The organism is Caecibacteroides pullorum (assembly GCF_019239235.1).
GTDB lineage: Bacteria > Bacteroidota > Bacteroidia > Bacteroidales > Bacteroidaceae > Bacteroides > Bacteroides pullorum.
Genome location: NZ_JAAZTS010000011.1, coordinates 57672 through 114621 on the forward strand (window position 1 = coordinate 57672; position 56950 = coordinate 114621).

The following is a 56950-nucleotide window of genomic DNA, read 5'->3' on the forward strand; positions in this document are numbered from 1 at the left end:
TCTCCACTTTGTACCTTCAGACCATTATTCATAAGATCTTGAAGCACCTTATCAATGGTATCTATGTTAAAGATATATTTGAAAATCTCATTGCTGTTTATATCCCGATGATAATCTGAGTCTGGATTAAGGTCATTTTTTGCTTTCTCATATTCCCAGACTTCTTCCAGCTGCTTTTTTTCCTCATTAGACAGACTGTTATATTTGATGCCTTCCCTAAGTCTTTGTGTGGTTCTGGAAATAGTAGTATAATCCACAAGGAAACCATCATTTACTGCTTCCTTAAGTTCATACGAGAAATTGGGTTCTCCGGTTTCAAGGTCAAAGACATCGTATGTACTTTTATCAACCTGATCTCTCGGTGTTGCAGTCAGACCAACAAGAAGAGAATCAAAGTAGTCAAAGATAGCCGTATATTTACCAAAAATAGAACGGTGTGCTTCGTCTATGATGATAAGGTCAAAACGTCCTATAGAAAACAGTTTTGATTCCGTATCGATGTAGTTTATCATAGTTTGGTAAGTACTGAACATGATACGAGCATTCATGTCTGGCTCCTTATTCTCACTAAGTACTGTGACTGTAGCTGAAGGAAGGAGTTTGGTATAGTTCTTAGCAGCCTGATTAACCAAAGCTGTTCTGTCTGCCAAGAAAAGGATATTCTTTACCCATCCATTCTTCATCAGGACATCAGAAAGTGATATGGAAACTCTTGTCTTTCCTGTTCCGGTGGCCATGACAAGCAAACCTTTTCGATGGAAGGTATTGAAGTGTTCGCATATAGCCTTTATCCCTCGTTTCTGATATTCACGGTCGGTTATATTCTCATTTACCGAGAGGTCTGTTATTTTACCTCTTCCTCTTCTCTGAATAAGAAGTTCCAGTTCACTCTCTGTATGAAATCCAAGAAGTTCCCTGTCAGGATAACCAAGACCGTCAATAATGAAAGTCTTATAACCGTTGGAATAGTAGATGACTGGTTTTACACCATATTGTTTTTCAAGACATCCGGCATAAAGAATCGCCTGTTGTCTTCCTACTTTCGGATCTTTTGTAGTCCTCTTGGCTTCAATCACAGCAAGCGGTTTACCATTATTACCGAAAAGTACATAATCCACATATCCTTTGTTCTGAGAGTTTGGCATTCCCTGAACCTCTGTTTCTATACATGCTTTACTTGAAACTATAGCACCTTTCTTATCCAATACTTCCCAGCCAGCTTCTTCAAGCATTATATCTATGAAGTATTTTCTTGTTTCAGCCTCAGACAAAGAAGATTCCATGTTTACATCAACAGGATTACTTACTTTCTCTGGAGCAATATCCTCTATTATCTTATCTGGGATCTCTGTTTCGGTCGGAGTGGAAACAAAGAGTTCATGTTTGTCCGGTATGAGGTCTCTATTGAATGGTGCTAGTTCTTTCAGTATCCCCAACCTAAGAAGGATGAAACCTACAACATTGTAAAGATTAAGAAGAGCAAAGAATGATTCTCCACCCTTCACATTTCCTGTATGAGCACTTTTATTACCAACCTTTCGGATATAGTGAGCAGCCATCATAATCCTGTCATTCTCTATGAAATCCGTAAAAGGTTGTCCGGTCATTAGTTCATAAAGAGTGTCGGTTTTCTTAAGTTCTATACCTTTAAGCTTGTATATAGCTTTTACAATCCATTCCAGACCTCTTCTACAATTTATTGCAGAATTATTGCGGTCTGTTTTCTGGGTATCTTCAGCAACCTTACAAAACCTGTATAAGTTACTCAAGGCTTCTATATCTTTAAGGTAATCAAAATTGCTCATATCTTGTTTTTCTTAGTTAAAGTAATAATCCATTCTACTATTGAACAGGTCTTCCGTTTCTTTTATGGATTTTTTTATAAGCTCCTTCTGCTTTTCTATTGCTTCTATCTTTGATGCAAACTCTTGTTGGAGAGAGAGAGGTGGAAGAGTTATAAATGTATTACGTATAATACTTTGTGATATGTTAGGTTGTCCACCTCCTATAGCAGCAGATAAAAAAACATTCCTATGTTCCTTCAGGTTATAATATAAATATATTTCTGACAAGACTTTGTCGTTTATAAAAATACCGCATACAGCTTGATTTGTAGCCATTTCATTCTTTATAATACCAACTTGTCCAACAGTAGCACCATACATAGCTATCACTACTGTATTAACAGGAAAAATCTTAGCATTTGAATTATTTAAAGCAGAATCGGATATTTTAATTTCGGTATCGTATAAATACATATCTTTAATTTCTCCACTTCTTAACCATAATATATTACCACTAAAATATTCCTTAACACTCTTAGGTGGTGTTCCGCCAGAGCTTGTCTTACATATATCACCAAGTTTCTTCACATTCCACCCCTTTTCATTCTCTATCGGATCTCCAAACATATCATAGAAAATGGACTGTGCCAGATTATCCAGTTCATTAAGCTGTTTTTTCTGTTTCTCAATGATAGAGGTAAGACAGTTAAGCTCTTCCACGATTTGTCCTTGGGTTTGGAGAGGGGGATAATATATTTTAGTATTATCAAAATCCTTTTTTACTATATGTTTCATAGTTGCACCATGAGCATTTCTAACCATATGGTCAATTTTACTACTCACTGCATACTTGAAATAGTATTTGCTTATCTCCAATTTATCAAAAACAACTTTAAATATATGCTGATTAAGATAAGCTGTATTTTTCAACCATTCATAAACACCCAAGCTGGCAGACCAGGATATAAGAATATCCCCATTATTTACCAAATATTTACTCGGTATATTATCATTATTACAATAATTATATTGAGCATCATCATCATTCAAATTCTGAATGCGAATAATTGGTATTCCTGTATCGCTCCATTGATTAGGCTTAAAAGCATAGCCATTAATATATGTCGCAACATCACCCAACTTCTTAACTTCCCAATCCTTCCTCATACTACATAAATTTAGAACGAAACTCTGTCATGGCTTCATTAATTTCAGACTGTAGCTTTTCTATTCTCTCAAAGATAACTTCTGGGGCATCATACTCCACCTTAACACGTTCTATCTCCTTGTACTTGTTGATAGAAAGGTCATAGTCATTATCCCTAATTTCCTCAACAGGAACCAAGAATGATTTATCCTTTCTTGTTCTGCTTTCTTCTGCCTCTAAGTTCTTGAATCTTGCTATAATGTCAGGGATATCATTTTCTTCAACTACATTTCTCTTCTGGTCAAGAGAATATCCGTCAGCAGTCATATCATAGAACCAAACCTTATCTGTTCCCCCTGCTCCTGTCTTTGTGAAGATAAGGATAGCAGTAGAAACTCCTGAATATGGTTGGAATACACCTGAAGGCATAGATATAACAGCTTGAAGTCTATGTTTTTCAACCAGTTCTTTTCTGATAGCCTTATGAGCCGTTGAATTTCCGAACAATACACCATCTGGTACAATACTTGCACATCTTCCCCCAAGTTGCAGTATTCTTGTAAACAGGGAAACAAACAAAAGCTCTGTCTTCTTAGTCTTAGTAATAGCAAGAAGAGATTTGCTTGTATCATCATAATCTATACTACCAGCAAAAGGAGGATTTGCAAGACAAAGGGTATATTTATTTTCATCCGTATTACTTGAAGAAAGACTGTCCTGATATTTCACATTAGGGGCATCAACACCATGAAGCATTAAGTTCATAGCACCGATTCTTAACATGGTAGCATCAGTATCAAAACCATTGAACATTGTAGTTTTGTAATGTTCCTGATTCTCCTTCTTTACAAGTTCATCCTTATAGTTTTCTGTAATATACTTCGCACTCTCGACAATAAAGCCAGCACTACCCATGGCAGGGTCACATATCGTATCTTTCAGAGTTGGTTCCATAAGTTCAACCATCATTCTGATAATATGTCTCGGAGTTCTGAACTGACCATTTGTACCTGAAGCAGCCATTTTACCAAGGATATATTCATAAGTATCTCCCATGGTGTCACGGTTATTCATATCAAGTCCTTCTACACCATCCACTACCTTGGTGAGAGTTCTCTCATTCTGAATCAGGAATACAGCATTCTCCATAAAGCGGCTATAGGCAGAAGACTTACCGCTATTGAGGTTCTTTATAAATGGAAATACATCATTCCTGATTGTATTATACATTCTGGTAGCATCATAGTTCTTGAATACTGACCATCGTAAAGATTCGAAGGGTACATCCTTATCTGTTTCAGGATTATGCCATGAGCCTTCACCAAAAACAGGGTCTTTGACCCTTACACCTAGAAGGGCAGCATTCGCCTCTTTTACCAACTGTGCATCGTCTAGCATTTTCATAAAGAACAGATAAGTCATCTGTTCAAGGATTGTTATAGAATTTGTGATACCTCCAGTCCAGAAAGTATCCCAAATATTGTCTATCTGAGTCTTAATTTCTCCAGTAATCATAGCTGTTGTTTTTAATGAAACAAAATTATAAAATAATTATAAGGTCTGTCTGTTTTCTACTAATAAATTTGAATGATATAATTCGACCAATATTATTTCTTGATATAATCTTCAATGAGAGTTCTTTGTTTTATTGCTTCCGTTTCCGCATAGTGGAACTCAAATCCTCCTGTACCTCTTTCAAACTATTTCCAATGCCATAATGCGTACCGTTTTTCACTACATAAAACTGGTATTCACTATCTATGCTATCAGAGTCAGTTATCTCCCGATACACGTCGAGGATTGGTGAAATAACAATCCAATAATCGTCGTGCAACTCAATCACTTTATACAAATTGTCCTTGACATACATGTATCCGCTGTCCTTCCAAATTAGATGGGGTAGGTCGGCCGGAAGCTCTGTTTTTACATTCGAAGCGTTTGCCTGATTTTCATCCATCATAATCTTTCCTCCTACAATCAGGTTGTCGGGAAGTTCTTGAATAGGGGTGGACCTGATATCTATATTTCCGCCAACGATCAATTTGTCAGGAAGTTCTGTCAGGCCCGACTCACTCAAGTCCAGATCTCCATTGACGACCAGACCCTCAGGCAAAGATTTCAGATTCTTACAATTGGATAAATATATATTTCCGCCAATGCGGATATTTTTCGGCAACGTTTCTATGTCGCTGCAATATGCTTCCAAATCATTTCCTATGATGATGTTTTCCGGCAATTGACGTATGGCTGTCTTTGCTATATTCAGATTGCCATAAACGGACTTAATGTCGGGAAGTGATTCAAGATTCTTACAGCCCTCCAGGAATAAATCTCCTGCAAAGACCGTACAGGCATCTGGAATTTTCTTTATATTGGGACAATCTATCAATACTAATTCTTTCCAGCAAGATGAATGAACGGGTAAAGTGTCTATTTCCGACTGGAATAGATATAATTGCTCCAGTTGAAGCGATTCCGGCAAACGGACTATGTTGGGGCATTGCTGTATGGAAAGAAATTTGATGTCCAGATCCTCTGGTAATGATTTAAGTGAAAAGCAATCTTTTAAAGTCAGTCCATATAGTTTGAGTTGAGATGGCAAACTGTCTGTAACATCACCATTCAGGGTAATACACTCCATACCATTGTCAAGCATTGTACTTGAAACGCCGGCTATACTGTATAAATCTTCTTTCGTTATCATCATTCGCTATTTGGTTAACACATCGATTTTCCTGCTATAATTTCCCGAATCTTCTCTTTTATTTTGCTTTCTGTTGAATTTGGCGGTAAGTAGTCGGCCAACTTGATATATACGGTATTGATCACATCCTTAATGCGATTTTCCGCTTCTTCAATTTGAGGTTTAAGCCCCCAATAATCTATAATCTGTTCGTTGATGTTAGGCCAGTCAACCCTCGTTATTTCGCCTGGTGTGTAGAACAGTGACAAGGGGACATTTATGTCGGCGGTTGTATATTCTACTTTAATGGTAGCGGTATTGTTCAAACATAAGGATCCGCCATTGACCGCCATACAGATTTGCTTCATTTTGCAGTCCTTTACAAACAATCTGAACCACCTGTAGGAAACGGAGAAACTGCCAGTACCCTCTGTTTCGGCTTCAAACGAGTATTCTCCTCCAAGGACTCTCGCTGTGACAAGACCCGGAGTTGCGACGCTTAAAGATAGTTTGTAAGCGTCCGAGTACTTTGCATGTTTCTTATATCCTGCAAATAATGCCTTTACTGCGGTGCTAAGAGATTTTTTGGTTGCTCTTATGGTAATAGTGTCATTCATAATACAATGTGAAATGTGTATAAAGGATTAACGGTACTATTTCTGTGCGTACTTCATATACATATTTTCGACCTTCTTCCTCATTTCTTCTCTGAGGTATTCAGGTTCGAGGATTTCAATGTCATCAGCGTATGAAAGCAGTAAGCTCGTTAGCTCTTTATTGGGTTTGACTTTAATGGTAATGATCCTATATCCATCTGTTCTTTCAGACTTCAGCTCAGTTTGTGAAGAATGGATAGGTTTGGATTCGATATATGGGTATCTTTTCTCGGATACTTTAAGCTTGATCTTTACAATCTCATTATGACTCACTGTTACGCCGACAATGTCTTCAAAGTATTCATCTATATTAACAGGACTATCGCGAAACTGGATGCTCTCGTTTATTTGTAGAGACTTTATTCTATCAATTGCCAAATTAGTAAGGTTGTTGGGAAAAGAATCCGTGCTGCATATCAAAAACCATCTGTTGTTAAATTGCTTGATAGAATAAGGATGAGCGACAAACTGAATGGAAGATTTACCGTAGGGTTCATATTCTATATTTAAAACAACTTTATTTAAAATAGAATACAGAATTTGATCAAAGTGTTCTACCCCTTTTAAAAATGGATTATCTTCAAACTCCAAGAAATTGGAATCTATTTTAGATGATAGAAATACAGGAATATGCGATATGAGCATACGCATAGACTTAAAAATAGGTTTTTCTGAAAATTCCGGTTCAGAAAGTAATTTCAATATATTGTCAATAGAAGTCATTATCCAATCATTAAAATAATCGAACGGAAAGGGACAAAGGACATTTTCATATCTCAAAATCTTTCTTCTTCCCAGTTTGATATTAACAAAATCTTCTTTGCTGTTAAATTCAGCCAAATCAGCTTTTAATTGTCTAAGCTGTATGGTGTCACAGTCAATATCTCTCAAACGGGCATTTACTGTTTCAAGTAAAGTCTCGTACGTATATTCTCTGTTTACATCGCGAAGACAGTAATCTATAATTTTATATCTTTTATATAAATGTTTGTTGACAGGCATAATTCTTAATTTACAAATTATCTTATTGGAATATTCTAAGAAACGAGATTAATACATGGGGTAGTTGTATGTCTCTGATATTTAATGTATTAGTTTGTGTTGGACTAATAAATGGATATCACATACACAACATCCATACAATAATCGTAATTTTTTTCAGTATTTGCAAATTGTAGCAGATAATTTTATCAGCAAATCAAGAAATGTACTTAAAGAACACATTTGAATTTGTTTCAATCGTGTCCTTTAAGAAACATTCCTGTCAGAGATGTATATGCTTTGGCCTGATTCCTTTATCGTATGCCTTAAAAATCAGTCAGCATCGGAGGGGGTGTCATTTCCGGCCGCTCTTGCGTCATCGAACATCTTTTTCATGGTCGGATTACCACGCGTAAGTCTTTTGATTGAAAGGGCTTCAGTGTCGTTGTTGGCAAGTCTGAGATAATTTGCAGAGCTCATAAGATCTTCTTTCATTTTTTGAAGAGATATGATCGCTTTGTCAATATCTTCAATCGCTTTATTGAACTTTGCGCTTGCATGTTGGTAGTGGTAGCCGAATTTGTCCCGGAAGTCATTCAACTTATTTTCAAAATTAGTTACATCCACCGATTGCTGGCGGGCTACAATCAGCTCTTTTTGATATTCGATGCTCTTTTTTGAGGCTTGGGTCAGTAGGGATATCAGTGGCATAAAGAATTGTGGACGAATGACAAACATTTTGGGATAGCGGTAGGACACATCCACGATACCCTCATTGTACAGGTCGTTGTCGGGCTCCAACAGCGAAACGAGAATGGCGTATTCGCAGCCTTTATCTCTCCGGTCTTTATCCAGTTTGGCAAAAAAATCCTCGTTCTTGTGCTTGGTAGCTGTTTCGTCCATTTCATTCTTCATTTCAAACATCATTGAGATATATTCAATATTATCTATATAATCGCGGAAAATGAAATCTCCTTTGCTTCCATGGCTGGCATCGTTGTCCTTATCAAAGTATGCATTGGGGTACATACTTGTACGCACACGATTGAATTCATTACTGCAATGAACTTCAAGTGATTCGCCTATCATCTTTGTCGATAGTTTCGCTTTCAGGTCTTTATAGTAATCTACGAGTTCCTGTTTTTGCTTGAGTTGCCGCTCGTAATCTTCTTTAATGCTGGCTTCCCGGATGGTAGCTTCCTTTTGTTTTAAATCAATTTGACTCCTCAACTCAATTAAAGAATTTTCTTTTGTTTGAATGAGGTCTTTTACTTTATTGCGCTCTTCAAGAATAGCAACCTGTATGTTGCTTTCATTTTGTTTAATAATCGATTTCAATCGTACAATTTCCTCATTGGTTTTTGCACGCTCTGTTTCCAATTCCAGTTGCTTAGCTTGGTTGAAGCTGTCTAAGCGAGCTTGAAGTTTAACGATCTCGTTCTCTTTTTTCGATAATTCGATTTCTTTTGAATTTAATTGTTCCTGATATTTCTGACTGATTTTCATCGAATCCGCTTCTTGCTGGATTTTGTTTTGTTTCATTATCTCTTTGAGGCGAGATTCAACTTCAGCATCAAATTCCAGTGTTTTCACTTGGTTAACAATGGAGGCATAGTCTGCTTCATCTACTGAAAATACACTTCCGCAATTGGGGCATTTTAACTCTTTCATATACTTAATCAATTTAGAATTCTAGACTAGATTTGTTTTTGATGCAAAGTTAAATATTAACTATGCAGATTTTTTGCATGAAGATAATAAATTTAATTATGTGCCAAGTGCCTCTTTGTGAGAAAAGCATTGTTATCGATGGGCGAAACACTGTTTTAGGGACAGGGAAGCATTGCTTTTTGAGATTATCCGTGTTATTTGTGCAAATTGACAGCTGTTCTTATACGTTTATTGGCGTGTCAATTGTATTTTTGTAAGCCGTAAAAGTGGAATGAAAGGATGATTTTCTAAATACTAAAAAGAATATGAGAAAAGTAAGCAGAGAAATGAGTAGCGATTGGGCGTTGGAAATAATGCGCAAGGCTCCGTACATTACTGTAAGTTTTACAAGGGCGGATGGTACGGCCTATGGTGTGCCGCTCTCGCTGGCTTGTGCTAGCGACAATGTGTGGTATTTTCATTGTGCGCCTGAAGGTGACAAGCTCGATGCACTGGCTGTACATCCAGAGGTATGCCTTTCGGCTGTCACGAAATGCCAACCTACGGTTGGGCCTAAAGATGGTACTTTTACGCTTCAGTATCGTTCTGCAATAGCCTTTGGGAAAGCGGAACTTGTGACAGATGACGATGAAAAGATACATGCTCTCAAGCTGATAAGTCAGCGTTTTCTGCCCAAGCACATGGAGGCTTTCGACGATGCAGTCAAGAGAAGTATTCATCGTACAGCTGTGGTTCGCATAACGTTGACTGACCTTCCTACTGGTAAGCGTAAGCAGTATGATAAAAATGGAGAAGAAATGAAGTATGGAAGGATGGAATGACGTAAGATACTGAATAAAAATGAAAAACGTCCGACTATAATATATAGTCGGACGTTTCTTTAAATGCTTGATTTTTAATAATTTGCGGAGAGACAGGGATTCGAACCCCGGGTACCTCGCGGTACAACGGTTTTCAAGACCGCCGCAATCGACCACTCTGCCACCTCTCCAAAACTCCATTGGGGAGTGCCTCTGTTTTTCTAAGGCGGTGCAAAGGTACAAATCATTTTTAAAACTGCAAACATTCTGGCTGTTTTTTCATGAATAAATCGTACTTTTGTACGCGAAATAACAGGCTAACCCCCATGATATATCCACAGAACTTTGAACAAAAGATAGGTTTCGACCAGATCAGACAACTGTTGAAGGAGAAGTGCCTCAGTACTTTAGGGGAAGAAAGAGTCACTGAAATGACTTTCACTGACCAATTCAATGAGGTGAACGAACGACTGGAACAAACCGATGAATTTATACGTATCTTGCAGGAAGAGGATAACTTCCCTGCCCAATATTTCTTTGACGTACGTCCGGCTCTTCGCCGCATACGTGTGGAAGGCATGTATCTGGACGAACAGGAGCTGTTCGATTTGAGGCGGTCGTTGGAGACGATACGTGATATCGTACGCTTCCTGAAGGCTGGAGACGGCAGCAGGCAGGAAACGGAAGAAGAAAATATACCTTATCCCTGCTTGAACAGGTTGGCCGGAGATATTGATGTTTTTCCGCAAATCATTGCACGCATCAATGAGATCCTTTCTCCCTATGGTAAGATCAAGGATAATGCTTCGCCTGAATTGGCTCGTATCAGGCGCGAACTGGCTTCTACGATGGGGAGTATTTCGCGGTCGCTGAACAGTATCTTGCGCAGTGCACAGAGCGAGGGAGTGGTAGACAAAGACGTGACGCCGACTATGCGCGACGGGCGTCTGGTCATCCCTGTGGCGCCTGCCCTGAAGCGGAAGATCAGGGGAATTGTCCATGACGAGTCGGCCAGTGGAAAGACGGTGTTCATCGAACCGGCCGAAGTGGTGGAAGCCAATAATCGTATCCGCGAACTGGAAAGCGACGAACGTCGCGAAATCATCCGTATTTTGACGGACTTCTCCAATCGGATGCGACCACAGGTTCCCAGCGTATTGTTGTCATACGAATTTCTGGCTGAAATAGACTTTATCCGTGCCAAGGCACTGCTGGCCATACAGACCTCGGCCTTGAAACCTGCCATTGAAAACAGGCAGGTAATAGACTGGAGGCAGGCTGTACATCCATTATTGCAGTTGTCGCTGGCACGTCATGGTAAGAAGGTTGTGCCGTTGGATATCGAACTGGACGAACAGCGGCGTATCCTTATTATTTCCGGTCCGAATGCTGGAGGAAAGTCTGTCTGCCTGAAAACGGTGGGGCTGTTGCAGTATATGTTGCAATGTGGGTTGCCCGTACCGATGCACGAACGCAGCCATGTGGGTATTTTCGGTAGCATTTTCATTGATATTGGTGATGAACAGTCGATAGAAGACGACCTGAGTACCTATTCATCGCATCTGACGAACATGAAAATCATGATGAAGCAATGTGACAGCCGTAGTCTCATTCTTATCGATGAATTCGGTGGAGGAACGGAGCCGCAGATTGGTGGTGCCATTGCCGAAGCTGTGTTGAAGCGTTTTAATCAGAAGCGAACCTTCGGTGTCATCACGACTCATTATCAGAATCTGAAACACTTTGCCGAGAATCATGAAGGAGTCGTGAACGGAGCCATGCTTTACGACCGCCATCTGATGCAGGCGCTTTTTCAGTTACAGATAGGCAATCCGGGCAGTTCGTTTGCCGTTGAGATTGCCCGCAAGATAGGTTTGCCCGAAGATGTCATTGCCGACGCATCAGAAATAGTGGGCAGTGAATACATTCAGAGCGACAAATACCTGCAAGACATCGTGCGCGACAAACGCTATTGGGAGACCAAACGTCAGAACATCCGACAGCGTGAGAAGCAGATGGAAGAAACCATTGCCCGTTATCAGGCGGAAATGGAAACGTTGCAGAAAGAGCGGAAGGAAATATTGAAGAAAGCGCGTGAAGAAGCCGAGCACCTGATGCAGGAGGCCAATGCACGTATTGAGAATACCATACGAACGATCAAGGAGTCACAAGCCGAGAAGGAAAAGACGCGTTTGGCGCGTCAGGAACTGACAGACTTCCGTGAAAATCTTGAGGAACAGACAAACCGCGAGTTGGAGGAGAAGATAGCCCGCAAGATGGAGAAGTTGAAGGAGAAACAGAACCGTAAGAAGGAAAAGAAGAACCGACAAACGGAAACTCCCTCTCTTTCGCCTGAGGAACAGGCTGCCCGGCAAGCACGTCTGGAGGCTGAACGACTGAAAGCTATTGTGCCCGGTTGCTATGTACGCATCAAGGGGCAGACTGCGGTGGGTGAAGTAATGGAAATAGGTGGAAAAAGTGCAGTTGTGGCCTTTGGTAGTCTGAAGACCACTGTTCGTTTGGATCGTCTGGAGGTGACACAAGCACGTCCGCAAACATCATCGGGTAATGTCAAGGCAACTTTTGTCAGCAGTCAGACGCAGGACAGTATGTATGATAAAAAGCTTGCTTTCAAACAGGATATTGATGTGCGTGGTATGCGTGGTGACGAGGCTTTGCAGGCGGTGACTTATTTTATTGATGATGCTATCTTGGTGGGGGTGTCGCGTGTGCGTATCTTACATGGTACAGGTACGGGTATTCTTCGTACCCTTATTCGCCAGTATTTGCAGACTGTACCCGGGGTCCGTCATTTTCAGGACGAACATGTTCAATTTGGCGGGGCAGGCATTACAGTGGTAGATTTATCATAATCAAAATATCATAGAATAATCATTTAATCTATAAATCATTTACTCTGATGAAATCAATTAAAGAACTTTATCGTATTGGTACTGGACCTTCGAGCAGCCACACAATGGGACCGCGTAAAGCTGCCGAAATTTTTCTGCAACGGCATCCTGAGGCGGCTGCATTCAAAGTAACTCTCTACGGCAGTTTGGCTGCCACGGGTAAGGGGCATATGACTAACGTGGCTATTACTGATACTCTTCAACCTGCTGCGCCGGTGGAGATTATTTGGGAACCCAAGATTTTTCTTCCTTTCCATCCCAATGGTATGAAATTTGTTTCTTTGGATGCTGAAGGTAAGGAAACTGATACGTGGACTGTATTCAGTGTAGGTGGAGGAGCTTTAGCGGAAGAAAGTGATGGGGTAGCTTCGGTCAATACTCCTGATGTATATGAGATGAATCATTTGACTGAAATTCTGCACTGGTGTGAACGTACCGGCAAGAGTTACTGGGAATATGTGAAAGAATGTGAGGAAAGTGATATTTGGGACTATTTGGCTGAAGTGTGGGAAACGATGAAGGCCTCTGTCCGTCGCGGATTGGAGAATGAGGGAGTACTGCCTGGGCCACTGAACTTGCGTCGCAAGGCATCGACTTACTATATTCGTGCGCGAGGTTACAAAGCTTCACTCCAGAGTCGCGGGTTGGTCTTCGCCTACGCCTTGGCCGTGAGTGAGGAAAATGCTGCTGGAGGTACCATTGTAACGGCTCCTACCTGTGGTTCGTGTGGTGTAGTTCCTGCCGTGCTTTACCATCTCCAGCAGAGTCGCGAGTTTTCCGACATTCGTATCATGCGCGCACTAGCTACAGCTGGTCTTATTGGTAACATCGTGAAACAGAATGCTTCTATTTCTGGAGCTGAAGCCGGATGTCAGGCCGAAGTGGGGACTGCTTGTTCTATGGCATCGGCTGCTGCGAACCAGTTGTTCGGTGGAAGTCCGGCACAGATTGAGTATGCTGCCGAAATGGGGTTGGAACATCATCTGGGTATGACGTGCGATCCTGTATGTGGGCTGGTACAGATACCTTGTATCGAACGCAATGCTTATGCTGCTGCCCGTGCACTGGATGCAAACCTTTACTCTTCGTTCACCGATGGTATGCATCGTGTGTCGTTCGATAAGGTGGTTGAGGTTATGAAGCAGACAGGCAACGATCTGCCTTCACTCTATAAGGAAACCAGTGAAGGCGGATTGGCTAAGGATTATAAACCTATGTGATAAATGATACATTTGGCTTTTTATTGATGCAATAAGGGCTTTGCGGTGACACTGCAAAGCCCTTATTTATATTATACATTGTTTCCTATTGTCGGCAGACGCATCAGTCGTCAATGTCTATTAGTTGTCCCTTTTTATTGAATTTCAGCGAAAGCCGGTTGCTCAGTTCTACCTCTATTTCCCCGCGGTCGCGTTCTATTTTGTGGTAGGTTACGCCAGGATATTGCTCGTTGATAAATCGTTGGATGTAGTCGGGAACGAGCGTTTTAGGCAGCTCGCTTCGTTTGCAATCTACTTCTTCCCAGTTCCCTTTTCCGTCAAATTCTATTTTTGTACGATCGGTCATCACTACTTCATACTTTTTCGACAGAAATTCACTTTCCACTTTAATATAAGAAATTTGACGGTTTTCGAAATATTGTTTCAGAAATGTCTGCGCTGCTACTGGCAGTTCCTTAGGATTCATGGTGATTACGTCGCGGGCCAAGCTGAATTGTACGGTCATTACCACCATCATCAGGAATGTAATCATCTTTTTCATATGTTATTCTTCTTTTTATGGATTAATACTATTGTTTTTTCTCGTACTGCAAAGTAAGTAGGGCTTTTTGGAAAAAAATGGGAAAAACGGTCCAATACTTTTTGCTTTACATTATTTAACTAGTGAGAACACGTGCATACTTTCTTCCCAATGGTAGGTCAGATGAAGTGAGCAACTGGAAGCGATGGCTTCACTTATGGCCAGCCCCAAACCTGTAGATTCTTTTTTGCGGTCTACACTGTGGGCAAATCGTTTGAATAGTTGTGAGGAATCCAATGCTGCTGTTCCGCTATTTTTTATCGTAAGTGAAGAAGCTGTTGTCGCTATTACGATCCGTCCGCCTTCAGGACTGTGTAACAGAGCATTTTTCACTAGATTAGTCACTAAAATATGGGCTAAGGAAGCATTGCAACGTATGATGAAAGGAGAATCTCCCTTTCTTTGTTCCAAGCTGATTTGCTTATGCTCGTATATCTCCATAAGGTCTGGTAGCACTTCCTCCAATAGTTCGTCAATGGATACGTTTTCTGTTTCGGTGTATTGTCCGTTTTCAATGCGTGACAATAATAACAGAGCTTTGTTTAGTTTGACAGCACGTCCCAATGTAGTATAAATTGCGTCAAGCTCTTTTAGTTGTTCCTCCGTCATATTTTCACTCTCGGCAAACAGTTCAAGTTTACCACGAGCTATGGCTAACGGGGTTTGGAGTTCGTGTGAAGCGTTTTCTATGAACTGTTTCTGTTCCTCGTATGCTTTATGGCTTCGATTGGCCATGTCGCAGGCCACTTCGCCCAACAGACGGAATTCTCGTATATTAGTTGCATTGTCCAAAGGTGGAACTTCGGCTCCCGGGTGTAGGTGTTGTAGCCAATCCATGAGGCGGTTCATCGGACGGAATATTTTCTGTAAGATAAGTCGGGTACCAATGGCTGTACTGCATAGAAAAAGGGCAAACAATGCTATCAGATACCAGAACATGGCATTGACCATATCATCGCGTTCAAGAGTCGAAATCATCAGTTCCAACTCATAGAATTGCCCGTTGGGCATACGGAAGGCGGTGCGGTATACGCGCACTGGCTCGTGTTCGTCTTCGCTTTCTACATAGACCAATGAATCGTAGAACATGTCGCGGTAGTTTTCACCCTCTTTCACTGAAAGAGGATGGAAATAATAGAAGGACATCAGGTTGCCTTCCGTATTGAGGACACTCTCGTCGTAGAGGGCATTGTTGATGATAATTTGGGCATAGTTTTCCAGTGTATCGTCTGTTTCGTCCATCAGCTCATACATGATGGTGTAGTAAAACAATACCCCCCATACGGCCATTAGAACCAATAGCCATAAGGAAAGTTTACGATAGGTATAATGGAGCAGTTTCATACTTCAGATAATTTGTAGCCGAATCCGTAGACAGCTTTCACTTCAATTGTGGATCCGGCCTGTTTCAGTTTCTTGCGCAGGTTTTTCACCTGAGAGTAAATGAAATCCAGCGAATCGGTTTGATCGATATTGTCTCCCCAAACTGATTCGGCTAGGCTCATGCGGTTGATGACTCGGTTGGGATTGGCTACAAAATAATAGAGGAGGTCGAATTCCTTGCGGTTGAGTTGCAAAGGGATTCCGTCTATTTCAACTTGGCGTTTGTCAGGATAGAGGATGACGTTACCCATCTTCACGCTGGTATCACCATTATTTTGCCGACGGCGTATCAGCGATTTGATACGCGCGTTTAGTTCAGCAAGATGGAATGGCTTGGTCAGGTAATCGTCAGCTCCCAGTTCAAGCCCGTCTACTTTATCGTCCAACGAATCCTTGGCCGAGATGATAAGTATACTGTCACTGCGTCGCAGGCGTTTCAGTTCACGTAACAGGTCCAGACCGCTTCCACCTGGCAGCATAATGTCCAGTAGAATGCAGTCGTAATCATAGTCATTGATCTTGTCGAATGCGGAATGGTAATCTGCAGCAGTTTCGACAACAAATTTTTCTTTTAAGAGGGAGGTGCGGATCGTTTCACGCAAGTCCTGTTCGTCTTCTACTACTAATATTTTCATGTCAGCAAAACTATTGTGTAATACTGGAAAAAATCTGGAAAGAGCAAGACAAAGAAAAGAAAAAATAAGCCGTCGTCCAAGCAAAACCGAGAGAAATAGAAGAACTTTGAGGCAGAAAAGTGTTGTGCTGGGACGTAAAATAGACATGAAAAACAAAATATCTACAGAAATATGACAGTATTTTAAAAATTATCCATACATTTGGACGAACAATTTCTAATAAATACCACTATGAGCAAACGTACGAAAAGATTTATCTTGACTGAAGACGAAATACCACAGTATTGGTATAACATACAGGCTGATATGGTGAATAAACCCATGCCGCCACTCAATCCTGCTACTCATGAGCCGCTGAAGCCGGAAGACATGTATCCTATTTTTGCCAAGGAGTTGTGTCATCAGGAACTGAATCAGACGGATCCCTGGATTGAGATTCCTGAAGAGGTACGCGAAATGTACAAATACTATCGTAGCACGCCACTGGTACGTGCATACGGACTGGAAGAAGTTTTGGGAACACCGGCACATATCTATTTCAAGAACGAAAGTGTCAGTCCTATGGGATCACATAAATTGAACTCTGCCATTCCGCAGGCATATTATTGCAAGAAAGAAGGGGTTACGAATGTGACAACTGAGACTGGTGCCGGACAATGGGGAGCTTCGTTGGCATATGCTGCCCGTCTTTTCGGATTGGAGGCCGCCGTATATCAGGTAAAAATCAGCTATGAACAGAAACCTTATCGCCGCAGTATCATGCAGACTTACGGTGCACAGGTTACACCGTCACCTTCTATGTCGACTCGTGCCGGTAAGGATATTCTGACTGCACACCCCAATCATCAGGGTTCGCTGGGAACTGCCATTTCCGAAGCTATTGAGCTGGCGCGTACGACGCCTAATTGTAAATACACATTGGGCTCTGTGTTGAGTCATGTGACACTTCACCAGACTGTCATTGGCTTGGAAGCTGAGAAACAGATGGCTATGGCTGGTGAATATCCTGACATGATTATTGCCTGTTTTGGTGGAGGTTCCAATTTTGGTGGTATTGCTTTTCCTTTTATGCGTCACAATATTCTGGAAGGGAAGACTACCCGTTTCATCGCGGCCGAGCCTGCTTCGTGTCCTAAGTTGACGCGAGGCAAATTCCAATATGATTTTGGTGATGAGGCTGGTTATACTCCGTTGCTGCCTATGTTTACGTTGGGACACAACTTCGCTCCGGCCAATATTCATGCCGGAGGACTTCGTTATCATGGTGCGGGTGTTATTGTGTCACAGCTGTTGAAGGATCATTTGATGGAAGCGGTGGATATCCAGCAGTTGGAGTCGTTCGAAGCAGGTTGTCTGTTTGCTCGTGTTGAGGGAATCATTCCGGCTCCTGAGTCATGTCATGCCATTGCGGCTACGATTCGCGAAGCCAATAAGTGTAAAGAGACCGGTGAAGAGAAAGTCATCTTGTTCAATCTTTCAGGTCATGGCCTTATTGATATGGCTTCATACGACAAATATCTGGCGGGTGACTTGGTGAACTATTCGCTTACTGATGAAGATATTCAAAAGAATCTGGATGAGATTAACAATTTGGATAAATAACAGCCAGTCTATCTTTGAGATTGGTTAAAAGTAAGAAACACGAGGAATGTGCCAGGGCAGGCACATTTTCTCGTGTTTCTTTTTATCAAAGAAGTATTTCCGTGTGATTACTTGGGTTGCTGCAGGCATTCGCGGCAGGGGGCTGCATGTTGTCCGTGTCCGAAAGCTGGGGCGTGTTTGCGGCCGATGCGCTTGTCGTGGCGTGGTCCTGCGGGATGCTTCTCATAGATTCTTTGCAGCTGTTTGGGCGTCAGAATCTTCTTAAGCTCCTTGTAGTATTTTTCATGGATGTCGAGCATCTGGCGTTGCTGTGCAAAACGCTTTTCGATGCGTGCTTCTATTTCTGCATCCGTCAGGGCTGGCTTTTCACCTTGGGTACATTTTGTACGCCCTTGGGGACAACTTTCCTTCATCGCTTTTCTATTTTCTTTGCGACAGTCGTTCATTTCCTTCAGATATTGCTGGTAGACGTCGGTAAATTTGGCAGAGGTCTTGTCGTCCAGCATCAACTCGGCCGACATGCGATTGGCTTGTCGCTGTATTCTTTCTTCTTCTGTCAATCGAGGTTTTTCTGCTTTGGTTTCTGTTTGTTTCTGGCGCGGCTGGGCAGAAAGGCTGCCTACGGCGCATAACGCCAATACCAGGAGTGAGGTAAGTCTTGTCTTCATACGTCTTTCTTTTTTTGATGGGTTATACAACACTGTTTTTGTCGCCGACCTTGCCTGTCGGGAATCCCGTATCCGGAATGTGGGATTCTTGTCGGCGTCGGCCTTCAATTTCGTTAGAGCGTCGAAGAGTGGAAAAGTAAAATCTGGCGGTCCGATTTTGTGCTTTATTAACAGGGTGAGGGGATTTCGCGGGGTGAAAAGCCGGTTTCCGCATGGAAAATGCAGCTTTTGAAGCGGGAAAATGCGATTTCTGTGTGGAAATCGGGCTTTTGAAACGGAAAAATGGATTTTCCATGTGGAAATTGCATTTTCTGAAACGGGAAAATGGTATTTCCGGGTGGAAAATGCGTTTTTTGAAACCGGAAAATGGTATTTCCATGTGGAAATTGCATTTTTTGAAACCGGAACGGGGTTTTTCCATGCGGAAATTGCGTTTTGCCTGCTTCACAAAAAAGAAAGAGGGTGCATCTTTTGATGCCCCCTCTTTTTAGAGGATTCAACTGTAAACTCGATAGTTTACCAAAATCTGTTGCGTTCGGGGTCGTATTCGAATCCCACCATTTTTAACCTTCTGAGAATCTCAGCCTTCTCTACGTTCATGTCCTCGCAAAGAGCATCCAACGTAGGATAGGAATCTCGCAACTTCATGTTGACGAAGCTATAAAGCATCATCGGTTCTTCGGGTAAATTCATTGCAACAATCTTTTATGTTAAACTAATACCGGGCGCAAAGATAAAGGTTTCTACAGTACATTCGCTTGATTTATGTCAATTTTACCAGTTTTGGCCTGCAACCGTTTGCGTGGTGCAAGTCGCAAACTCAGTTAAAATGTTGTGACTTACGTTGACTTACAATGACGTAGATGATGACCGGCGCGCCGATGATGGGAGTGACTGCGTTCAGTGGGATAATGCCGGCATCGCCGGGCAAGATGCAGATCAGGTTGCAAAGAAGGGCTACGGCTCCACCGCTCAGAATGGTGACGGGCAGCAGCGAGTGGTGGTTGGACGTGCCCAGCAGCATGCGGGCCACATGGGGGACGGCCAGGCCGATGAAAGCCACCGGACCGCAAAAGGCAGTAGTGATGGCGGTGAGCAGGCCGGTTACTACCAGCAGCCAGTTGCGTACGCGGCGGATGTTCACTCCCAGGTTCTCGGCATACCTTTCCCCCAGTAACAAGGCATTGAGTGGCTTGATGAGCATCAGGGCGCCTGCCAGTCCCAATAAAGTGACCGATGCAAAGGCGGGCATCTGTTGCAGCGAGACGCCGCCGAAGTTTCCCATGCCCCAGATGATGTACGACTGCACTCCCTCGGCTGTGGCAAAGAAATTGAGCAGTGAAATGGCAGACGAGGCAATGTAGCCTATCATGATGCCCGTGATGAGCAGCATCACGTTGCTCTTGATCAGTGTAGAGAAGAACAGGATGAGGGCCATGATGGCCATCGCTCCGATGAAGGCTCCTGCCAGAACTGACAGAAACCCTGAGAGGCTGAATGTACCTGCCGTGACGCTTCCTCCGAACAGCAGCATGACAAAAGCTACCCCCAAACTAGCCCCCGAATTAATACCCAGAATGGAGGGGCCTGCCAGCGGATTCTTGAAAGCCGTCTGCAGCATGAGCCCGCACACGGCCAGGGCACCGCCGCACAGCAAGGCTGTTAGTGCCTGTGGCAGGCGGGCTTCCCATACGATGAAACTCCAGCTGGCTTTGCTGCTTTCACCACCGGTCAGGATATGCCACACGTCGGCGGGGGGAATGTTCACTGAACCAATCAGCAGATTGGCTATGAACAACAGCAGGATGACTCCTGTCAAGCCTATACCGTATTTGCAGCCTCTATTCATATCAGTTTTCTTTTAATTCTTTATAATAACGCAGTCCGTCAGAGATGTCCGTTTCTGGATGTAGGATCTGTATCAAATCTGCCAGCAACCTGTCTGGATGGAAAGGGGTTTCTTCATAAAAAGCGACCTTTCCGGTATTACAGCCATAGACGCGGCGTTCTTTGAACGCCTTGAAGCCTGTGTAACCCACGAAGTCGGCTTGCAAGTCAGCATAAGTCATGTCGTGCTGGCGGTTGTACTTGATGAGCCATATGTCTGCATCGCCTGCTTTCTCGAATACCGTTTCGAAGGGCAGAGGGACAGAGCCACTATGAGCGTCTTTGGCAAAAGCGTAATCGCTGTATGCATCTTCCAGTAATCGGCCTGTTGTGCTGCGTCCGCCGGGCACATACCAGGCTGAACCGTTTTTCAACTCACAGACCACCGACAGGCGGACGGATGACAGGGCTGCCCGGTGTTTGAGCCGGTTGTAACTGCTGTCCACGCGGGCGAACAGGCTGTCGGCCTGCGAGACGGTTCCGAACAGCCGGCCATAGAAGCGCATCCATTCTGCACGTCCCAGGGCCGAAGTTTCCATATAGTCGGCGCATTCGATGATGGGCGTTCCCAGTTTCTCCACCCGTCCATATCCACCACTGTTTTCGAAGGGAGACAGCAGGATGGCGTCGGGATGGAGGTCGATGATACGTTCCATGTCCGGATTCATGCCGTCGCCGCAATCGGCTATACGCCCCTGGTTTACGGCTTTATGCAGTTCGGGTAGCTTAATGTATTTCAAGTCACATACGCCACCGATCGCATTTCCGGCACCTAATTCATGAAGCAATCCGCAGTGGACAGAAGAATAGACCACCGCTTTTGTTAAAGGAGTGCGTACCACTGTACCTGCTGGCAGATTATCGGGCAGATCGTTCGATTTAGGCACCAGTATATAGGTATGCAGTGTTTTAAGCGTGTCCCAAGGATTTCGCAGCGTGGCTACCGTATAGCCGGGATAATCCACGAGCGTCAGGTTCTCGGCGTAGCGCAGGGATAGGGTATCTCCTTCCGTAGAAGCAGGGAGAGCCTTGCCCCTTCCGCTACAGGCGGAAAGAAACAAGGCCGCTCCCCAGATGAATATGAATATAGGAAATCTTCTCATGGGATTTAGTTGAAGAATACGGCTGAATTCGGACTGATACCTCCCGCATCGAACTTCTCGACAAAGGTTCCGTCTTTCTTGAAACGATAGATGGTGCCGTTGGTCTTATAATCGGTGGTGCTTATGTAAATGTCCCCATTGTATTCATCGTCTACGGCTATCATGTAGATGGTACTGGTTTTCAGTTCTTCGGGAATGTCTTTCAGGAAGGAAGTCTGGTCCATCTGTCCCGTACGGATGTTATAGGAGAAAAATTTTGTTTCAGGATTGGTGTACGAAGAGTAGGTGAGGTAGAGCATGTCGTTTCCTGCCCCCATCTTGGTAACTTCGCCCAAGGGTGTCACCTGATTATTGTTGTTAGGGTCTATCATTTGGAGCGAATAGCCTACATCAACGTAGTTTCCCCATGAAATAAGAAATATTTTATCCTCCTCTTCAATCAAGGTATTCGGATTCAGATCTACTGTCAGCGTTTCCTTCAAGCTGAACGTGTTCAGGTCTATCACCTTTACCTCGTTGTGGTAAACATATTCGGCTGTACAGCTGTTGGCCACGTAGAGCATGTCCTTGCAGATGGCCACGCCTTCCAGGTTGTCGCCCAGCTCCGTAAGCTTGCTTTCTACCTTCAAGGTCTGTGCGTTGATTTTGGCTACTACGCCACCCCAGAAGGAAGCATATATGTAACCGTCTTCAGCAGCCAGGTAACGAATGCCTGCGCTCAGTTCCGGGTCTGTGACAAACGAAAGTCGTTGTTGCTCCACGCCGGCAGAGTTGAGTTTAGCCAGATAATTCGATCCATAGACAGCCACATAGATTTCTCCTTCATATTCGATCATACACTGACCTGTATCTCCCAGCTTGGCATCATTCTGATAGCTGTAAATGTCGCTAATGAAATCCGCATCGCCGTTAGGCGCATAGAATGAGATTCCCGCATTATTGCCATTATAGGAGCCTTCGTTCAGGAAGAAGGCGCGCACTTGCGGTAACTGGACCTTCGACCCCGTATCGTCGCGGTCATCGTCGTTATTACCGTTGTCGTCGCTACAAGAAGATAAACTTACACTCACGGCCAGCATGCACAGCAGGCCATACCATAGATTACTTGCTTTCATTTTCATACTTTGTTTATATTTAAGTCAATCATATTTATTTTTATTTAAGTATTAGATTTTTCCGTTGTATCAGAAATAGAAACTGCCGGTTAGTCGCCACGAACGGCCCGGCATGGGGTAATACTTGATTACGTCATACTGCTCGTCCGCCAGGTTCAGCACCTCGGCCTTTACGGCTATGCGTCCCTGTTTCAGGTTGAAATTGCGCGAAAGGCTCAGGCTCTGCTCCACATAGCCGTCTATTCTGTTTTCGGGTAAGTTCTGTGACATATAATATCGTTCACCTACGCCCACCAGCGAATATCCCAAGCTGAGCCAGGGGGTGCCGACAATAAGCGAGGCGCTTCCACTGTGTACGGGTGTATAGGGCAACTGGTCACGATAGTTCTTGGCATCGGGGTCGGTCAGGTCGATGGCTTTCTGCCACATGTAGTTACCGCTGAACGTAAGGTCATAACCCGATGCCAGTGTTGCCGAAGCAGCCAGAGTGGCGTCTATGCCCGCTGCATGCACCCGTCCGTAGTTGGCCATCTTCCATGTGTAGGTAGAGGGGAAGGCCACGATCTTGTCCGTCACGTTGTTGAAGTAACCGTCCAGTGTGACGGACAGATAGTCCAGCCAGGCAGCTTTCTGCAGACTCCAAGTTAGGCCGGCAGTGTATTCGTTCGCCTTCTCTGGCCGCAGATTACGGTTTCCCAAGCGGTAATAATAAAGATCATTGAAGGTGGGCAGGCGGAAGGTGCTCTTGTACATCAGCCGCAGGAAAAGCTCCTCTTCTTGCCAGGGCTTCAGGCTGACAGATAAGGAGGGTGCGAAGCGGCGGAAGTTGTCGGGTGCCTCGCCTTTTTCCACATGTTCAAAAGTAGCGGTATGTACCAATAAAGCCGTAGCTGTTAACCAGTCGTTGCTATAGCGGGCATTGAATGCGCTGATGGAAGTTAAGCGTGTGGGAAAGGGGCATTCGGGCAAGGTGTTGTGCAGCGTATTCGCCACTCCGTCCTGTGCCAAGGAAAAGGATAATCCTTCCAGCGGACGGTAGAGGACAGATGCCGACAGATAGTATTCATCCTGTTTGTGGTGTTCGCTATAGGTGCCGTCAGTATATTCCGCTCCTTGGTCTTCGTAGCGGTTCCAGCCATGATTGTATTTGCCCTGTACCTGCATAGCCCATCGTGGATTGAACTGTTTCTTGTAACGGGTCTGTACAAAGATGTTTTCATCCCACAAGCGTTCGTCAGATAAAGGATTGTAGAGAGTGACGGCTCCGGGCAGTCCACGGCGGGAACGGTAATAGTAAGCCTTTACATCCAGTTCACTATTGTCTTTGAATGTATGATATAGGTTGGCTTCGCCCTGCCCTGAGAGTATGTCGGAATTGTTACGTCGTTCTTGTGTGACGTATTTCCCGTTTACCAATGTAAAAGGATAGTTACCGTCGGCCCGCATGAAACTGCCGTCAACAGCCAGACGTGTACGGCTGCTCAGTTGCTGCCACCAGCGCAGGGACGGTGTAATGTATCCGAAAGATCCTCCACTGACACGGGCGCGCAAGGCATAGCGGCGGCCTTCATCAAAATGAGGCTTCTCGGTTTCGATACTGAGAACGCCTGCCGAGGCATAGTGTCGGGCTGTCTGCAATAAATCGTCCGTCTGTCCTACGGCTAGCGTAACCATCGACACGTTGTCCAGTGAAAACCGTCCGATGTCTATTTGCCCGGCTTGGCAGTTACTCACTGTCACGCCATCATAACTCACCGCTGTATGTGCAGCTCCCATGTTACGGACCGAAACGGTCTTTAGGCCACCTATACCGCCGTAGTCGCGCACCTGTGCTCCGGCAAAGCGGCGTACGGCATCGGCCATGTCTTGAATACCCAGACGCTCGATGTCCTGCCCCGACAGGCTCTGTACGGGTGCTGTCGAGGTCAGCTTGTTGGGTACACGTCGGGCAGTGACGGTTACACGGTCTATCTGGTGTATCCTGTCCGTAATCGTGTCGCTCGCTTCCTGAGCCATGGCTCCGCCAGACAGCAACAACGCTACAATCCAACCTCCCCATCGCCGATGGAAAAGACAAATTTGTTTCATTTCCTTTCTGTCAATCTGTAGTTGTATACTACTTTCTACACGATCTTTACGCTCATCCTCGCAAGCGTCAAGCATGATTTTTGTTTTGCAGGTCTTCTGACTCGTTTCGGAGAACATCGCCTTCCCGTCTTTTCCGCTTTGGCAGAAGTAACAGTGGCATAGAGCGTGTTGATGCTCTCAAGATGTGAAACTCACAGCAGCGGGACTGTTCGGGACTTTCACCCGATTCCCTTTTCATCCGCTAGCTTCGCAATTGGAAACTGGCAGAACAAAACTATTGCAAAGTTAGGAAAAGAATCTGAAACCAATGCAAAGAAACCGATAGTTTTTATAACTTTGTCCGAGGAACTTAAAACTATTCAGATAAAGATGAAAAACAATTTATTGTCTGAACGCCTTACTTACAATGGTGACAATTGTACACATACTCATGTTCATTTGCTTAATTATTCATCCGACCATTTTAGTGAAACCATTTGCAATGATTTTGAGGAAATCATGTCACATACGCCTACCGAAAACAAATTGTGGATAAGGGTTCATGGATTGAAAGATACCGAATATATCCGGAATATATGTACTTATTTCAAAATCAACTTTTTGATGATGCAGGACATCTTGAATGTAGACCATCCCAGCAAAATCGAGAAGAACGGTGATTTCAATTTTGTAGTAACTCGTATTTTTCATGAAGATACCGAAACGTCTGTCAGACTGATACAAGGTGAGAATGTGGTGCTGACCTTTACTGAAGGTGAAGCTTCTTTTTTCGATGATGCGGTCAAGGCTTTGCAGGAAAACGTTTTGAAGATACGTACACGCTCGTCCGATTATCTCTTTTCTGTGTTATTCAACGAATTGGTTTCAAATTATGTTTCATTGGCTATTGAAACAGGCGATCAACTTGATGATCTTGAAACCGAATTGTTGGCTGCCACGACTAGTTATAACATTCGGATGCAATTGCAAATGTTGCGGAAACGCTACATGGAAATAAAACGGACAGTCGTACCGTTGAAGGATCAATATTCTAAAATTTTGCATCCGGATTCCGAGCTTATCAATGAGACCAACCGTCCTTTTTTCAATGATGTCAACGACCACTTGCTCAATGCCGTACAGCTTGTCGAAGGTTGCCGCGAAACGCTTTCATCACTGATGGATCTCTATATTTCGAACAGTGACATGCGCATGAATTACATCATGAAACGGCTTACGGTGGTATCTACTATTTTTATTCCGCTCACTTTTTTGGTAGGAGTGTGGGGCATGAATTTCAAGTTTATGCCCGAGCTCGATTGGAAATACGGATATCTGATGGCCTGGGGAGTAATGATTGCTGCTGGAGTGGTTTCATACCTTATTTTACGTTCGCGTAAATGGCAATAGCTCCAGTAAGGTTGGGCTTATTATTCTTTTGTGATTTCTCCTGCCAGATTTGAGTCCATGAGACGGCGTATTTCCTGTTGGTTCAGGCCGTGCCCCAGGAGGAACATCAGTTTGGTGACAGCACATTCGGGTGTGCTGTCGTAACCGCTGATAACACCTGTTTGGAGCAGTTGAAGACCGGTACCGTAGCGTTGCATTTCGACGACTCCCCGTTGACATTGAGTGATGTTGACGATGACGATGCCTCGTTCGTTTGCTTCTTTGAGTTGGCGGATCAGCCATTCTTTTTGTGGTGCATTGCCCGATCCGAAAGTCTTGAGTACCACGGCTTTGATACCTGGAACATGGAGGACGGAGCTGACGATACTTTCACGAATACCGGGGAAAAGAGTCAGCACTACGACATTGGTATCAAACAGGTAGTGTGGCTTCATCGGTCGTGAAGGGTCGGGGCGACGTATCAGGTGTTCTTCGTAGCGGATGTGGATGCCCACTTTGGCTAGTGGCGGATAGTTGAAAGAACGGAAGGCATTGAAATTTTCCGCATTGATTTTGGTCGTACGGTTACCGCGCATCAGTTCGTTTTCAAAGAATATGCAGACCTCGGGTACCATGGGTGTGCCGTCAGGACGGCGTGCGGCTGCTATTTCAATAGCCGTAATGAGGTTCTCCTTGCCGTCGGTGCGCAGCATACCGATAGGTAGTTGCGAGCCAGTCAGAATGACGGGTTTCGACAGATTTTCAAGCATGAAACTCAGCGCGCAGGCTGTATAGGCCATCGTATCCGTACCATGCAGGATGACGAAGCCGTCATAGTCATTGTAATGGCTGCTGATGATTTTTACGATCTTGGCCCAGAGTTCGGGTTCCATGTCTGATGAATCGATAGGTGGATTGAACTGGTAGGTAGAGATATGGCAGTTGAATCGTTTCAGTTCGGGTACGTGTTTCAGCAGTTGGTCGAAGTTAAAGCTTTCCAAGGCTCCGGTTTCAGGGTTCTCGATCATGCCGATGGTACCGCCGGTATATATCAGTAATACTGAAGGGCAATCCGCTGTTTTCATACGCATTCTGCAGGCTTTTGTTTCTAATGTAGGGCAAAGGTACTAAACAAATTACAAATCCGCAACTTGTTTCAGAACTTGAAGCTCACCGAAGCATAGGGCAGGCAGTTGCGATACCAGTGTACGGAGTAGTAGCTCAGAGCTACCTTCGGATGCATTCTGGGGGCTGAAGGCCACTACGTTTCTTCGTGTCTTATAGTAGGCCGATACCTCTATTTGTCCGTTCTTCAGAAAATGTTTCCATCCTGCTTCGTAATGTTCCGAAGAGCGAGGCTTGAATCCGTCGATACTTGGCATGCGGAAGTCTGTTGGAAAAGCCAGGTAGTCGAAGCGCAGGTAATGGTAGAATTGTTCCATTCGTGAGAAGTGAAGGTAGATCAATTCTTGCTCGGCCGGTTGGTATTTGAGCGAAAAACGGGGTTGTATGCTGTAGTACGAACGGCTGCTTTGGGGAATGTAACCTACAAAGTGTACGCCTACCTGAGTTGTGATTCGAGGGGTAATCCGTATCAGGTTGTCGTAGAAGAGGGAGAATTGGTTGATAGGTTCGTGTCTTGCCTGCGTCAGGTTGTCTAGAGAAGCCTGCGTCGTGCACTCACCAGGTAGGATAGTTTGTCCTTGATGTCAGTCCGTCGCTGACGGCGATGCGGAATTCATGACGATTGTTAGGCTGATAGGACGACTTGTCTGTGTCTTGCGCCTTGATGATATTTACACTTGCAACCATACACAAAGATAATGCGATAAATTTGATTTTCATAATTTCTAATTCGTTTAGGTGTGAATACTCTTATTGATTTGTTTCTCTGAGAGCGTCCGGCCGGGCCGCTTTCACTCGTATAACGCAACCTTTGTAGAAATCCCCTATTCGTAGGGAGAATTTTTTCTGTATAAATTCGTTTTTCCCTTTCAGAAGCGTTGTAGAACAGGATGTGGGGGATTGTTTTTTGAGGGGAAAACGGTGTTTTATCAGTAGAAAAGCATTGCTTTCCTTGAAAGAAAACAATGCTTTTTTATCGTCAACAGAGGATTAACGTCGTGCTTGTCTGGAGAGCAGCTTGGGCAGCTGGCGGCGGATAGCCACCATGTTGAGCGCCGAGACAACTAGGAAGAGTGCGCCTCCTATCAGCAGTGTGGGTAGTAGGGAGCTGCCTTCGAGCTGGGGCACAAGCTTTTCGAGGAAGGGTAGGTAGGCCTGGCGCAGCAACGCCACACACCCCGTCGAGAGTAACAGCACGGCCAGGTTGAGGCTGGCCGTCAGCACACAGTAGGGCAGGGCCACTTGCGTGGGAGCATAGCCGATGAGCAACAGGTTCTGCAACTTGTCGCGGTTCTTCTGCAGCAGCAGGAAGATGCTGAGCATCAGGATGAAGAAGGCCAGCAGGCTGATGATGCCTCCGATGGCCAATACAATGCCTGTGACGAGACGGAGGAAGTAGGTGGCACGCCCTGCGTCGAGCGAGTCGCCCTCTGTTTCGTAGCCTTTGCGGCTGAAGTATTCGTTGATGGAGGTATCCGTGGGGTTGTCCACCTCGACGATGAGGCGCGAGGGTTGCGCTTCGTGGCCGGGGGCATAGCGGTTGTTGGCCCACTCCATGAAGGCTTGGGGCACGAGGATGGTGTTCAGCCGGTTGGAAAAGCCCACAATCTGCCCCTTGAACAGTTCGGTCAGCCCGTTTCCGCTCAGGCGGATGTCCATCTGGATGAGGTTCATCAGCCCCTCGGACAGCTTGGGCAGGCTACGGCTTTGGGCGAAGCCGAAGTTGTAGAGGTTGAGGTAGTTACGGGGGATGATGATGGGGATGGTGTGGCTCTGCGGGTCGAAGTGCCAGCGCTCGAGGCTGACGTCGATGTAGGCGTCGGGCACAGATTCGAAGAACATCTCCGTAGACAGACGGATGCCTGCCTCCTGCATGCCCAAGCCGGCCGATACGTCGAACAGCGAGGGCGTGAAGGCTCCCACGCTGCGTGTGAAGGGCTGGCTCCGCAGGTCGTCGATGGCGGCAGGGCTGAAGGTGTTGCTTCGTCCCGTCAGGTTGCCCAGCGTGCTTATCTTGCGGGTGGCGATAAGGTAGTCCTTCTTCAGGAAGCTGTTGCCCTGCGTAAAGACGGGCGCCACGTCGCGATAGAACTGGATACCAAGCAGCACGATGCTCATGCCGAAGAGGCTGGCAAGGAAGAAGCCCGCCAGCTGGGCGCCGCTGATGTGGCGGCGGAGAAGTTTCCAAACGAGTCTGTTCATAGTTTCAGTACACAGTTATAGTCGGTAGGGAGGTGCTTGCCGATGGAGGTCACGATGACGCCTGCCCCCTGCCTGCCCGCCTCTTCGTGGAGCAGGGCCGACATCGTGGCGGCATTGGCCTCGTCGAGGTGGCTGACGGGTTCGTCCAACAGCAGGAAGTTCATGGGTTGGCACAGGCAGCGGATGAAGGCCACACGCTGTTGCTGGCCGAAGGAGAGCAGACCTGCCGTCTGGTCTTTCTTGTCGCCGATGCCCAGTGCGTCGAAGAGGGCGTCTATCTCCTTGCGGCTCTTGAAGCGCGTCAGGCGGTTCTTGAGCTGCACGTTCTCGAGGGCCGTCAGTTCGCCGAAGAGGCGCAGCTCCTGAAAGAGGATGCTGAGCGAGTGGCGGTGCAGGCGTGTCCAGTCGGCTTCCTTGAGCGAGCGGATGTTCTGCCCGTCGAAGCAGATGATGCCCTCGTAGTCGTTGCGGTAGCCATAGAGGTAGCTGCACAGCGACGACTTGCCTGTGCCCGATGCGGCCTCAATGAGGTAGCGCTTGCCCCGTTCGAAGACGAGGTCGCGATGCCACACGTCGGACACGATGGCATCGCGGTTTGCAAAGACCTGCGGGAGAGTGTGTTGCAGATGAATGGTTTCCATGAGCGTAGGCTCCTTATTTATAGGTTGGCCAGTGTCTTCACCTGGTCTACAATCTGTTTCAGTGCGTTGGTCTCGCGGTCCTTCAGTTGCAGCACGAAGAGGCCCGTCTTGCCTTCGCTGCTCATTCTCAGGTAGGAGATGTTCTCGGCAGCGGTAACCATGGCGCGGTATTTAGGGCTGAGGAAGCCTGTGGCCAGCTTGACGATGGGCAGGGCGAAGACCGCTTCGGTATTGATGACGGTGGCAAAGCGCTGTCCCTGTACTTCCTTGGCGAAGGACGACTCGAGCAGGGAGGGCTTGCTTTCCTTGCCTGCGTTGTTGTACAGGGTTTGGTCGTTGGTCATGATGAGCTGCTTGCCGCGCATGCCCATGTACACCTTCAGGCCCTTGTCGGTGAGCATGTAGTCGCCATTGTCCAGCTTGGTGAGGTCGTTGCCTCCCTGCTTCTTGCCGGCTTCGTACAGCTGGTTCAGCAGGTCGGCGTTGTTGGTTTCGGCATAGGCCAGTATCGTGGGGTTGCCCTGGGCGTCTACACCAGTGATGCCCAGGGTGAAGTCGTTTTCAAACGAAGACACCAGCTGCTTCAGCAGTTCCATGTTCTCGGCAGAAAGTGATTTCTTGACTTGCGGATTTTCTTCCAGGTGGGTGTACAGCTCCTTACCGTCGAGGCCCAGGCTGAAGTAAAGCAGGGTAGACTGGGGAAAGTAGGGCGCGAAGGTATTCTGGATAGGTCGTGTGGCCTTCAGCTGCTTTTCAAGGAGTTCCAGCGCCTTGGGATCGTCCGAGGTGTAGCCCACGTTGACGGCTACCTGACCGGGTTCGAACGACAATCCACCCACGTACTTGATGTTCTGCAGGTTCATGCTGTCGGCCATTGCCATCAGCATCGGGTCTGGGTGGAGCTTGAAGAGGCTGCTCGAGGTCATCATCACGCGGATGTCGCCTTTTGTTTCCTGCATCTGGCGGAAAGCTTCCTGGCTGTTGATGCTCTGTTCAGAGCTTTGGCTCAGCAGGTTGGAGGCGTTTTGATGCATCTGTGCGATGTCGGGCGTGTCGGCCGAGGGGAGCACAAGCAGTGTGCTGGCGTTGAAGGCTACGAAGGCCTGGTCGTTGTAGCTGAAGCTGTAGCCGTCTTTTTCGGCCACGTCAGCCATCTGCGTTTCGCTCTGTGTGGCTTGCAGCATGTCTTTCAGCTTGTCGGCATTGGCCACGGCTGCGATGAATCCCTGCTGTTTCGTTTCCGACGAATGGAAGATGTAGACAGGCTGTGCGAAGTCGATGCCCGACTCCGATGGCTTCTTGAGGATGGTTTCCAAAGCCTTTTGGGCGTCGGCGCTCACACCGCTCGTCAAGGTTTGGCTCAGTTTCTGTAGGGTTTCGGCGTTTTGCGGGTCATTTACTCCTGCCTTGACGGCCAGCGATTGCAGGTCGATGGAGACGATTTCGGTAGACTCTGCCGGGATGGCATTGGTGTACTTGACGGGCGATGAGCACGAAGCGGCCAGTACAATGGCTACTAAGCCGGCGCACAAATGATTGAACAAGCGAATTTTCATTTGCAAAGTAATTTAGTGGGTTGAAACTATTTCAATTGATTTGATTGCAGAGGTTCAGGATGTGGCAGGCCACGAGTGCTGCCGTCTCTGTGCGCAGGCGCGAACGTCCCAGGCTGATAGGTTGGAACCCTTGTTCTACAGCCAGTTTCACCTCCTCTTCGCTGAAGTCCCCTTCAGGGCCGATAAGTACCAGCGCATCCTCGCCGCGGCGCACGATGTCTTTCAGCAGCGGTTTTTCTCCTTCGTAGCAGTGGGCGATGAATTTCTGTCCGCTGAAGGGCTGTCGGATAAACCTGTTGAAGTCCGTCATTTCGTTCAGCTTTGGCAGGCGTGCTTTGAGCGACTGTTTGATGGCCGATACCAGTATCTTCTGGATACGCTCGGTCTTGATGACCTTTCGTTCGGAAAAGCGGCAGTTGAGAAACGTCAGTTCGTCGAAGCCTATCTCCGTTGCTTTTTCGGCCAGCCACTCTGTGCGGTCCATATTCTTGGTTGGCGCCATGGCCAGGTGCAGGTGTCCTTGCCACAATGGTTCCTGAGGCAAGGTTTCCAGTACGTTCACCAGGCAGCGTTTGTTGGACGCTGCGCTTATTTCAGCGCGGTAGAAACATCCTTTGCCGTCGGTCAGGGTCACTTCGTCGCCTGCTTCGAGGCGGAGCACACGTACGGCGTGTGCAGCTTCTTCTTCGGGCAGTTCGGCCCGTGTCTGTATGTCGGGAGTATAAAATACGTGCATCAGTCCTGATGGTTTGATTCTTTAAATTGGTTTATCATGTCGCGCAGGTTGGCGGCTTTTTCGTATTCTTCTGCTTCGATGGCTTCTTTCAGAGCCTCCTCCATGCGGCTTATTGTCTCTGCCCGGTCATCTTGGCTGTTCGTCGTCCCTGATTCCGTTTCCAGTGCCTCGGCGTCCAGTTCCATTTTCTCGGCATCCAGCACATCTTCGTAGATGAGGATCGGACAGTGCAGGTGCATGGCCATGACGACGGCGTCGCTCGTGCGTGAGTCGATGCGGATGATGGAGTGGTCCGACTGCAGGTAGAGATACGAATAGAACAGCCCGTTCTCTGCCCGATATATCAGTACGCGCAGCAGGCGTACGCCCAACGCCTCGAGGGTAGAGGCAAACAGCTGGTAGGTCAGCGGGCGTGGCGAAGTAATGCCGCGTATCTCGAGCAGGATGGCTTGCGCCTCTGCCGAGCCGATGATGACAGGCAGTTTGCGCGGACCGTCCACTTCACCCAGGAGCAGGGCATAAGCTCCTGCCTGTTCCTGGCTGTAGGTGAGGCTCAGTACTTGCAGTTCTATCTTGTTTCGGCTCATGGCAGGTTGTTATTTCAGGCGTTACATCTTTTCCGGCTCGTGTTTGTATTTGAAGACGAAGGCAAACACAACGGCCACCACCAGCGCATAGGCTGCAAACGTGAACCACGCTGCTTGCCACTGTCCCGTCTGCGGCAGTTCGCTGCTGAAGTCCACAAAGTGGTTCACCACCGCTTGTGCGCCCAGTGTTCCGATGGTAGCACCCAGTCCGTTGGTCATGATGATGAACAGGCCCTGTGCGCTCGAGCGGATTTCCTTGTCCGTCTCACGGTCGACGAACAGCGAGCCGGATATGTTGAAGAAGTCGAAGGCCACTCCATAGACAATCATCGAAAGCAGGAACATCCAGACGCCGCTGCCTGGATTGCCCGCGCCGAACAGGCCGAAACGCAGCACCCATGCGAACATGGCGATGAGCATCACCCGCTTGATGCCGAAACGCTTCAGGAAGAACGGTATCAGCAGGATACAGAGTGTCTCGGATACCTGCGACAGCGAGATCAGGATATTGGCATGCTGCACGCCGAAGGTGTCGGCATATTCAGGTATGCTGCCGAAGCTGCTGATATAGGGGTTGGCAAATCCGTTGGTGATTTGCAGTGACACGCCCAGCAGCATGGAGAAGATGAAGAAGATAGCCATTTTCTTTTGCTTGAACAGGGTGAAGGCGCGCAGGCCCAGCGCTTCGACCAGCGATTTGCTTTGTCCTCCCTTGCTCGTGGGGCAGGAGGGTAGGGTCAGGGCGTAGCACCCGTACACCAGGCCGATGATGGCGCAGGTGAAGAACTGTCCGTAGTTGTTCTGCAGGCCCAGGATGTCTACCAGCCACATGGCGCAGATGAATCCGATGGTCCCAAAGATACGGATAGGGGGGAAATGCTTGATGGTGTCCAGCCCCGCTTTGTCCAGCGCCGTATAGGCCACGGAGTTCGAAAGAGCCAGGGTCGGCATATAGAAGGCTACGCTCAGGGCATAGAGGCCGAAGAGCGGTCCGAATTCCACGTCTTGTCCGCTTGTCATACCATAGTAGCCGGCGAGTCCCATGAAGATGGCTGCCATGAAGTGGCTGAAGCTCAACAGCTTTTGGGCTGGCACCCAACGGTCGGCTATGATGCCCATGATGGCCGGCATGAAGAGTGATACGATGCCCTGCATGGCATAGAAGATGCCGATGTGTCCGGCAAGGTTGACATTGACCAGATAACTTCCCATAGAAGTCAGGTAAGAACCCCACACGGCAAACTGCAGGAAGTTCATGATGATCAAGCGAAGTTTGATGTTCATAGTTTTTTTGTTTGGCGTTTAAAATTAACAGGTCGAATAGTCGACATAACCTTGCAAAAATACAATGATGCCGTTAGAAAAACAAGCGTGCGGAAGATTTTTTATGGAGAAAGATGCGGAGAAACCGCTGCCAGAAGAGGAGGAAAGGGTATATAAAAAAAAGAAGGGTATCTATCCCAGACACCCAATCTTTATTAACCTTAAATCTAATACCATGAAAAACACAGTGCAAAGATATGGGTTTTATGTTATACAACATAATAATTGAACATAAATCTGCGTTTTGTTTGCACTATTTAACGTTTCAGCTGTATTCTACCCCCTTTTTGAGGGGATAGAACTTATTCTACGTACAGTACGAGCCCTTTCAGGTACTCTCCTTCGGGGTGGTAGATGTTCACGGGATGGTCCGCCGGTTGCGTCAGCTGGTGCAGGATGCGCACGTTGCGTCCCGACATGGCTGCTGCCGTGAAGACCGCCGTGCGGAAGTTTTCCTTGCTGACGGCTTGCGAACACGAGAAGGTGAACAGGATGCCCCCCGGCTTGATCTTCTCGAATGCCTTGACGTTCAGCTTGCGATAGCCTTGCAGAGCGTTGCGCAGGGCGTCGCGGTGCTTGGCGAAGGCAGGCGGGTCCAGGATGATCAGGTCATACTGGTCGCCCATGCGGTCGAGGTACTTGAAAGCGTCTTCGGCATAGGCGGCATGGCGTGCGTCGTCGGGGAAGTTCAGGGCGATGTTCTTGTTCGTCAGGTCGATGGCTTTGGCCGAGCTGTCTACCGAGTGCACCAGCTTGGCCCCTCCACGCATGGCATAGACAGAGAAGCCCCCCGTGTAGCAGAACATGTTCAGCACGCTGCGTCCGCGGGCATAGCGCTCCAGCAAGGCGCGGTTCTCGCGCTGATCCACGAAGAAGCCCGTCTTCTGCCCCTTCAGCCAGTCGATGTGGAAGTTCAGCCCATACTCCGTGGCCACATTGTCGGCGCTTCCGCCTTTCAGGAAGCCGTTTTCGGGGTAGAGGTCGGCCTTGAAGGGCAGGGTGGTTTCCGATTTATAATAGATGTTGTCCACTTCGCCTTCCATCACCTCGGCCAGGGCCTCGGCGATCGTCATGCGGTCCAGGTGCATGCCGGCCGAGTGGGCCTGCATCACGGCCGTACGATTGTATACGTCGATGACCAGCCCCGGCAGGTTGTCGCCCTCGCCGTGCACCAGGCGGTAGGTGTTGTTGTCGGCCCGTCCGGCGATGCCGATGCTGCGTCGCATGTCGCGGGCCACAGTCAGGCGTCGCTTCCAGAAGTCCTTGTCGATGGTCTCGTCCTGTCGGAAGGTAAGGACGCGTACGGCGATGCTTCCTATCTGGAAGTGGCCTTTGGCGATAAATTCTTTCTTAGAGGTATAGATCTCTACTACTTCTCCTTCTTCAGGTTCGCCGTCCAGGCGGGCAATGGCGCCCGAGAACACCCATGGGTGAAAACGCTTGAGCGATTCTTCCTTGCCCGATTTCAGATATACTTTATACATGTTTTCAAATATCAAATATGAAATATCAAATATCAAATATGAACCGTCAGCTATGAATTTTCAATTTTCAACTCTCAATTTTCAATTATAAAGTCCCCCGTCTGCTTCAGTTCCTCCAGCTTGTGGTAGATGTTGAGGCAAGCCCAGGCATCGGTGGCTGCATAGAGCTGTTGCGGCTGCGTCAGGTTTTCGGCTTCCCAGTTGCTCAGGCGTTGCGATTTCGATATCTTCTCGTTGAACAGGATGCCGTAGATTTTTTGCAGGCTCATGTCCTGTATGCCGAAGGGGCGCACGTATTCCTGCAGCTCCACGTAGGCTCTGGGTTCGAAGGGTGCCCGTTTGCGCAGCATCATGAAGTCGTCGTGCAGCGAAAGGCCCACTTTGGTGATGTGCGGGCTTTCCAGCAGCTTGATGACGGGCAGGGTCAGCCCTATCAGGTTCAGTCGGAACAGGAAGCAATGGTCGTCGGTCGACACCTGCAGCAGCGCTACCTTGTGTACGTGTCCCTTGCTGAACGAAGGCCGCGTTTCGGTGTCGATGCCCAGTATCGGTTGTCTTTTCAGGTATCTTGCTGCCTTATCTGCTTCTTCCGGCGTGTCCACTATGTGTATATTGCCGGGGAAGGCCGCTTTTGGCAGTTCGCTCAGTTCCTCTTTTCCGATGGTTCTTCTTATGATCATAGTTGCTCTTGTATCAATCCTCGATATCCTCCTCTTCCTCTTCTTCTTCCTGCGTGTTGCTGTACTTCACTTCGTGGAGGGCCCGTAGTGTGTTCACCAGCTTTTGTCCCCAGTACAGGCGGAAGTTCTCCTGGCAGATGGCCAGCGAGTCGTTCATCGTCTCGTTCAGTCCCAGTTGGAAGACAAAGATAAAGTCCTTGATGTCCTGGTAGATGTCCGCCAGGTCCTCCGAGATGTATCGGGTGATAGGCTGGTCGCTGTATTTCATGTCGCTGACGAACACGTCCAGATAGTCGTCGCGGTCGGCGAGGATGCCTGCCAGGTTCATGCGTACGATTTCGTACGTTTCTTCGGTGACAAACGTTTCGGGTGCTTCGTCGCCTATGGTTTCGCAGGGTGGCAGCATAGACGCTTTCAGGTAGAGCAGGGGCAGCAGTTTCAGCGTGGTGTCCACGAAGTTGGTTCGTTTGCTGCCTTCGGCTTGTTCGACGAACTTGCAGAACTCTGCCGCCACGGTGACAAACTCTATCACGTTGCGGTCGAATATCACTTGGCTATCTTTCTTCTTCATACGTTTTGTAAATATATGAATGCAAAGATAGTGCAAACCGAGGGAAGTACAAAGCGAAAACCTGGTTTTCAGCTTTTACTTCGGAGGTGCCGCCTATGTTATGCAAAGATAGTGCAAACCGAGGGAAGTACAAAGCGAAAACCTGGTTTTCAGCTTTTACTTCGGAGGTGCCGCCTATATTATGAAAAGATAGTGCAAACCCGTTTTTCTTGTTAATTATAACTAATAACAGTGTGATTAATTCTTGTCTTGTTTGTTATAACTAATAAAATTACATATATTTGCCTATATTGTAAATCATACTTAATAACAGGCAGGCATGAAAGATCTGATTATCCGTCCGAGATACACCGAACGTATGGCTCCGTTTATAGGGAAAAACGTCATAAAAGTGCTCACCGGCCAACGTCGTGTCGGGAAAAGTTGTTTACTCAGGCAGCTTTGTGAGCATATTCGTCAGGAACATCCGTCCGCTGACATACTTTATGTCAATAAAGAATTGTCCGCTTTTGCCCATATCAGGACGAGCGATGATTTGCTGGCCGAAGTAGCGAAAGCCTTCAGTCTTGCTTCCGGCGAAGACGGGCGTTACCTTTTTGTAGACGAGGTTCAGGACATCGAGGGTTTTGAGCATGCTCTTCGTTCTTTGCTGGCCGAGGAAGCCTGCGACATTTACATTACCGGAAGCAATGCCACCATGCTTTCTGGTGAATTGGCTACCTACCTGTCCGGGCGTTATGTAGAGTTTCATATCCATAGCCTCACCTTTTCCGAATTTCTGGAGTTCCATAAACTTTCTCCCGACAACACATCCCTGCGCCATTATCTCACTTTCGGAGGTTTGCCATATTTGTCGAATCTTCCCTTGGATACCGACATCTGTTTTGAGTATCTCCGCAATGTATATTCCACCATTCTGTTGAAAGATATCGTGAAACGCGAAGGCATCCGTAATGTCTCTTTCCTGGAATCGCTGGTCGATTATGTAGCCGACAATGTCGGCAACCTCTTTTCGGCCAACAACATCAGCCGTTACCTTAAGTCTCAGCGTGTCAACATATCTCCCTTGCAAGTCATCAACTACCTGAAAGCCCTGGGCGATGCGTTTCTCGTCAACCGTGTGTCCCGCATCGATATTGTCGGACTTCGTAAGTTCGAGCTTGGCGACAAATACTATTTCGAAGATTTGGGGCTTCGCAACTGTTACCTGGGTTTCTCTTGGCAGCGCGACATCCATAAGCTTATCGAGAATGCGGTTTATCTTCAGTTGCATACCCTTTATTCCAATGTGTTTATTGGTCAGCAGGGTGAAAAGGAAGTCGATTTTGTTGCGTTGAACGGCGATATGCGTGTCTATGTGCAGGCTACTTTCCAGATGGGCGATGAGAAGACCCGTGCACGCGAGTTCGGCAACCTGCTTGCCATCCCGGACAATTATCCCAAGTATGTGGTTAGTCTGGATGAGTGGACCAGTGGCAGTAATTACGAAGGCATCCACCACCTCCATCTGCTCGATTTTTTGCAGCGACAAGAGCTGTGATAAGTGGGGGGGGACATTGCCGGGGTGTCGCCGCTTCCGAAACAAAACAAGCCATACCGTCCTTGCAGACGATATGGCTTGTTCCAAAACCAGATGCAATGTATCTCAATTCCTGCCGGCGTCCTATCTTTCCGCCCTCATCGGGTTATGCAGGAAGTCCTCGTACGCCAGGCGGATGCCTTCGTCCAGGCTTGTCCGTGCTTCCCATCCCAGGGCCTTCGCCTTGCTCACGTCCAGCAGCTTTCGCGGCGTGCCGTTCGGTCGGCTCGTGTCCCACAGGATACGCCCTTCGTAGCCGATGATCTTCGCCACCTTCTCCGTCAGCTCTTTGATGGTCAGCTCCTTGCCCGTACCGGCGTTCACCGTTTCGTTGCCGCTGTAGTGGTTCATCAGGAACACACACAGGTTCGCCAGGTCGTCCACGTACAGGAACTCCCGCAGCGGACTACCGTCGCCCCAGCACGTCACCTCCTTCAGTCCCTGCACCTTCGCTTCGTGAAAGCGCCGTATCAGGGCCGGCAGCACGTGGCTGTGTTCCGGGTGATAGTTGTCGTTCGGTCCGTACAGGTTTGTCGGCATCACGCTGATGTAGTCCGTTCCGTACTGCCGGTTCAGGAACTCACAGTACTTCAGCCCGCTGATTTTCGCCAGCGCATACGCCTCGTTCGTCTTCTCCAGTTCCGACGTCAGCAGGCAGCTCTCCTTCATCGGCTGCGGAGCCATGCGCGGATAGATGCACGAAGATCCCAGGAACTCCAGCTTCCGGCATCCGTTCTTCCATGCCGCGTGTATCACGTTCATTTCCAGTATCATGTTCTCGTACATGAAGTCCGCCAGCGCCTCCTGGTTGGCCACGATGCCTCCCACCTTCGCTGCAGCCAGGAACACATATTCCGGTCGTTCCTCTGCGAAGAACTTCTCCACCTGATCCTGTCGTGTCAGGTCCAGTTCCTTGTGCGTACGTGTCACGATGTTCGTATATCCCTGCCGTTGCAGTTCCCTTACGATGGCCGATCCCACCATTCCCCGGTGTCCGGCCACATATATTTTCGCTGTCTTTTCCACTTCTTGAATTGATAATTGATAGTTGATAATGGATAATTAATTTTCAATTTTCCATTCTCCATTATTTGACGATTCCTTTCTCCAGATATTCCGCCAGGTTCGTCCGCATCACGCTCGCCACGTGTTCGGCAGCCACCTTCTGCATGTCGTGCGCCACCATGATGCGCACCAGCTCCTCAAACGAGGTCGTCTGCGGATTCCATCCCAGTTTTTCTTTCGCCTTCGTCGGGTCGCCCCACAGGTTCACCACGTCTGTCGGACGGTAGAAGTCCTTGCTCACCTCCACCAGACACTTGCCCGTGGCCTTGTCGTATCCCTTCTCGTCGATGCCTTCGCCCTTGAATTCCAGTTCGATGCCCGCATGCTTGAAGGCCAGGTAGCAGAACTCCCTTACCGAGTGCTGTACACCCGTTGCGATCACGAAGTCCTCCGGCTTCTCCTGCTGCAGGATCAGCCACATGCACTCCACGTAGTCCTTCGCATACCCCCAGTCGCGCAGCGAGTCCAGGTTACCCAGGTACAGCTTCTCCTGCTTCCCCTGTGCGATGCGTGCCGCCGCCAGTGTGATCTTGCGCGTCACGAACGTCTCTCCGCGTCGTTCGCTCTCGTGGTTGAACAGGATGCCCGAGCAGCAGTACATGCCGTACGCCTCGCGATATTCCTTCACGATCCAGTAGCCGTACAGCTTTGCCACGGCGTAGGGCGAGTAGGGGTGGAACGGCGTCTGTTCGTTCTGCGGCACCTCCTCTACCTTTCCATACAGTTCCGAGGTCGAAGCCTGGTAGATGCGGCACGTCTCCGTCAGTCCGCACAGTCTGACGGCCTCCAGCACGCGCAGCACGCCCGTTGCGTCCACGTTTGCCGTAAACTCCGGCGAGTCGAAGCTCACCTGTACATGGCTTTGCGCCGCCAAGTTGTAGATTTCCGTCGGGCGCACCTTGCCGATCACCTGCAGCATGCTCATCGAGTCCGTCAGGTCCGCGTAGTGCAGGTGGAAGTTCGGTCGTCCTTCCAGGTGAGCGATGCGTTCGCGATAGTCTACCGACGAGCGTCGGATGGTTCCGTGTACGTCATATCCTTTTTCCAATAAAAATTCGGCCAGGAACGATCCGTCCTGGCCTGTAATCCCTGTAATTAATGCAATTTTGTTGTTCATGTCAATAGACTTTGTATGAATTAGTTGTGAATATTTGTGGGTATTGTTTTTTTAGTGGCTCAATTTGTATTTGACGATTTCCGCTGTTTTGAACACATACCGCAGGCAGTCCAGCAGTGCGTTGGAGTGCACATGGTTTTCGCGGTAGGCTCGCACGTGGTCTGCCAGTATTTGCCTGTGGCTGGCCAGTCCCGAGGTCGATGCCCCGCCTGTGCGCATCGTTACACAGTCTCTGGGTACATATCTCGTTGAAATCCTTCCCACATAGATCAGGCGCAGCAGGTTCTCAAAGTCGGCCGCTACCTTGTACGACGTCGAGAAAGCCCCCAGCCGTTCATAGACCGCCTTCCGGCAGTAGAACGACGGATGGGCCGGCATGAACCCGAAGAACATCTTCCAGCGTCGGAAGTCGGCCGATGAGTAGTACCTCACGCACTTGTTCAGATCCTTGCTGTCCACGTAGTGGATATCCCCGTACACTGCGTCCACACCGTGACTTTTCAGCTCTCCGGCCAACGTCTCCACGATGTCCGGAGAAGTATAGAAGTCATCCGAGTTCAGGATTCCGATCACCTCTCCGCTGGCCATTCGTATTCCCTTGTTCATGGCGTCATAGATACCCTTGTCCGGTTCACTGATGTAGCGTAACCTTCCCTGGTAGCGGGGTTCGTATTCCCGTATCAGTTCCAGGGTTCCGTCCGTACTTCCTCCGTCGATGATGATATGCTCTATGTAGGGGTAAGTCTGTCCCAGTACGCTTTCCAGCGTATCACGTAGGGTACTGCTGCTATTATAAGTAGCAGTAATAATGGAAATTTTCATGTGTTGATAAGGATATTCTATCCTGTGATGGATATAAATTTGATTTTTAAAATATTAGAGTAGAGTATGTGTCTTTTCAGTGTTGTATGAATGAAAAAGACATGTATTTTTCTTGTATTGATTATATTATACGATGATTCTTTTACGAATTATTTGTGCTGGATTTCCTTGGTATATCGTGTAAGGTTCTAAATCACGGTTAGCGACCGATGCAACACCTAGCACAGCATGACTGTGTACTGTTACTCCTGGACAAACTGTAGATTGGGCACCTATCCAGCAGCCATCTTCCAGTGTTATCTTTCCAACCATCAAGTCGAAAGTCGGTTTTTTATAGTTGTGATTTCCACATAGTAACATCGCCCCTTGGCTGATGCAGACATTAGAGCCAATAGTTACTTGAACTAAATTGTCAATCCATACATTTTCTCCAATCCAGGTATAATCACCTATCGACAAGTTCCAAGGATATTTAATATTTACCGAAGGCTTTATCACTACCCCTTTCCCTATTTTTGCGCCAAATAAACGAAGTATTTTTACCTTGATACCCGAACAGGGATTTAACGGATTGATTAGAAACAGAATATTGGTAAAATACCATAGAAAACGTTTTATACTACTTCCACCAGTATGATACCATGAGTTATTATATCTAGACAAATCTATCCTACTCATAGACGAATTCAGGTTTAGATCTTTTACCTAATAGCCATTCATAAAGCTCTTGCATTTTCCGAGCTACCATTGGCGCAGTATATTTTTCTTGAACAAGTTGTTTTCCCCGGTTTCCCATGGAAAGTAATTCTGGAATCGACATTTTCTGAACCTGCTGCATAACTTGTGCTATATTCTCAGGAGAACGATCAATCCACCAACCACATTTCTTTGTATTAAGTTCCTCCCATGGTGTTCCTAGACTTGCCATTACAGGCGTTCCCACCGATAAAGCCTCTGTTACAATCATACCGAAGTTCTCAAAATCACTCGGCACAAAAAGACATGACAACTGGGCTAATTGCTCATATTTATCTCGCCCATTGATAAAACCATAAAATTTCACGGAATTTTCCAATCCAAGTCGTTTAGTTTCGTTGCGCAAGAATTGTTCGTATACTTCATCTCCTTTACCCATAATTATCAATTCGCATTTATTGGTAAAAGAAAGCTGAGACATTCCATAAAAAAGATTTTCTACTTTTTTTCTAGGGTGCAATCTACCCAAATAACCAAATTTAATCTGTTTATTACTTTCAAAAAACGACTGTTTAAGAGTTGCAATATCTTTTAAATAATCCGGCAAATTTACTGGATTGGGAATAATAGCAATAGCGCCATGATATCCAAATTGACGTACATACTCCATTTCAGGTTTACAAGTGACGTGTATACAATCTGCCAATTTAATATCTTTACGAAAACAAAGTTGAATTAGAGGCCACTTCTTCCAATAGGAACGATGAAGAGCATCCGGATAAAGCATACCATGTGGAGTAATTATATAAGGTTTATGCTTATGTCTCGCAACTGAACAAGTAACATGATTACAATACATCCACAATCCATTCGTGTGGTATAAGTCGTAATCACAACTTTTAAGATATTGGGTGAGACCGTTTGAATATTCATAAGGAGTTACTGCATCATTTGGCAAAGCTTTAATCCAAGTCTCACCCATTCCCATCAACTTGTCTGCTGGATTCTTGACTTGCAAAGTCAACAAGTCTAAGGGGAAACCAATATTATGCATTGCTGAAATTAAATCGTATGTGCAAGTGGCTATGCCACCATACAATCTACCAAAACCCGCTATGGTCTGTAATATTTTCATATCTAATCTAAAAAAATGAATTTTATGCCTCAGAACAAGGTCCTTCCGCAAATGGAGTTCCTTCTCCTTTCTGCAACTTACCAATAAGGATTAACAATCTTTCAGCAGCCACTCGTGGATTCCACATCTTCTGCATCAGGGCAACAGAGTTTTGCCGCATCTTTTGCCATTCTTGCGGATTATCGAGTAGATACTCCACTTGCTCACATAGCGAATTCAATGCTCTCCTATCAGGTTTACCAAAGGTACTTAAAATATGCGGACTCTTGAACAACAAACCAGTTTCCCCATCCCCTATCAAATAGGGAGAACTGCCTATGCCATCGCTTGCCACCAACACACAACCATTGGCCATACTTTCGTTGGCAACCGCGCCCCAACCTTCGTTCCGATCGCTTGTGAAGAGGAATATACTGTGCTCTCTCATATCTGATAATAGCTCCTCATTGGGTTTGACACCCATAAAACGGACTACGTCCTCCACATCCAGTTCTTTTGCAAGTTGTTTCGCCTGCTCCTCATGCGCTCCATTCCCATACATGTCAAGCACAAAACGATATCCCTTTTCTTTAAGTCGTTGAGCCATCAGTATAGGCAGTTCTGGATGTTTCAACATCAAATATCTAGAACACCACATAAGTGGTGTGATATTTGATGTTGAAACATCCGTGGATGCTTCAACATCCATTTTTCCCGCCTTTGTAAAATACCCCCATTTGTAGCAACGTCCGCGGTAAGTGAATAATTTATATTGGTCACCTGCCGCAAATGCACTGCAACACAATTTATAGAGCGGCTTCTTGCGCCAATTTCCTAAATGATAGGCAAGAAACATTCTTAAGATAGGTGGGGAGAATAAGTTTAGTATTCCTCTCTTCAACCATCGTTCACTCATGTCGAACGATAGTAAACATAGCTTCATCCTTTCTTTCTGAAAATGCAAAGCTTGTACTCCTGAAAATACACAACATTCAGCTGTTCGTGCCAACTCCATTGCTTTATTGTAATTCTCTTCCGATTGCCAAGCTCTCAATAAATAAGGTCTGTCGCTATAATCGTGAGTATCTCCTTTTCGATGTTCTGCCTGTAAGTTGGTAAGTTCTACAAAGCAATAACTATGCTCCGTCAGCTCCCATAGCTCATCAGCCACATTTGCCTGGTGATAGTTCAAAACTAAAGAATAAAACACTATTTTCATAGATAATATAGCATAGAAATTATGTCACTTATATTTGATCCATATCTTGGTCTATGAATGAAATATACCCCTTTTGAAGTTTTTTTCCATAAGTTGACAGTAAGGGTGTAGATGGAATTGGATATGTGAATTTCGGAAAATAATTCATTTGCTCAAATGTAATTAACCCCTCAATAGTTTCATTTCTCTCTCTATGGTATTGGATTACATACAGAAGTATGTCTTTTACCGTCAAATCCGAATCTGGACTAATGACAAGATCTAATATCGAGATTCCTCGGAAATGCGCAATCACATGGGTCGCGTCGTGTGGCTTGGAAAAAGCCACGATTGCTTCTATTTTGCCGTTGCGTATGAATGCTAACATATGATATTGTCCCTCTTTCCATCCATATGCCCACCGCAAGTACTCCAAATCCCGCTTGATATGGAAGTCGTAGTCTTTTAAGGAACTTTCCATAAACTCAGCAATTTCTTCGTTCAATTCAGAATAAAGGATTTCCCTCATTTCATATCCTTTCAATTTGCTTCTATGGAACCATCGGTTTAACTTATAGTATAGAAATGGAATCTGAACTTTTACAGTCAATCTTTTCTTAAACATTTTGGCACTTACCAACTGCCACATCAGCCCACAGAAATTGGAAACCGGGTAATATGTGAATTTTAAGTCAATCAAGTCTGTTCCCCCGCATTTTCTTTTAATTATCCCATTAATTGGTGAATACCAAGCTGAAGAGAAATTTAGACAAGACTTATGAAGTTCGTTTTGCAAGTGTTTTCCCACTCCATGTCCCCTCGATTCAGGCAACAAAAATGTATCACAACCCCAATAAAAGGGTTGTTCCTTTCCTTCGATGACAGCTTTGACTTTATAAGCCGAAGCTTGTCCCACCATTTTCCCGTTAATTATAGCCACAATTACACGGAAATCGCCCATGGCTGCATAGTGCGCCATTCGTTTCAATCGGGAAACATATCCATTCTTGCCATGTATCTTGTTCTGTAACTCTATGTATTTTGGTGAGTGGATTTCTTCTGCAGTAAGAAACTTATAGGTCACTTCCATTGTCTCAAATCTCCTTATAATTGATTAGTTTTACATTTTTTAAACTTATAAAATCGGTTTCAAGCAACTTGATTTCTTCTTCCTGGTAGGCACCCCCAGGATGACACATAAGTTCAAGTATCATACTTCCGGGAAGAACCTGCTTGCCACCATCATGCCAATCTTCATAAATCCCGAAATAGTCAGTCATGATTATCTTGCGATTCTGAAGTTTAATCAATTGCGCCCACAGGTTACGCAAGGCTATGTTTGCCCACGAAGCCACAGGAACATAATTCCTCATACGCCTCATTTTACGGATGCCATAGCGTTTGACCAGATCCGGCATCATAGGGAGCAAGAGCAATCCGGTATGTATGTGGTGATGACTATCTATGTGCGAAATCTGTATTCCATAATCCATAATCTTTTCTATTTGAGCGCAGAGTTCTTTTTTCAATTCCTTTCTTATATCTACACTCATTATCTTATTTCTGAATGAGTTCAGATTAAAGACTATCTTATTCTCAGTTTCTACATATAATCCTTTTTCGATTAGCATATTGCTATAAAGAAGTGGATGCCCCTCAGTCAAATTGAGGTGTACACCAAACGACACACTCTCTTTATACTTGTCGAACAATCTTGCTGCGCCCTCCAAATCATCCATATTGGCCATAACGGTCGTACTAGTAATCTTTCCAGCCTCAATGAATTGGGCTATGGCTTCATTTACCTCTTTGCTTTTTCCGCAGTCATCGGCATTTATAATCAATTCCATTTCTTTTGAGAATACACAATATTATGATTTTTCAATTCTTACCATTGCATTTAGCCAAACCTTTTTACTGAAAAAATTCTCTATCACTACCCCCTGGTTTGCATAACGCAATATTTTTTCTTCTGGCAAATTCGAAATGTCTTTTATTTCACCATAAAATTTTTCTTTCTCAGGATTCACGGTGAAATACTTAACCCTGTCCAATTGCGAATATTCAATGGTGGAAATAATGATGCGATTATGGTGCAGGGCTTCTATTATTTTAGAGGGAAAGTTACATTGATTTTCGGGCATTTGCGGATTACGAGTGCTAAGTTGGAACGTAACGCTGTGTAGCAGTTCCAAGTAATCCTTAAACGGTAGTTGCCCATGCCAGTGAATGTTACTGTAAGTGTTTGCATACTTTTGCAATAGTTCCTCGTTCCCTTTACTCCCTGTAATGTGTAAGTCACAATCTGGCAGTATAGAAAACACATCTAAAACCATAGATAGCATCGCTATTTCTTCGGAAAGCACACCAGACAACAGAAAACTCTTTTTCACTGTTTTAATTTCGGGAAATCTCTCAGGGGTATATGGAACAACACCGGGAAGTATCAAGGAATTCTTTTTGCAGAATAACTCTGAATCAGCCAGACAGATACGGCCATGTGCCCAATTAATTAGCCTTAGATAGAGTTTATTTAATCCGAAACCTTTATTTACAGGTGTAAAGTCGAGAACAATCACATTGAGTTGTACTGATGGTTTGAACCATTTTAAAAGCAAGAATAATAGCGCGTTAAGAGTATTGAGATTATAGAACCATACCGAAGCATCTTTTGGTATCTTTCGTAAAATGGCAACCTGTTCTTTGAACGTAGCAAATTTCTGCCACATACCACTTTTCTCACGCCATTTATCATAGATTAATTCGAAACGTTTGTCTTCAAATGCTTCTTGTCGCATTTTACCGCCCACATATAACGGCATCCCGCTATACACCTTATCAAAAGTATTGCCGCTCATCAAATTAAAAGAGAAATTACAAGCGGCAAATGACAATCCATACTGAGCTATCAAATGCTCAGGCAGAACGCAAGTCCAAAAAATCCGATACTTCATAAAATTTTAACTTTTAACAATCGTTAATACCATCTTTGGCATATTTCAACAAGCCGAGAGCAATCACGAGGAAAGCGTATTTCAGTATAGGGTTTGTTGCAAAAAAATGATTCATGCACATAATTATAATTAGCGAAAAAGCAACTACAATATATGGTTCCAAGCCAAATCAAAATGCCAAAAACGACACACCACAACTGTCACCATAAACAACAACACAATATCCCAATAATGATTTTCCGCTTCAATCCATTTTTGAATATGTTTCAATTCATTTCCTATGAGCACTAAGAATGCTGCGTATGGCACAGTGGATAATGTCCATGGTAGTGAAACTTGGTAACAACTTAAATAACTCCCCAATAAGAACAAACTGAACATAAAACCATATCGGAGATAAACATTTTCAGTAAAACTTATGAACATAGCTAAAACTGATGCGAGGTAAAGTACTGGAATAAACCACAACGCATAACCCTCCCAACAATTTAATCTTAAATGAGAAAATCCATATTCCCAATAAAATATAACACGAATGATACTATTATTGAATAGGTAATGAATGGCAGCATCATTGTATGAGCTTTATGCTTGATATACCCCGGAGGATTGCGTTTCAAATAGCTGCTTGTAAATCAAAATACTATGGAAACAAGGGCATATGGAAACAATAGATAAAATCAACCATTATATGAGGGATAGAAGCATGCTCTACCACCATCAAAATGATAGCAATGCCTTTAGCTATATCAAGCCAAGTATTTCGTTTTGGGTTTGCTTTCATACATATTTTTTACTTGAAGATAGGCATGCAATACAATAGTAAAAGACATTAATGGATATAATAATTGTGTACCATCGTATGGCCGCTGCAAAAATCCTGTTATTAATAGCCAAAATGCCCATTCATATTTCTTATCATATCGTCTTAATGTTAATAAAAAGAAGAATGGACTCCATACGATTATTTGTCCGATAAGGCCATCACAAGCTAAAGTAAAATTAGGGTTGGCACCAACAAATACTCTTTTTTCTTGGGATATTTCTATTAAATGTCTCGCTCCTTGACCTATAATAGGAGACTCCAAAAAAATGTCCCAACAAACTTTTGTCATCATTGAACGGTTGTCTCCTGAAATCGTTCCTGTTTCCTCGTTGTATTCCATCCGACCGAATATGGCACGATTCATCCGTTCGTTAAAAGAAGAAATCAATACTAATGCAAGAATGAACGCCATAATGTATGGCAACAGCTTGCGTCCCTTTTCCTTATAAAAAAAGAAGCCATACATTGCTATTTGAATAAAATAGGCCAACGAAAGCGTGGAAATAAGCCCGGCTATCAGTAAAACTTCTACTTTCTTGTTGTTTACAAAAAGTTTATTGATTAACAAAGCATACATCCCCCAAAATGCCAAAGCACCCGGTTCGTCATAAAAACCAGCATTACGCACAAGCCCTTCAAAATAAGTATTTGTCGTGAACAACCCGAAGAAATATCCAGTCCTCATATCCATCTCCCGAAATTCAAAAATGGGTTGCAAAATACCTGCAACCACTAACAGGAAGCCTAAAGTACCTGCAACCACTTGAAATACGAGCCACCAATTATATGTTTTTACAAAATCTAACCGTTCGCCCGACAATTGCATTTCGAGAAACATATATGTGATACACAACATTAATATCCGTGTGAAATAAGACATGTCAATCCCATGAATTACTACATATAACCCCCATGTGACAACTTGCAACACCAATAACAGTGTAATCGGACGTGGCAACCTATATTCATTCCTTATTACTACAAATAAAATAGCCAATGCAAATAACAAGAGATAGTTTACCGTGTAATGCGGTAACCACCCTATGAGATAAAACACACAAGGCCATCCTGCAATAAAACTGAAGAAATACAGGAAGTACCTAATATTCATATACGGCTTTATTTTTTCAAGCATATTCAGTGATGCATTATATTGTGATAAATCTCTGCAAGCCTACGGGCATTCTGTTCTCGATTATGCCGATGGCTTGCCACTTTCATTTCAGCCAATGACAAGCAGGTAAAATTATCTTGCCCAAATAACCGCATGACTATCTGCGCCAACATCTCATATTCCTCATAGCGATAAAAGTAACCTGTCTGTCCGTCAGTCAGCAACGTAGGTGTGCCGCCACAGTAACTTGCCACCACTGGTGTGCCAAGTATTTGCGCTTCACACAATGAATTGGGCGAGTTTTCTATGGCACTGGGCAACACATATACATTCGCATCAAGAAACTGTTGTTTCATCTGTGTTTCCGAAAGAGAGCCTAAGAAACACACATGTTCCTGCAAACGCAACCGCTTCACTAATCGCCGCAGATACAGGTGATAACCTTGAAATCGTAACAGATCTTTCAACTTGTTGCTCATCACGCTACTACCGCAAAAGTTGACTACTGTATCGGGATATTGCCGCAGGATAATGGGCAATGCGTTCAAAACTTGGTGTGCTCCTTTCAGTGGCGAACCACTATTGCTAACAAAAATCGAGTGTTTCTTACAATGTTCATAATCCCATACAGGAGACTCATAGAATGAATTACGTAATGTTTCATTCATAAAATGATAACGCAAATTAGGATTTATAGTTATTACATGAGCTTGATCCCATTGTGTACGCCCTATGATGTCGGTAACATGTGTAAGGACATAATGTTCACATTCAGCGCGAAGTTTAAAGCTACGTTTTTCATTGAGTAGGAATGTGCCACGGTAGAAGTCGAGCAGAGTGATGTTAGTCAATTTGTCCCACAAAGAAAGTCCGCCATCAGCATACCGCATAATTGGTCCGGCAAGCCCTTGGATGTTTGCGACTATTCGCGTACCACTTTCATTTGCCATGCATACAGCCTTGGCTAGCGAATGTTCCGTTCCATGGATGTGTATCAGGTCTGGGGAAAAATTCCGTATGGCCTGCCTGCAAGCCTCAATCTGTTTCTTCGATGTCCTATCTATTTTCGCTGTTGGAATGAGATAATAAGTAACTCCCTCAATATCATACCGCTCATAATTCTTGCCATATGAATAAACCATCACTCCAAGCCGAACTTCAGGCATTTCCTTCATCATGGCTTTTGCCGAAGAATACATCCACCCACAATGTACCGGTACAGCCTCTCCCAAGTGCTCGCACAACGGAGGGAATTTAACCAATGATACCCAAAGGACTTTCATAGACTTTCTATTAATTTCACCCATTGTTCTACAATTCTATTTATCTCAAATCGACGGCAACTTTCAAGCCCATTCTTGGCTATCCGCTCACGGTTTTCACGGTTACACATCAGCTCTACCATACAATCTGCGTATGCTTCCAAATCATCATCAGGAATAATGCACCCATCGTAACCGTCTGTGATGATATCATGTAGTGCCGGATAGCTATCAAAGGCTATTGGCACCACACCAGTCTGCATAGACTCGGTCAGTGTCAGCCCCCAACCTTCCACTGCGCTCGTCATCATAAACAATGCCGCATCCCTATAATAAGGAATGGGATCCTGCCGACCAGTGAATGTCACATTTTTGAGAGCTAATTCTTCTGAAAGTCCTTGCAAATATTCCTCATGTACTCCTGCACCTACGATAATAAGTTTCCAGTCAACAAACCCTCGTTGCTCAAGAATCTTCCAAATCTTCAAAGCTCTATCTATTCTTTTTTCAGGGTTGTATAAACGAGAAACAATAAGTACTTGCTTCTTTTTCTGTTGCAGAATCTTTGCATCTGCAACCTTTTCCCATGATAAAGGATTGTTGATGACTTTACAACGCAATAGGTCTGTGCCGGTCAATTTCTGTATTTCTGGAATCTCATACTTGGAAAGCAATATCAAAATATCAGCAACACGATAATTGACAAGGAAATTATCCAAGACCGATTGACGGCATCGTTTAAGCCATAAGGGATACATGAGTAACCGCAACCGGGCAAGCCATTTTACATGTATCGGAGTAGTCGGCATATTTGAAACCCAATGCCAGTAATGACGTGAGAAAACTTTCTCCATCAGTAATATCGAGTTGTGAAACTCGGTGATATACTTCATGCCCGGAATTTTCCACTCCGCTACAAGTTCCGATAATTTCGAAAAAAAACCTCCATCTTGTCCTATAAGCAAATCACAGTGATTGTCTATAAGATATTGCCTCATACCAGAGAGTGGTATCGTGATTTCTTTCTCTATGTCAGCATCATACAAATGGAATGTCTGATACGTATCCTCTGTATAAAGATAACGAACCATATAGCCATATTTTGGCAAATATTGCATCAAGATATGAATGATGCGATGCACTCCGCCCCGCTGAACATTCAGTCGTTCACTCCATATTATGTATATGATAGATTTCATTAGCTTACAAGTTTTATTTTACCATCAAGTCATGATTCATAATTTACTCATGTCCTATATGTGCTTTATTTCTTCTCTGTCAATAAAACCATATATCTTTCCAACGTAAACCTTCTAAACTCAAGAAAAGAATGTTTTTTATCAGAAACATCTTCACTGCAACCCCATTAATATTATCTTTTATCCTTCAATTCATCAAAAAGAATTCTCCATCTTTCTGCGATTCGATCTTGCGAGAACCGTTGCGATGAGATGATGGCTCGCCTTGCCATGCGTTGCTTTTTAACATCATTCCGCATCAAGTCAAGCATATGATTTACATATTCATCCACATTACTCTCTTCGACCACAACTCCATCCTCACCATTCGTAATAATCTCACGCAAGGAAGCATATGTATCGAAAGCAATTGGTACTACCCCCAGCTGCTGCGCCTCGGTGAGCGTCAATCCCCACGACTCGCTCCGAGATGTCATCATAAAGAGCGAAGCCTCTTTATAATATGGTAGAGGATTTTGATGCCCTTCGAAAGACACATTCGGGATTTTTTCGTTTTCTATCATTCGTTGATACATTGGCATATCCTTGCCTGTACCTACAATTTTCAACTGCCACCCATTTGCATCTGTGTGCTTTTTTACATTTGCCCATATTTCCAGAGCTAATGAGAGCCGTTTGTGAACTTCCTCTATTCGTGAAACAATGAGTACAATAGGCTTTTTCTCCGCAATCTCATCTATCGGCAAAAACTCATTAAATGACAGACTGTTGGGGATAATCAAAAACTTCTTGTCGTCATTAAACTGACCAAACTGTTGGTACGCATCGATAAACCCTTTACTAAGCAACACCACGCAGTGCGCATTGAAGTAAGCCTCACGATAAGTTCTCCGCAAAGTTTCCACATATTTATGTTTGGAATATGGAAAAAACACCAAATCGAATAGCCACTTACACCTCCTGCGCAATGGCATTTTATCATGTCTTTTAGCCCAATGACGCTGTAGTGACATATACAACGCTTCAGCCCCTGGTTCGTAATGATGTGCAAGTATAACTTTACACCCAGTCCCTTCAGCTGCTTGACACAAAAGTTTCACATAAATAAAAATCCCTTGGTCGATTATATAATCAATGTTGTTGTTTACAATTATCTTACGCAACGTATCCACATCCTGCAGACGATCATACCCTGCTTGCCATCGATACTCCGCTACAAAGCAAGTTTCTTTCTCATGCTTTTCGTCAGCTTCGTAAAGCGAGTAACAATGGCAACCATACAAACGAGTCAAAGCCGATGCCACCGAAACGGTAGTCCGCTCAGTTCCTCCTCTTGTAGCATACACCTTCCCGTGCGTGTAAAACAATATGTTCATAAATACATTGGCCTTTTAAGTTTGAACGGGCAAGCTTCCAACAGCGGCCGCAAATCAATGGCCCCCCGCTCCCATCTTGTTATTTCTTTATTGATAGTGTCCAAAGGTATTTCTACTCCATGAATCGCTATAGGATTTTCTCTGTCACGATGTATAGACATAAAGAAATCATGGAACTTGAAATGCCCACCAATTAGCGGTTTACCAAATTCTATCCATACATTCGGTACATGGTATGCTTCTGCTATGATAAGCCCATGAAGCGATGACGATAAGATTGCCTCACACTCACATACTTGGTCAATAATATCATGCCAATGAGTGTATTTCCCCAAATTGATTATCCGTACCTCTGTACATTCGCTGATGCGTTTCCTATTTATGCGTAAATTTGCAACAGATGATTGGTTGGACACATGGGATATGATGCCGTATTTATAGCGTTTTTGCTTGCTAGGTCGATAATAAAGTGAAGTCAGCAAAGCCGGATCTCCGTAAATCTTTGGGCATTCAACTCCCTCTGCAAGCAACTTCTCACGCGTAAGCGGACCACGGACTGCATAAACTTTTTTGGGCTTTACCCTCAAAGGCTTGCTGCCGTCTATAATGCCAGCTCCCCATATTTCTGTATGAGCACGACAAAGCATGTCGATAGTCGAACCGATTACCAAAAAGTTCCGAAGTTTCAATCTGAACGCAAGTGATGTGCGATTAAGAAGGACTAACGGACGCATTACTATTTCACGTAAGAAATAATAGTTGATGTCATCTCCCCAGTTTTCATGTTTCACCCGTTTATTATCATCATAATACACAAATGCATTAATGATAATTGGGTGAAACAGCAATTTGAGGTGTTCTGAAATTACTACTGCAAATTTACTCATGAGTTCTATGTCTTAAACCGGTAATTTTGCCCCACAATAATTGGCGTTCATTGGCACTTATACCAACGATTAAAATAGATGAACCTGTAAAAAACAATGTTGAGGCAATTACTATTGCCGTTTTCAGCAGTCCTCCGTTTGGCATGACGCAAAATAATATTGTTGAAGTACAAGCGGATAAAATAAAAACAGAACTAATAGGTAGAAGCACCTTACGTAGATATAAAGCAAATGAGAATGATACCATTCGGCCTATAATCACAATCCTGCAAACAAGTGCTATGACAGCGATAATCAGATGAACAATAAAAACCGTTTCGGGATTTCCACCCAATTTAAGTGCAAGATATGCTACAGGAAGAATGAGCAACAAAAGCCCCCCTACAACACTCTGATAAACCTTTACTTGGCCAACCGCTTGTGAGGAAATCATTAAAGGATTGGACAAGGCATCAATGAGCAATATACACAGTATCAAGCGAGCAAACCATATCGTGTGCTCAGGGACAACCTTCAACCATAGGGTTAGGATTACTTGAGTTTCTACCATAATAGGTAGAGTAATAAGCAACAACAAAAAAAACGAATATTTGCTACTGGCAAAAATAAGCGTATGCATACGATGCAAATCACCAATGGCATAACTCTTCGTAATTTGCGGATTCAATGCCATTTGGAAATTGCTAACGAAGCCAGTCACCACCCCTTGAATCGTAACTGCTATTGCACGAGCCGCATTTACCGCCGGGCCAAAGAACATATTCAATAGCACATTCAAACCTTGTGTATAAAATACGCCTGCAATGTTCCCCAATAAGCTCCAACCTGCAATATTGGTCATTTCTCGGAACAAATCCTTGTCAAATATCAATTTTATATGCGCTTCAGCAAAATGTCGGTTACAGTATATACCATATATCATTCTGTCTAGAAGCGAAATACCCAAAAGCATGGCAGCATAGAATACCAGTTTATCAAATGTAACTATTGTAAGTAATAATACTATTACAAGTTTCAGTACGACATCAAGAATCGATATATATGCAAATGCTGACATCTTTTCATGGGCGATTATCATCGCATTGTAGGGAATCGAAACGATGGATATGAACATCGTCAATATGGAAAATTGATAGACCCAAAGAGCAGCTGAAAACCTTTCTTCTGGAATAACCAATTTGTTACAAACGAACCAAAGCCCAACTGTTTCTGCTACAATTACGATTATTGCCGCAACTGCAATATGAATGATAGCCGCAGTTGAAAATGTGGTTATTTGCCTCGCAATGTTTCCACGGGCAAGCTCGAATGTTATAAAACGTTGTGTGGCAGTTGCCATGGCTCCATTCAAGAATGAGAAAAAAGCCACAAAGCCTCCCACTACATTGTAGATACCATAATCCTCTACCCCAAGCGTATTCAATACAATCCTACTGGTGTATAATCCTACGCAGAGGATAAAAATCATCCTCAAATATAAAATGAAGGTATTCTTAGCTATCCGCCTATTTGATGAGGTAAAATCTAGCATGAAATGAATTAGCTTAATTATTTTGATGTCTCACCTATGATAACTCCCAATCCTAACTTTCTGACCATTATGGTCAATAAAATAGAAAGTGTTAAGCTGATGACAAAGATTACTATAGATAGCAGATATGGGTTAATTGGATAAGGAGCAGCAATAAATTCCAACCAATAAATAATCATGGCATGGAACAAATAAATTCCAAATGAATTTGATGCTACCCACTGATACAGTTTGGCCTTTTCTATTTTTATTGTTCGCACAGAAAGGATATAGAATATTGCAACCCCCACTATTGCATTAATCAGTTTTGACATATCGGGAGGAAAGGAGAATTCAGGCATAACCATATTTAATCCTAATCCGAATAAAGCAGCAATAGCGACATATTTGAACGCAGACTTATAAATAGTAAACAAGTATCCCAAAGTGAACCAAATGAGATACTCCTCTACATTTCTAATCTGGAAATACACTATATTTATAGGAAAGATGTAAATTAACAAGGCTAATATGCTTGTCGCCCATATTGGTATATGCAATTTAATGCACATCTTACGCAAGCCGAAAAACAAAAGAAACAACAGAAACAATGTTAATACGAACCACAAGTGCCTTGAATCTATGGCCAAGATAAAACCATCAATGAAGTAATGTACCGGATCACGAAATCCCAACAGAGTCATTGTAGGGTAAACCATTAAAAGTGCAAATGCATAAAATGGAATCATCAACCGTTTAGTTTTGTTCTTTAGTAATTGCGTGAATGTCATTTGTTTTTTCCGTATTTCCAATTGAAAGGAAAAAATACACCCACTGGCAAAAAAGAACAATGGCATGTGGAAAGAATAAATCAAATCTTTCACCAAATTCAACACTTGAGAAGGCATACATGGCGTGATTATCGACATTGGTGAATCACTACTGTCCCGTAAAAGTTGATAAATAGTTCTTTGAAATTATTGAAATATAGTCAATTACGTGGTTTCTTGAGATGAAACGGACTTGATTTTGCAACTTTGCAG

General features: G+C 44.9%; 52 protein-coding genes, 1 tRNA gene and 1 riboswitch (1 of these 54 running past the window's edge). Of the genes, 8 read left to right on the forward strand and 45 right to left on the reverse strand.

The features are described from left to right. The 7 genes from HF894_RS09035 to HF894_RS09065 form a co-directional block, all read right to left on the reverse strand. A protein-coding gene (locus HF894_RS09035; RefSeq protein WP_204971718.1) for a DEAD/DEAH box helicase family protein crosses the window boundary here: on the reverse strand, nucleotides 1–1805 show its 5' portion. 1513 nt of this gene lie to the left of the window's left edge; the window shows 1805 of its 3318 coding nt (coding positions 1–1805); its start codon is at nucleotides 1803–1805; its stop codon lies off the left edge, out of view. A gap of 12 nt (nucleotides 1806–1817) precedes the next feature. Beyond that, complete coding sequence (locus HF894_RS09040) at nucleotides 1818–2951, reverse strand: restriction endonuclease subunit S (RefSeq protein WP_204971720.1); 1134 nt, start codon at nucleotides 2949–2951, stop codon at nucleotides 1818–1820. Nucleotide 2952: 1 nt separating this feature from the next. After that, entirely contained in the window at nucleotides 2953–4446 is a 1494-nt protein-coding gene (locus HF894_RS09045) for a type I restriction-modification system subunit M (RefSeq protein WP_204971722.1), read from the reverse strand. Nucleotides 4447–4576: 130 nt separating this feature from the next. After that, the gene (locus HF894_RS09050) at nucleotides 4577–5638 is read right to left on the reverse strand and encodes a hypothetical protein (protein WP_204971725.1); all 1062 of its coding nucleotides are present in this window, start codon (nucleotides 5636–5638) and stop codon (nucleotides 4577–4579) included. An 11-nt stretch (nucleotides 5639–5649) separates the two neighbouring features. After that, nucleotides 5650–6231, reverse strand: a complete 582-nt coding sequence (locus tag HF894_RS09055) for a hypothetical protein (protein ID WP_204971727.1) — start codon at nucleotides 6229–6231, stop codon at nucleotides 5650–5652. A 36-nt stretch (nucleotides 6232–6267) separates the two neighbouring features. After that, nucleotides 6268–7272: a WYL domain-containing protein gene (locus tag HF894_RS09060; protein ID WP_204971729.1), complete on the reverse strand. Its 1005-nt coding sequence runs from the start codon at nucleotides 7270–7272 to the stop codon at nucleotides 6268–6270. Between the two features lie 312 nt (nucleotides 7273–7584). Beyond that, nucleotides 7585–8922, reverse strand: a complete 1338-nt coding sequence (locus HF894_RS09065; protein WP_204971731.1) for a DUF2130 domain-containing protein — start codon at nucleotides 8920–8922, stop codon at nucleotides 7585–7587. Between the two features lie 305 nt (nucleotides 8923–9227). Here HF894_RS09065 and HF894_RS09070 point away from each other — a divergent pair, with 305 nt between their 5' ends. Further along, the gene (locus HF894_RS09070; protein ID WP_204968925.1) at nucleotides 9228–9743 is read left to right on the forward strand and encodes a pyridoxamine 5'-phosphate oxidase family protein; all 516 of its coding nucleotides are present in this window, start codon (nucleotides 9228–9230) and stop codon (nucleotides 9741–9743) included. A gap of 85 nt (nucleotides 9744–9828) precedes the next feature. Here HF894_RS09070 and HF894_RS09075 read toward each other — a convergent pair. Further along, nucleotides 9829–9913, reverse strand: a tRNA-Ser gene (locus HF894_RS09075). 135 nt (nucleotides 9914–10048) lie between these two features. On the opposite strand from HF894_RS09075, the gene HF894_RS09080 reads away from it, so the two are divergent. Both HF894_RS09080 and HF894_RS09085 read left to right on the forward strand, forming a co-directional pair. Next, complete coding sequence (locus tag HF894_RS09080; RefSeq protein WP_204971733.1) at nucleotides 10049–12595, forward strand: endonuclease MutS2; 2547 nt, start codon at nucleotides 10049–10051, stop codon at nucleotides 12593–12595. A gap of 47 nt (nucleotides 12596–12642) precedes the next feature. After that, nucleotides 12643–13854 (forward strand): L-serine ammonia-lyase, encoded by a 1212-nt coding sequence (locus HF894_RS09085; protein WP_021846153.1) that lies wholly within the window; start codon nucleotides 12643–12645, stop codon nucleotides 13852–13854. 103 nt (nucleotides 13855–13957) lie between these two features. Here HF894_RS09085 and HF894_RS09090 read toward each other — a convergent pair whose 3' ends face one another. The 3 genes from HF894_RS09090 to HF894_RS09100 all read right to left on the reverse strand — a co-directional run bounded on the left by HF894_RS09090 (nucleotide 13958) and on the right by HF894_RS09100 (nucleotide 16452). After that, the gene (locus HF894_RS09090) at nucleotides 13958–14395 is read right to left on the reverse strand and encodes a PepSY-like domain-containing protein (RefSeq protein WP_204971735.1); all 438 of its coding nucleotides are present in this window, start codon (nucleotides 14393–14395) and stop codon (nucleotides 13958–13960) included. 111 nt (nucleotides 14396–14506) lie between these two features. After that, the gene (locus HF894_RS09095; protein WP_204971737.1) at nucleotides 14507–15778 is read right to left on the reverse strand and encodes a sensor histidine kinase; all 1272 of its coding nucleotides are present in this window, start codon (nucleotides 15776–15778) and stop codon (nucleotides 14507–14509) included. Next, nucleotides 15775–16452 (reverse strand): response regulator transcription factor, encoded by a 678-nt coding sequence (locus HF894_RS09100; protein WP_204971739.1) that lies wholly within the window; start codon nucleotides 16450–16452, stop codon nucleotides 15775–15777. Before HF894_RS09100 ends, HF894_RS09095 begins: the two co-directional genes overlap by 4 nt. On the opposite strand from HF894_RS09100, the gene HF894_RS09105 reads away from it, so the two are divergent. Both HF894_RS09105 and HF894_RS09110 read left to right on the forward strand, forming a co-directional pair. After that, nucleotides 16451–16627, forward strand: coding sequence for a hypothetical protein (locus HF894_RS09105; RefSeq protein ID WP_159436213.1), 177 nt, complete (start codon nucleotides 16451–16453; stop codon nucleotides 16625–16627). The genes HF894_RS09100 and HF894_RS09105 overlap by 2 nt on opposite strands. 56 nt (nucleotides 16628–16683) lie before the next feature. Next, on the forward strand, nucleotides 16684–18054 hold the full coding sequence (locus HF894_RS09110) for a TrpB-like pyridoxal phosphate-dependent enzyme (protein ID WP_204971741.1): 1371 nt from the start codon (nucleotides 16684–16686) through the stop codon (nucleotides 18052–18054). Between the two features lie 107 nt (nucleotides 18055–18161). Here HF894_RS09110 and HF894_RS09115 read toward each other — a convergent pair whose 3' ends face one another. Further along, nucleotides 18162–18722 (reverse strand): Spy/CpxP family protein refolding chaperone, encoded by a 561-nt coding sequence (locus HF894_RS09115; protein ID WP_204971744.1) that lies wholly within the window; start codon nucleotides 18720–18722, stop codon nucleotides 18162–18164. A 212-nt stretch (nucleotides 18723–18934) separates the two neighbouring features. On the opposite strand from HF894_RS09115, the gene HF894_RS09120 reads away from it, so the two are divergent. After that, nucleotides 18935–19213 carry a hypothetical protein gene (locus HF894_RS09120; RefSeq protein WP_204971747.1) on the forward strand — a complete coding sequence of 93 codons (279 nt, stop codon included), beginning with the start codon at nucleotides 18935–18937 and terminating at the stop codon, nucleotides 19211–19213. 25 nt (nucleotides 19214–19238) lie between these two features. On the opposite strand, the gene HF894_RS09125 is transcribed toward HF894_RS09120, so the two are convergent. The 5 genes from HF894_RS09125 to HF894_RS09145 all read right to left on the reverse strand — a co-directional run bounded on the left by HF894_RS09125 (nucleotide 19239) and on the right by HF894_RS09145 (nucleotide 24915). Next, the gene (locus HF894_RS09125) at nucleotides 19239–19415 is read right to left on the reverse strand and encodes a DUF4250 domain-containing protein (RefSeq protein ID WP_021846160.1); all 177 of its coding nucleotides are present in this window, start codon (nucleotides 19413–19415) and stop codon (nucleotides 19239–19241) included. A gap of 127 nt (nucleotides 19416–19542) precedes the next feature. Continuing rightward, nucleotides 19543–20571, reverse strand: coding sequence for an iron ABC transporter permease (locus tag HF894_RS09130; protein WP_204970541.1), 1029 nt, complete (start codon nucleotides 20569–20571; stop codon nucleotides 19543–19545). A 1-nt stretch (nucleotide 20572) separates the two neighbouring features. Continuing rightward, nucleotides 20573–21712 (reverse strand): ABC transporter substrate-binding protein, encoded by a 1140-nt coding sequence (locus tag HF894_RS09135; RefSeq protein ID WP_204971749.1) that lies wholly within the window; start codon nucleotides 21710–21712, stop codon nucleotides 20573–20575. Between the two features lie 5 nt (nucleotides 21713–21717). Then, nucleotides 21718–22827, reverse strand: a complete 1110-nt coding sequence (locus tag HF894_RS09140) for a YncE family protein (RefSeq protein ID WP_204971751.1) — start codon at nucleotides 22825–22827, stop codon at nucleotides 21718–21720. A gap of 69 nt (nucleotides 22828–22896) precedes the next feature. Continuing rightward, complete coding sequence (locus HF894_RS09145) at nucleotides 22897–24915, reverse strand: TonB-dependent receptor plug domain-containing protein (RefSeq protein ID WP_204971753.1); 2019 nt, start codon at nucleotides 24913–24915, stop codon at nucleotides 22897–22899. Nucleotides 24916–24984: 69 nt separating this feature from the next. Beyond that, a riboswitch (cobalamin riboswitch) is annotated at nucleotides 24985–25204 on the reverse strand. Between the two features lie 80 nt (nucleotides 25205–25284). Here HF894_RS09145 and corA point away from each other — a divergent pair. Continuing rightward, the gene (gene corA, locus HF894_RS09150; RefSeq protein ID WP_075317249.1) at nucleotides 25285–26304 is read left to right on the forward strand and encodes a magnesium/cobalt transporter CorA; all 1020 of its coding nucleotides are present in this window, start codon (nucleotides 25285–25287) and stop codon (nucleotides 26302–26304) included. A 20-nt stretch (nucleotides 26305–26324) separates the two neighbouring features. On the opposite strand, the gene HF894_RS09155 is transcribed toward corA, so the two are convergent. The 12 genes from HF894_RS09155 to HF894_RS09210 form a co-directional block, all read right to left on the reverse strand. Next, nucleotides 26325–27368, reverse strand: coding sequence for an asparaginase (locus tag HF894_RS09155; RefSeq protein WP_204970536.1), 1044 nt, complete (start codon nucleotides 27366–27368; stop codon nucleotides 26325–26327). Nucleotides 27369–27419: 51 nt separating this feature from the next. After that, nucleotides 27420–27977 carry a TonB-dependent receptor domain-containing protein gene (locus HF894_RS09160; RefSeq protein ID WP_204971806.1) on the reverse strand — a complete coding sequence of 186 codons (558 nt, stop codon included), beginning with the start codon at nucleotides 27975–27977 and terminating at the stop codon, nucleotides 27420–27422. Beyond that, complete coding sequence (locus tag HF894_RS09165) at nucleotides 27964–28128, reverse strand: hypothetical protein (RefSeq protein WP_204971755.1); 165 nt, start codon at nucleotides 28126–28128, stop codon at nucleotides 27964–27966. The genes HF894_RS09160 and HF894_RS09165 overlap by 14 nt, the downstream gene beginning before the upstream one ends. A gap of 270 nt (nucleotides 28129–28398) precedes the next feature. Then, nucleotides 28399–29610, reverse strand: coding sequence for a cell division FtsX domain-containing protein (locus HF894_RS09170; protein WP_204971757.1), 1212 nt, complete (start codon nucleotides 29608–29610; stop codon nucleotides 28399–28401). Then, nucleotides 29607–30251 (reverse strand): ATP-binding cassette domain-containing protein, encoded by a 645-nt coding sequence (locus tag HF894_RS09175; protein ID WP_204971759.1) that lies wholly within the window; start codon nucleotides 30249–30251, stop codon nucleotides 29607–29609. The genes HF894_RS09170 and HF894_RS09175 overlap by 4 nt, the downstream gene beginning before the upstream one ends. A 17-nt stretch (nucleotides 30252–30268) precedes the next feature. After that, a complete protein-coding gene (locus HF894_RS09180; protein ID WP_204971761.1) occupies nucleotides 30269–31807 on the reverse strand; it encodes a DUF4836 family protein in 1539 nt (512 codons plus the stop codon). A gap of 31 nt (nucleotides 31808–31838) precedes the next feature. Next, nucleotides 31839–32543 carry a 16S rRNA (uracil(1498)-N(3))-methyltransferase gene (locus HF894_RS09185; RefSeq protein WP_075317241.1) on the reverse strand — a complete coding sequence of 235 codons (705 nt, stop codon included), beginning with the start codon at nucleotides 32541–32543 and terminating at the stop codon, nucleotides 31839–31841. Beyond that, on the reverse strand, nucleotides 32543–33130 hold the full coding sequence (locus HF894_RS09190) for a bifunctional nuclease family protein (protein ID WP_204971763.1): 588 nt from the start codon (nucleotides 33128–33130) through the stop codon (nucleotides 32543–32545). Before HF894_RS09190 ends, HF894_RS09185 begins: the two co-directional genes overlap by 1 nt. 21 nt (nucleotides 33131–33151) lie before the next feature. Beyond that, nucleotides 33152–34414, reverse strand: a complete 1263-nt coding sequence (locus HF894_RS09195; RefSeq protein WP_204971765.1) for an MFS transporter — start codon at nucleotides 34412–34414, stop codon at nucleotides 33152–33154. 341 nt (nucleotides 34415–34755) lie between these two features. Further along, a complete protein-coding gene (locus HF894_RS09200; protein ID WP_021846175.1) occupies nucleotides 34756–35937 on the reverse strand; it encodes a class I SAM-dependent rRNA methyltransferase in 1182 nt (393 codons plus the stop codon). Between the two features lie 74 nt (nucleotides 35938–36011). Further along, complete coding sequence (locus tag HF894_RS09205) at nucleotides 36012–36617, reverse strand: 3'-5' exonuclease (RefSeq protein WP_204969713.1); 606 nt, start codon at nucleotides 36615–36617, stop codon at nucleotides 36012–36014. Between the two features lie 13 nt (nucleotides 36618–36630). Further along, on the reverse strand, nucleotides 36631–37188 hold the full coding sequence (locus HF894_RS09210; RefSeq protein WP_075317237.1) for a DUF5063 domain-containing protein: 558 nt from the start codon (nucleotides 37186–37188) through the stop codon (nucleotides 36631–36633). Nucleotides 37189–37507: 319 nt separating this feature from the next. Between HF894_RS09210 and HF894_RS09215 the strand changes: the two genes are divergently transcribed. Continuing rightward, nucleotides 37508–38728 carry an ATP-binding protein gene (locus HF894_RS09215; RefSeq protein ID WP_204971767.1) on the forward strand — a complete coding sequence of 407 codons (1221 nt, stop codon included), beginning with the start codon at nucleotides 37508–37510 and terminating at the stop codon, nucleotides 38726–38728. A 123-nt stretch (nucleotides 38729–38851) separates the two neighbouring features. On the opposite strand, the gene HF894_RS09220 is transcribed toward HF894_RS09215, so the two are convergent. The 16 genes from HF894_RS09220 to HF894_RS09295 all read right to left on the reverse strand — a co-directional run bounded on the left by HF894_RS09220 (nucleotide 38852) and on the right by HF894_RS09295 (nucleotide 56815). Next, entirely contained in the window at nucleotides 38852–39793 is a 942-nt protein-coding gene (locus HF894_RS09220; RefSeq protein WP_204971770.1) for a GDP-L-fucose synthase family protein, read from the reverse strand. A 61-nt stretch (nucleotides 39794–39854) separates the two neighbouring features. Continuing rightward, on the reverse strand, nucleotides 39855–40949 hold the full coding sequence (gene gmd / locus HF894_RS09225) for a GDP-mannose 4,6-dehydratase (protein ID WP_204971772.1): 1095 nt from the start codon (nucleotides 40947–40949) through the stop codon (nucleotides 39855–39857). Between the two features lie 51 nt (nucleotides 40950–41000). Continuing rightward, nucleotides 41001–41771 carry a glycosyltransferase family 2 protein gene (locus tag HF894_RS09230; RefSeq protein WP_204971775.1) on the reverse strand — a complete coding sequence of 257 codons (771 nt, stop codon included), beginning with the start codon at nucleotides 41769–41771 and terminating at the stop codon, nucleotides 41001–41003. A gap of 126 nt (nucleotides 41772–41897) precedes the next feature. Beyond that, the gene (locus HF894_RS09235; RefSeq protein ID WP_204971777.1) at nucleotides 41898–42449 is read right to left on the reverse strand and encodes a putative colanic acid biosynthesis acetyltransferase; all 552 of its coding nucleotides are present in this window, start codon (nucleotides 42447–42449) and stop codon (nucleotides 41898–41900) included. Continuing rightward, a complete protein-coding gene (locus HF894_RS09240; protein ID WP_204971778.1) occupies nucleotides 42442–43602 on the reverse strand; it encodes a glycosyltransferase in 1161 nt (386 codons plus the stop codon). The genes HF894_RS09235 and HF894_RS09240 overlap by 8 nt, the downstream gene beginning before the upstream one ends. Before the next feature lie 22 nt (nucleotides 43603–43624). Next, the gene (locus HF894_RS09245) at nucleotides 43625–44800 is read right to left on the reverse strand and encodes a glycosyltransferase (protein ID WP_204971780.1); all 1176 of its coding nucleotides are present in this window, start codon (nucleotides 44798–44800) and stop codon (nucleotides 43625–43627) included. 28 nt (nucleotides 44801–44828) lie between these two features. Next, nucleotides 44829–45869, reverse strand: a complete 1041-nt coding sequence (locus HF894_RS09250) for a GNAT family N-acetyltransferase (protein ID WP_204971782.1) — start codon at nucleotides 45867–45869, stop codon at nucleotides 44829–44831. A gap of 4 nt (nucleotides 45870–45873) precedes the next feature. Continuing rightward, on the reverse strand, nucleotides 45874–46629 hold the full coding sequence (locus HF894_RS09255) for a ChbG/HpnK family deacetylase (RefSeq protein ID WP_204971784.1): 756 nt from the start codon (nucleotides 46627–46629) through the stop codon (nucleotides 45874–45876). A gap of 21 nt (nucleotides 46630–46650) precedes the next feature. Beyond that, entirely contained in the window at nucleotides 46651–47733 is a 1083-nt protein-coding gene (locus HF894_RS09260; RefSeq protein WP_204971787.1) for a glycosyltransferase family protein, read from the reverse strand. Nucleotides 47734–48482: 749 nt separating this feature from the next. Next, complete coding sequence (locus HF894_RS09265; protein ID WP_246593190.1) at nucleotides 48483–49670, reverse strand: O-antigen ligase family protein; 1188 nt, start codon at nucleotides 49668–49670, stop codon at nucleotides 48483–48485. A gap of 26 nt (nucleotides 49671–49696) precedes the next feature. Further along, nucleotides 49697–50851, reverse strand: a complete 1155-nt coding sequence (locus HF894_RS09270; protein ID WP_246593191.1) for a glycosyltransferase family 4 protein — start codon at nucleotides 50849–50851, stop codon at nucleotides 49697–49699. A gap of 101 nt (nucleotides 50852–50952) precedes the next feature. After that, nucleotides 50953–52134 (reverse strand): glycosyltransferase, encoded by a 1182-nt coding sequence (locus HF894_RS09275; protein ID WP_204971793.1) that lies wholly within the window; start codon nucleotides 52132–52134, stop codon nucleotides 50953–50955. A 173-nt stretch (nucleotides 52135–52307) separates the two neighbouring features. Continuing rightward, nucleotides 52308–53510, reverse strand: coding sequence for a glycosyltransferase (locus HF894_RS09280; RefSeq protein ID WP_204971795.1), 1203 nt, complete (start codon nucleotides 53508–53510; stop codon nucleotides 52308–52310). Then, nucleotides 53507–54397 (reverse strand): polysaccharide pyruvyl transferase family protein, encoded by an 891-nt coding sequence (locus HF894_RS09285; RefSeq protein WP_204971798.1) that lies wholly within the window; start codon nucleotides 54395–54397, stop codon nucleotides 53507–53509. Before HF894_RS09285 ends, HF894_RS09280 begins: the two co-directional genes overlap by 4 nt. Then, nucleotides 54390–55736 (reverse strand): MATE family efflux transporter, encoded by a 1347-nt coding sequence (locus HF894_RS09290; protein WP_366927993.1) that lies wholly within the window; start codon nucleotides 55734–55736, stop codon nucleotides 54390–54392. The genes HF894_RS09285 and HF894_RS09290 overlap by 8 nt, the downstream gene beginning before the upstream one ends. Nucleotides 55737–55945: 209 nt before the next feature. After that, on the reverse strand, nucleotides 55946–56815 hold the full coding sequence (locus HF894_RS09295) for an acyltransferase family protein (RefSeq protein WP_204971802.1): 870 nt from the start codon (nucleotides 56813–56815) through the stop codon (nucleotides 55946–55948). Nucleotides 56816–56950: the final 135 nt, after the last annotated feature.

Bases quoted from the DNA above. Each gene is read 5' to 3' on its own strand.
- HF894_RS09060 (WP_204971729.1), bottom strand. From the start codon at position 7,272: ATGCCTGTCAACAAACATTTATATAAAAGATATAAAATTATAGATTAC.
- HF894_RS09260 (WP_204971787.1), bottom strand. From the start codon at position 47,733: ATGAAGTATCGGATTTTTTGGACTTGCGTTCTGCCTGAGCATTTGATA.
- HF894_RS09045 (WP_204971722.1), bottom strand. From the start codon at position 4,446: ATGATTACTGGAGAAATTAAGACTCAGATAGACAATATTTGGGATACT.
- HF894_RS09095 (WP_204971737.1), bottom strand. From the start codon at position 15,778: ATGAAACTGCTCCATTATACCTATCGTAAACTTTCCTTATGGCTATTG.
- gmd (WP_204971772.1), bottom strand. From the start codon at position 40,949: ATGAACAACAAAATTGCATTAATTACAGGGATTACAGGCCAGGACGGA.
- HF894_RS09180 (WP_204971761.1), bottom strand. From the start codon at position 31,807: ATGAAAATTCGCTTGTTCAATCATTTGTGCGCCGGCTTAGTAGCCATT.
- HF894_RS09240 (WP_204971778.1), bottom strand. From the start codon at position 43,602: ATGAAAATATTACAGACCATAGCGGGTTTTGGTAGATTGTATGGTGGC.
- HF894_RS09040 (WP_204971720.1), bottom strand. From the start codon at position 2,951: ATGAGGAAGGATTGGGAAGTTAAGAAGTTGGGTGATGTTGCGACATAT.
- HF894_RS09105 (WP_159436213.1), top strand. From the start codon at position 16,451: ATGTCAGCAAAACTATTGTGTAATACTGGAAAAAATCTGGAAAGAGCA.
- HF894_RS09080 (WP_204971733.1), top strand. From the start codon at position 10,049: ATGATATATCCACAGAACTTTGAACAAAAGATAGGTTTCGACCAGATC.
- HF894_RS09210 (WP_075317237.1), bottom strand. From the start codon at position 37,188: ATGAAGAAGAAAGATAGCCAAGTGATATTCGACCGCAACGTGATAGAG.
- HF894_RS09090 (WP_204971735.1), bottom strand. From the start codon at position 14,395: ATGAAAAAGATGATTACATTCCTGATGATGGTGGTAATGACCGTACAA.
- HF894_RS09250 (WP_204971782.1), bottom strand. From the start codon at position 45,869: ATGGAAGTGACCTATAAGTTTCTTACTGCAGAAGAAATCCACTCACCA.
- HF894_RS09125 (WP_021846160.1), bottom strand. From the start codon at position 19,415: ATGAATTTACCCGAAGAACCGATGATGCTTTATAGCTTCGTCAACATG.
- HF894_RS09270 (WP_246593191.1), bottom strand. From the start codon at position 50,851: ATGATGAAGGAAATGCCTGAAGTTCGGCTTGGAGTGATGGTTTATTCA.
- HF894_RS09290 (WP_366927993.1), bottom strand. From the start codon at position 55,736: ATGGCAACTGCCACACAACGTTTTATAACATTCGAGCTTGCCCGTGGA.
- HF894_RS09145 (WP_204971753.1), bottom strand. From the start codon at position 24,915: ATGAAACAAATTTGTCTTTTCCATCGGCGATGGGGAGGTTGGATTGTA.
- HF894_RS09190 (WP_204971763.1), bottom strand. From the start codon at position 33,130: ATGAGCCGAAACAAGATAGAACTGCAAGTACTGAGCCTCACCTACAGC.
- HF894_RS09275 (WP_204971793.1), bottom strand. From the start codon at position 52,134: ATGAAATCTATCATATACATAATATGGAGTGAACGACTGAATGTTCAG.
- HF894_RS09115 (WP_204971744.1), bottom strand. From the start codon at position 18,722: ATGAAGACAAGACTTACCTCACTCCTGGTATTGGCGTTATGCGCCGTA.
- HF894_RS09295 (WP_204971802.1), bottom strand. From the start codon at position 56,815: ATGCCTTCTCAAGTGTTGAATTTGGTGAAAGATTTGATTTATTCTTTC.
- HF894_RS09170 (WP_204971757.1), bottom strand. From the start codon at position 29,610: ATGAACAGACTCGTTTGGAAACTTCTCCGCCGCCACATCAGCGGCGCC.
- HF894_RS09200 (WP_021846175.1), bottom strand. From the start codon at position 35,937: ATGTATAAAGTATATCTGAAATCGGGCAAGGAAGAATCGCTCAAGCGT.
- HF894_RS09245 (WP_204971780.1), bottom strand. From the start codon at position 44,800: ATGAAAATAGTGTTTTATTCTTTAGTTTTGAACTATCACCAGGCAAAT.
- HF894_RS09215 (WP_204971767.1), top strand. From the start codon at position 37,508: ATGAAAGATCTGATTATCCGTCCGAGATACACCGAACGTATGGCTCCG.
- HF894_RS09055 (WP_204971727.1), bottom strand. From the start codon at position 6,231: ATGAATGACACTATTACCATAAGAGCAACCAAAAAATCTCTTAGCACC.
- HF894_RS09140 (WP_204971751.1), bottom strand. From the start codon at position 22,827: ATGAAAGCAAGTAATCTATGGTATGGCCTGCTGTGCATGCTGGCCGTG.
- HF894_RS09205 (WP_204969713.1), bottom strand. From the start codon at position 36,617: ATGATCATAAGAAGAACCATCGGAAAAGAGGAACTGAGCGAACTGCCA.
- HF894_RS09130 (WP_204970541.1), bottom strand. From the start codon at position 20,571: ATGAATAGAGGCTGCAAATACGGTATAGGCTTGACAGGAGTCATCCTG.
- HF894_RS09120 (WP_204971747.1), top strand. From the start codon at position 18,935: ATGGAAAATGCAGCTTTTGAAGCGGGAAAATGCGATTTCTGTGTGGAA.
- HF894_RS09235 (WP_204971777.1), bottom strand. From the start codon at position 42,449: ATGAGTAGGATAGATTTGTCTAGATATAATAACTCATGGTATCATACT.
- HF894_RS09070 (WP_204968925.1), top strand. From the start codon at position 9,228: ATGAGAAAAGTAAGCAGAGAAATGAGTAGCGATTGGGCGTTGGAAATA.
- HF894_RS09065 (WP_204971731.1), bottom strand. From the start codon at position 8,922: ATGAAAGAGTTAAAATGCCCCAATTGCGGAAGTGTATTTTCAGTAGAT.
- corA (WP_075317249.1), top strand. From the start codon at position 25,285: ATGAAAAACAATTTATTGTCTGAACGCCTTACTTACAATGGTGACAAT.
- HF894_RS09165 (WP_204971755.1), bottom strand. From the start codon at position 28,128: ATGAAAATCAAATTTATCGCATTATCTTTGTGTATGGTTGCAAGTGTA.
- HF894_RS09285 (WP_204971798.1), bottom strand. From the start codon at position 54,397: ATGAGTAAATTTGCAGTAGTAATTTCAGAACACCTCAAATTGCTGTTT.
- HF894_RS09135 (WP_204971749.1), bottom strand. From the start codon at position 21,712: ATGAGAAGATTTCCTATATTCATATTCATCTGGGGAGCGGCCTTGTTT.
- HF894_RS09230 (WP_204971775.1), bottom strand. From the start codon at position 41,771: ATGAAAATTTCCATTATTACTGCTACTTATAATAGCAGCAGTACCCTA.
- HF894_RS09255 (WP_204971784.1), bottom strand. From the start codon at position 46,629: ATGGAATTGATTATAAATGCCGATGACTGCGGAAAAAGCAAAGAGGTA.
- HF894_RS09085 (WP_021846153.1), top strand. From the start codon at position 12,643: ATGAAATCAATTAAAGAACTTTATCGTATTGGTACTGGACCTTCGAGC.
- HF894_RS09195 (WP_204971765.1), bottom strand. From the start codon at position 34,414: ATGAACATCAAACTTCGCTTGATCATCATGAACTTCCTGCAGTTTGCC.
- HF894_RS09280 (WP_204971795.1), bottom strand. From the start codon at position 53,510: ATGAACATATTGTTTTACACGCACGGGAAGGTGTATGCTACAAGAGGA.
- HF894_RS09175 (WP_204971759.1), bottom strand. From the start codon at position 30,251: ATGGAAACCATTCATCTGCAACACACTCTCCCGCAGGTCTTTGCAAAC.
- HF894_RS09265 (WP_246593190.1), bottom strand. From the start codon at position 49,670: ATGAATATTAGGTACTTCCTGTATTTCTTCAGTTTTATTGCAGGATGG.
- HF894_RS09155 (WP_204970536.1), bottom strand. From the start codon at position 27,368: ATGAAAACAGCGGATTGCCCTTCAGTATTACTGATATATACCGGCGGT.
- HF894_RS09110 (WP_204971741.1), top strand. From the start codon at position 16,684: ATGAGCAAACGTACGAAAAGATTTATCTTGACTGAAGACGAAATACCA.
- HF894_RS09100 (WP_204971739.1), bottom strand. From the start codon at position 16,452: ATGAAAATATTAGTAGTAGAAGACGAACAGGACTTGCGTGAAACGATC.
- HF894_RS09185 (WP_075317241.1), bottom strand. From the start codon at position 32,543: ATGCACGTATTTTATACTCCCGACATACAGACACGGGCCGAACTGCCC.
- HF894_RS09050 (WP_204971725.1), bottom strand. From the start codon at position 5,638: ATGATGATAACGAAAGAAGATTTATACAGTATAGCCGGCGTTTCAAGT.